General features: G+C 47.7%; 72 protein-coding genes and 1 tRNA gene (2 of these 73 only partly in view). 48 read left to right on the top strand and 25 right to left on the bottom strand.

Annotation, left to right across the window (positions count from 1 at the left end; all coding sequences use genetic code 11):
• Positions 1 to 145 carry the 5' portion of a hypothetical protein gene (locus ACO0K3_RS03955; RefSeq protein WP_422982079.1) on the bottom strand. 125 nt of this gene lie to the left of the window's left edge, so only the first 145 of its 270 coding nucleotides appear in the window; its start codon is at positions 143 to 145; its stop codon lies off the left edge, out of view.
• Between the two features lie 204 nt (positions 146 to 349).
• Between ACO0K3_RS03955 and ACO0K3_RS03950 the strand changes: the two genes are divergently transcribed.
• Both ACO0K3_RS03950 and ACO0K3_RS03945 read left to right on the top strand, forming a co-directional pair.
• Entirely contained in the window at positions 350 to 1396 is a 1047-nt protein-coding gene (locus tag ACO0K3_RS03950) for a patatin-like phospholipase family protein (protein ID WP_422982077.1), read from the top strand.
• 84 nt (positions 1397 to 1480) lie between these two features.
• Positions 1481 to 1557 (top strand) — tRNA-Pro (locus ACO0K3_RS03945).
• Between the two features lie 89 nt (positions 1558 to 1646).
• Here the strand turns inward: ACO0K3_RS03945 and ACO0K3_RS03940 are convergent.
• The 24 genes from ACO0K3_RS03940 to ACO0K3_RS03825 form a co-directional block, all read right to left on the bottom strand.
• Positions 1647 to 2765, bottom strand: a complete 1119-nt coding sequence (locus ACO0K3_RS03940; RefSeq protein WP_422982075.1) for a tyrosine-type recombinase/integrase — start codon at positions 2763 to 2765, stop codon at positions 1647 to 1649.
• Entirely contained in the window at positions 2762 to 2977 is a 216-nt protein-coding gene (locus tag ACO0K3_RS03935) for a DUF4224 domain-containing protein (RefSeq protein ID WP_422982073.1), read from the bottom strand. Before ACO0K3_RS03935 ends, ACO0K3_RS03940 begins: the two co-directional genes overlap by 4 nt.
• Positions 2978 to 3262: 285 nt before the next feature.
• Positions 3263 to 3634: a hypothetical protein gene (locus ACO0K3_RS03930; protein WP_422982071.1), complete on the bottom strand. Its 372-nt coding sequence runs from the start codon at positions 3632 to 3634 to the stop codon at positions 3263 to 3265.
• The gene (locus tag ACO0K3_RS03925) at positions 3627 to 3857 is read right to left on the bottom strand and encodes a hypothetical protein (RefSeq protein ID WP_422982069.1); all 231 of its coding nucleotides are present in this window, start codon (positions 3855 to 3857) and stop codon (positions 3627 to 3629) included. The genes ACO0K3_RS03930 and ACO0K3_RS03925 overlap by 8 nt, the downstream gene beginning before the upstream one ends.
• The gene (locus ACO0K3_RS03920; protein WP_422982068.1) at positions 3854 to 4012 is read right to left on the bottom strand and encodes a hypothetical protein; all 159 of its coding nucleotides are present in this window, start codon (positions 4010 to 4012) and stop codon (positions 3854 to 3856) included. Before ACO0K3_RS03920 ends, ACO0K3_RS03925 begins: the two co-directional genes overlap by 4 nt.
• A 115-nt stretch (positions 4013 to 4127) precedes the next feature.
• Positions 4128 to 4721 (bottom strand): hypothetical protein, encoded by a 594-nt coding sequence (locus tag ACO0K3_RS03915; protein WP_422982066.1) that lies wholly within the window; start codon positions 4719 to 4721, stop codon positions 4128 to 4130.
• A gap of 168 nt (positions 4722 to 4889) precedes the next feature.
• On the bottom strand, positions 4890 to 5057 hold the full coding sequence (locus ACO0K3_RS03910) for a hypothetical protein (protein ID WP_422982064.1): 168 nt from the start codon (positions 5055 to 5057) through the stop codon (positions 4890 to 4892).
• Positions 5054 to 5899 (bottom strand): hypothetical protein, encoded by an 846-nt coding sequence (locus tag ACO0K3_RS03905; RefSeq protein WP_422982062.1) that lies wholly within the window; start codon positions 5897 to 5899, stop codon positions 5054 to 5056. The genes ACO0K3_RS03910 and ACO0K3_RS03905 overlap by 4 nt, the downstream gene beginning before the upstream one ends.
• A gap of 74 nt (positions 5900 to 5973) precedes the next feature.
• Entirely contained in the window at positions 5974 to 6699 is a 726-nt protein-coding gene (locus ACO0K3_RS03900) for a hypothetical protein (protein WP_422982060.1), read from the bottom strand.
• A 66-nt stretch (positions 6700 to 6765) separates the two neighbouring features.
• Positions 6766 to 7029 (bottom strand): KTSC domain-containing protein, encoded by a 264-nt coding sequence (locus ACO0K3_RS03895; RefSeq protein WP_422982058.1) that lies wholly within the window; start codon positions 7027 to 7029, stop codon positions 6766 to 6768.
• 28 nt (positions 7030 to 7057) lie between these two features.
• Entirely contained in the window at positions 7058 to 8800 is a 1743-nt protein-coding gene (locus ACO0K3_RS03890; RefSeq protein ID WP_422982056.1) for a YqaJ viral recombinase family protein, read from the bottom strand.
• A gap of 36 nt (positions 8801 to 8836) precedes the next feature.
• Entirely contained in the window at positions 8837 to 9871 is a 1035-nt protein-coding gene (locus ACO0K3_RS03885; RefSeq protein ID WP_422982054.1) for a hypothetical protein, read from the bottom strand.
• Between the two features lie 80 nt (positions 9872 to 9951).
• Positions 9952 to 10821, bottom strand: a complete 870-nt coding sequence (locus ACO0K3_RS03880) for an SUMF1/EgtB/PvdO family nonheme iron enzyme (protein WP_422982052.1) — start codon at positions 10819 to 10821, stop codon at positions 9952 to 9954.
• A 474-nt stretch (positions 10822 to 11295) separates the two neighbouring features.
• Positions 11296 to 11517: a hypothetical protein gene (locus ACO0K3_RS03875; RefSeq protein WP_422982050.1), complete on the bottom strand. Its 222-nt coding sequence runs from the start codon at positions 11515 to 11517 to the stop codon at positions 11296 to 11298.
• Positions 11514 to 11783 (bottom strand): hypothetical protein, encoded by a 270-nt coding sequence (locus ACO0K3_RS03870; protein WP_422982048.1) that lies wholly within the window; start codon positions 11781 to 11783, stop codon positions 11514 to 11516. Before ACO0K3_RS03870 ends, ACO0K3_RS03875 begins: the two co-directional genes overlap by 4 nt.
• A 15-nt stretch (positions 11784 to 11798) precedes the next feature.
• Positions 11799 to 12068 (bottom strand): hypothetical protein, encoded by a 270-nt coding sequence (locus ACO0K3_RS03865; RefSeq protein ID WP_422982046.1) that lies wholly within the window; start codon positions 12066 to 12068, stop codon positions 11799 to 11801.
• Between the two features lie 232 nt (positions 12069 to 12300).
• A complete protein-coding gene (locus ACO0K3_RS03860) occupies positions 12301 to 12657 on the bottom strand; it encodes a hypothetical protein (protein ID WP_422982044.1) in 357 nt (118 codons plus the stop codon).
• Positions 12658 to 12666: 9 nt separating this feature from the next.
• Complete coding sequence (locus ACO0K3_RS03855; RefSeq protein ID WP_422982042.1) at positions 12667 to 12954, bottom strand: ADP-ribosyl-(dinitrogen reductase) hydrolase; 288 nt, start codon at positions 12952 to 12954, stop codon at positions 12667 to 12669.
• A 149-nt stretch (positions 12955 to 13103) separates the two neighbouring features.
• Positions 13104 to 13418, bottom strand: coding sequence for an HNH endonuclease (locus ACO0K3_RS03850; RefSeq protein ID WP_422982040.1), 315 nt, complete (start codon positions 13416 to 13418; stop codon positions 13104 to 13106).
• Positions 13419 to 13928, bottom strand: coding sequence for a hypothetical protein (locus ACO0K3_RS03845; protein WP_422982038.1), 510 nt, complete (start codon positions 13926 to 13928; stop codon positions 13419 to 13421).
• 12 nt (positions 13929 to 13940) lie between these two features.
• Complete coding sequence (locus tag ACO0K3_RS03840; RefSeq protein WP_422982036.1) at positions 13941 to 14207, bottom strand: hypothetical protein; 267 nt, start codon at positions 14205 to 14207, stop codon at positions 13941 to 13943.
• An 87-nt stretch (positions 14208 to 14294) separates the two neighbouring features.
• Positions 14295 to 15200 carry a LysR family transcriptional regulator gene (locus ACO0K3_RS03835; RefSeq protein WP_422982034.1) on the bottom strand — a complete coding sequence of 302 codons (906 nt, stop codon included), beginning with the start codon at positions 15198 to 15200 and terminating at the stop codon, positions 14295 to 14297.
• 345 nt (positions 15201 to 15545) lie between these two features.
• Positions 15546 to 15908, bottom strand: coding sequence for a helix-turn-helix domain-containing protein (locus ACO0K3_RS03830; protein WP_422982032.1), 363 nt, complete (start codon positions 15906 to 15908; stop codon positions 15546 to 15548).
• 71 nt (positions 15909 to 15979) lie between these two features.
• Positions 15980 to 16591, bottom strand: coding sequence for a helix-turn-helix domain-containing protein (locus tag ACO0K3_RS03825; protein WP_422982030.1), 612 nt, complete (start codon positions 16589 to 16591; stop codon positions 15980 to 15982).
• Positions 16592 to 16613: 22 nt separating this feature from the next.
• Between ACO0K3_RS03825 and ACO0K3_RS03820 the strand changes: the two genes are divergently transcribed.
• The 46 genes from ACO0K3_RS03820 to ACO0K3_RS03595 all read left to right on the top strand — a co-directional run.
• On the top strand, positions 16614 to 16853 hold the full coding sequence (locus ACO0K3_RS03820; RefSeq protein WP_422982028.1) for a transcriptional regulator: 240 nt from the start codon (positions 16614 to 16616) through the stop codon (positions 16851 to 16853).
• A 78-nt stretch (positions 16854 to 16931) separates the two neighbouring features.
• A complete protein-coding gene (locus ACO0K3_RS03815; protein WP_422982026.1) occupies positions 16932 to 17282 on the top strand; it encodes a hypothetical protein in 351 nt (116 codons plus the stop codon).
• An 82-nt stretch (positions 17283 to 17364) separates the two neighbouring features.
• The gene (locus tag ACO0K3_RS03810) at positions 17365 to 17841 is read left to right on the top strand and encodes a recombination protein NinB (protein ID WP_422982024.1); all 477 of its coding nucleotides are present in this window, start codon (positions 17365 to 17367) and stop codon (positions 17839 to 17841) included.
• Positions 17838 to 18485 carry a hypothetical protein gene (locus tag ACO0K3_RS03805; protein ID WP_422982022.1) on the top strand — a complete coding sequence of 216 codons (648 nt, stop codon included), beginning with the start codon at positions 17838 to 17840 and terminating at the stop codon, positions 18483 to 18485. The genes ACO0K3_RS03810 and ACO0K3_RS03805 overlap by 4 nt, the downstream gene beginning before the upstream one ends.
• The gene (locus ACO0K3_RS03800) at positions 18482 to 19726 is read left to right on the top strand and encodes a DNA-methyltransferase (RefSeq protein ID WP_422982020.1); all 1245 of its coding nucleotides are present in this window, start codon (positions 18482 to 18484) and stop codon (positions 19724 to 19726) included. The genes ACO0K3_RS03805 and ACO0K3_RS03800 overlap by 4 nt, the downstream gene beginning before the upstream one ends.
• A 38-nt stretch (positions 19727 to 19764) precedes the next feature.
• The gene (locus ACO0K3_RS03795; protein WP_422982018.1) at positions 19765 to 20103 is read left to right on the top strand and encodes a nuclease domain-containing protein; all 339 of its coding nucleotides are present in this window, start codon (positions 19765 to 19767) and stop codon (positions 20101 to 20103) included.
• Positions 20090 to 20905: a hypothetical protein gene (locus ACO0K3_RS03790; RefSeq protein WP_422982016.1), complete on the top strand. Its 816-nt coding sequence runs from the start codon at positions 20090 to 20092 to the stop codon at positions 20903 to 20905. The genes ACO0K3_RS03795 and ACO0K3_RS03790 overlap by 14 nt, the downstream gene beginning before the upstream one ends.
• A complete protein-coding gene (locus tag ACO0K3_RS03785; protein ID WP_422982014.1) occupies positions 20895 to 21536 on the top strand; it encodes a DUF6475 domain-containing protein in 642 nt (213 codons plus the stop codon). The genes ACO0K3_RS03790 and ACO0K3_RS03785 overlap by 11 nt, the downstream gene beginning before the upstream one ends.
• A gap of 187 nt (positions 21537 to 21723) precedes the next feature.
• Complete coding sequence (locus ACO0K3_RS03780) at positions 21724 to 22029, top strand: hypothetical protein (protein ID WP_422982012.1); 306 nt, start codon at positions 21724 to 21726, stop codon at positions 22027 to 22029.
• Between the two features lie 31 nt (positions 22030 to 22060).
• Positions 22061 to 22372: a hypothetical protein gene (locus tag ACO0K3_RS03775; protein ID WP_422982010.1), complete on the top strand. Its 312-nt coding sequence runs from the start codon at positions 22061 to 22063 to the stop codon at positions 22370 to 22372.
• A gap of 1 nt (position 22373) precedes the next feature.
• Positions 22374 to 22694 (top strand): hypothetical protein, encoded by a 321-nt coding sequence (locus ACO0K3_RS03770; protein WP_422982008.1) that lies wholly within the window; start codon positions 22374 to 22376, stop codon positions 22692 to 22694.
• Positions 22682 to 23104, top strand: coding sequence for a DUF1064 domain-containing protein (locus ACO0K3_RS03765; RefSeq protein WP_422982006.1), 423 nt, complete (start codon positions 22682 to 22684; stop codon positions 23102 to 23104). Before ACO0K3_RS03770 ends, ACO0K3_RS03765 begins: the two co-directional genes overlap by 13 nt.
• A complete protein-coding gene (locus ACO0K3_RS03760) occupies positions 23101 to 23313 on the top strand; it encodes a hypothetical protein (RefSeq protein ID WP_422982004.1) in 213 nt (70 codons plus the stop codon). The genes ACO0K3_RS03765 and ACO0K3_RS03760 overlap by 4 nt, the downstream gene beginning before the upstream one ends.
• Positions 23310 to 23852, top strand: a complete 543-nt coding sequence (locus ACO0K3_RS03755) for a terminase small subunit (RefSeq protein WP_422982002.1) — start codon at positions 23310 to 23312, stop codon at positions 23850 to 23852. The genes ACO0K3_RS03760 and ACO0K3_RS03755 overlap by 4 nt, the downstream gene beginning before the upstream one ends.
• Entirely contained in the window at positions 23849 to 24286 is a 438-nt protein-coding gene (locus ACO0K3_RS03750; protein WP_422982001.1) for a hypothetical protein, read from the top strand. The genes ACO0K3_RS03755 and ACO0K3_RS03750 overlap by 4 nt, the downstream gene beginning before the upstream one ends.
• A gap of 27 nt (positions 24287 to 24313) precedes the next feature.
• The gene (locus ACO0K3_RS03745) at positions 24314 to 24667 is read left to right on the top strand and encodes a hypothetical protein (RefSeq protein WP_422981999.1); all 354 of its coding nucleotides are present in this window, start codon (positions 24314 to 24316) and stop codon (positions 24665 to 24667) included.
• 2 nt (positions 24668 to 24669) lie between these two features.
• Complete coding sequence (locus tag ACO0K3_RS03740; RefSeq protein ID WP_422981997.1) at positions 24670 to 27057, top strand: hypothetical protein; 2388 nt, start codon at positions 24670 to 24672, stop codon at positions 27055 to 27057.
• 139 nt (positions 27058 to 27196) lie between these two features.
• A complete protein-coding gene (locus ACO0K3_RS03735) occupies positions 27197 to 27607 on the top strand; it encodes a hypothetical protein (protein ID WP_422981995.1) in 411 nt (136 codons plus the stop codon).
• A complete protein-coding gene (locus ACO0K3_RS03730) occupies positions 27600 to 30197 on the top strand; it encodes a hypothetical protein (protein WP_422981993.1) in 2598 nt (865 codons plus the stop codon). The genes ACO0K3_RS03735 and ACO0K3_RS03730 overlap by 8 nt, the downstream gene beginning before the upstream one ends.
• Positions 30198 to 32564, top strand: a complete 2367-nt coding sequence (locus tag ACO0K3_RS03725) for a sialate O-acetylesterase (protein WP_422981991.1) — start codon at positions 30198 to 30200, stop codon at positions 32562 to 32564.
• Positions 32564 to 33034, top strand: a complete 471-nt coding sequence (locus ACO0K3_RS03720; RefSeq protein WP_422981989.1) for a hypothetical protein — start codon at positions 32564 to 32566, stop codon at positions 33032 to 33034. Before ACO0K3_RS03725 ends, ACO0K3_RS03720 begins: the two co-directional genes overlap by 1 nt.
• 41 nt (positions 33035 to 33075) lie before the next feature.
• Entirely contained in the window at positions 33076 to 33483 is a 408-nt protein-coding gene (locus ACO0K3_RS03715) for a hypothetical protein (RefSeq protein ID WP_422981987.1), read from the top strand.
• A gap of 50 nt (positions 33484 to 33533) precedes the next feature.
• Positions 33534 to 33815: a hypothetical protein gene (locus ACO0K3_RS03710; protein ID WP_422981985.1), complete on the top strand. Its 282-nt coding sequence runs from the start codon at positions 33534 to 33536 to the stop codon at positions 33813 to 33815.
• The gene (locus tag ACO0K3_RS03705) at positions 33812 to 34024 is read left to right on the top strand and encodes a hypothetical protein (protein ID WP_422981983.1); all 213 of its coding nucleotides are present in this window, start codon (positions 33812 to 33814) and stop codon (positions 34022 to 34024) included. The genes ACO0K3_RS03710 and ACO0K3_RS03705 overlap by 4 nt, the downstream gene beginning before the upstream one ends.
• Positions 34014 to 34490, top strand: a complete 477-nt coding sequence (locus ACO0K3_RS03700) for a lysozyme (protein WP_422981981.1) — start codon at positions 34014 to 34016, stop codon at positions 34488 to 34490. The genes ACO0K3_RS03705 and ACO0K3_RS03700 overlap by 11 nt, the downstream gene beginning before the upstream one ends.
• Positions 34487 to 35005, top strand: coding sequence for a hypothetical protein (locus ACO0K3_RS03695; protein WP_422981979.1), 519 nt, complete (start codon positions 34487 to 34489; stop codon positions 35003 to 35005). The genes ACO0K3_RS03700 and ACO0K3_RS03695 overlap by 4 nt, the downstream gene beginning before the upstream one ends.
• Positions 35006 to 35023: 18 nt before the next feature.
• Positions 35024 to 35212: a hypothetical protein gene (locus tag ACO0K3_RS03690; protein ID WP_422981977.1), complete on the top strand. Its 189-nt coding sequence runs from the start codon at positions 35024 to 35026 to the stop codon at positions 35210 to 35212.
• Positions 35213 to 35250: 38 nt separating this feature from the next.
• On the top strand, positions 35251 to 36192 hold the full coding sequence (locus ACO0K3_RS03685) for a hypothetical protein (protein WP_422981975.1): 942 nt from the start codon (positions 35251 to 35253) through the stop codon (positions 36190 to 36192).
• Entirely contained in the window at positions 36189 to 36374 is a 186-nt protein-coding gene (locus tag ACO0K3_RS03680) for a carbon storage regulator (protein WP_422981973.1), read from the top strand. The genes ACO0K3_RS03685 and ACO0K3_RS03680 overlap by 4 nt, the downstream gene beginning before the upstream one ends.
• A gap of 68 nt (positions 36375 to 36442) precedes the next feature.
• Positions 36443 to 37558 (top strand): N4-gp56 family major capsid protein, encoded by a 1116-nt coding sequence (locus ACO0K3_RS03675; RefSeq protein WP_422981971.1) that lies wholly within the window; start codon positions 36443 to 36445, stop codon positions 37556 to 37558.
• 70 nt (positions 37559 to 37628) lie between these two features.
• Positions 37629 to 38129, top strand: a complete 501-nt coding sequence (locus ACO0K3_RS03670) for a hypothetical protein (RefSeq protein WP_422981969.1) — start codon at positions 37629 to 37631, stop codon at positions 38127 to 38129.
• Positions 38130 to 38210: 81 nt separating this feature from the next.
• The gene (locus tag ACO0K3_RS03665; protein WP_422981967.1) at positions 38211 to 38561 is read left to right on the top strand and encodes a hypothetical protein; all 351 of its coding nucleotides are present in this window, start codon (positions 38211 to 38213) and stop codon (positions 38559 to 38561) included.
• On the top strand, positions 38561 to 39196 hold the full coding sequence (locus tag ACO0K3_RS03660) for a hypothetical protein (protein ID WP_422981965.1): 636 nt from the start codon (positions 38561 to 38563) through the stop codon (positions 39194 to 39196). The genes ACO0K3_RS03665 and ACO0K3_RS03660 overlap by 1 nt, the downstream gene beginning before the upstream one ends.
• 3 nt (positions 39197 to 39199) lie before the next feature.
• Entirely contained in the window at positions 39200 to 39793 is a 594-nt protein-coding gene (locus tag ACO0K3_RS03655; protein WP_422981963.1) for a DUF6682 family protein, read from the top strand.
• Between the two features lies 1 nt (position 39794).
• The gene (locus tag ACO0K3_RS03650; protein ID WP_422981961.1) at positions 39795 to 40877 is read left to right on the top strand and encodes a hypothetical protein; all 1083 of its coding nucleotides are present in this window, start codon (positions 39795 to 39797) and stop codon (positions 40875 to 40877) included.
• Positions 40878 to 40884: 7 nt separating this feature from the next.
• Positions 40885 to 41493 (top strand): hypothetical protein, encoded by a 609-nt coding sequence (locus ACO0K3_RS03645; protein ID WP_422981959.1) that lies wholly within the window; start codon positions 40885 to 40887, stop codon positions 41491 to 41493.
• A 6-nt stretch (positions 41494 to 41499) separates the two neighbouring features.
• Positions 41500 to 42093: a 2OG-Fe(II) oxygenase gene (locus ACO0K3_RS03640; RefSeq protein ID WP_422981957.1), complete on the top strand. Its 594-nt coding sequence runs from the start codon at positions 41500 to 41502 to the stop codon at positions 42091 to 42093.
• A complete protein-coding gene (locus ACO0K3_RS03635) occupies positions 42090 to 42815 on the top strand; it encodes a DUF6065 family protein (protein ID WP_422981955.1) in 726 nt (241 codons plus the stop codon). Before ACO0K3_RS03640 ends, ACO0K3_RS03635 begins: the two co-directional genes overlap by 4 nt.
• Positions 42812 to 43546, top strand: coding sequence for a hypothetical protein (locus ACO0K3_RS03630; protein ID WP_422981953.1), 735 nt, complete (start codon positions 42812 to 42814; stop codon positions 43544 to 43546). The genes ACO0K3_RS03635 and ACO0K3_RS03630 overlap by 4 nt, the downstream gene beginning before the upstream one ends.
• A complete protein-coding gene (locus ACO0K3_RS03625) occupies positions 43543 to 44040 on the top strand; it encodes a DUF4376 domain-containing protein (protein WP_422981951.1) in 498 nt (165 codons plus the stop codon). Before ACO0K3_RS03630 ends, ACO0K3_RS03625 begins: the two co-directional genes overlap by 4 nt.
• A 223-nt stretch (positions 44041 to 44263) precedes the next feature.
• On the top strand, positions 44264 to 46252 hold the full coding sequence (locus ACO0K3_RS03620; protein ID WP_422981949.1) for a ubiquitin-activating E1 FCCH domain-containing protein: 1989 nt from the start codon (positions 44264 to 44266) through the stop codon (positions 46250 to 46252).
• Positions 46245 to 46439, top strand: coding sequence for a hypothetical protein (locus ACO0K3_RS03615; RefSeq protein ID WP_422981947.1), 195 nt, complete (start codon positions 46245 to 46247; stop codon positions 46437 to 46439). The genes ACO0K3_RS03620 and ACO0K3_RS03615 overlap by 8 nt, the downstream gene beginning before the upstream one ends.
• A 28-nt stretch (positions 46440 to 46467) precedes the next feature.
• Entirely contained in the window at positions 46468 to 47046 is a 579-nt protein-coding gene (locus ACO0K3_RS03610) for a GNAT family N-acetyltransferase (protein WP_422981945.1), read from the top strand.
• Complete coding sequence (locus tag ACO0K3_RS03605; protein WP_422981943.1) at positions 47033 to 48589, top strand: hypothetical protein; 1557 nt, start codon at positions 47033 to 47035, stop codon at positions 48587 to 48589. The genes ACO0K3_RS03610 and ACO0K3_RS03605 overlap by 14 nt, the downstream gene beginning before the upstream one ends.
• Positions 48579 to 50069, top strand: a complete 1491-nt coding sequence (locus ACO0K3_RS03600) for a hypothetical protein (RefSeq protein WP_422981941.1) — start codon at positions 48579 to 48581, stop codon at positions 50067 to 50069. Before ACO0K3_RS03605 ends, ACO0K3_RS03600 begins: the two co-directional genes overlap by 11 nt.
• A 54-nt stretch (positions 50070 to 50123) precedes the next feature.
• Positions 50124 to 55083 carry the 5' portion of a hypothetical protein gene (locus ACO0K3_RS03595; protein WP_422981939.1) on the top strand. 2744 nt of this gene lie beyond the right edge of the window, so only the first 4960 of its 7704 coding nucleotides appear in the window; its start codon is at positions 50124 to 50126; its stop codon lies beyond the right edge, outside the window.

The following is a 55083-nucleotide window of genomic DNA, read 5'->3' as shown; positions in this document are numbered from 1 at the left end:
CTAAGCCTAGTGCCTGGTCAATTTTTCTTTGTTCTCGTTTGTCGATGGTAGTCAATGGACTGTTTCCGAAAGCGGCAGGACCTGCTGCTTGCATCTTGCCCATTAATTTTTTCGCGTCACTTTTGGCGAGTCCAGTTTTCTTCACTTTGGTCATCCTTGCAATCTAAAGTTCGCATTCTACGCAGTATGTGCAGACGGGTGTTTTTTGTTTTTACATCAGCTTTACAAAAGGCTATTCCATTTACCGTTACCAGATGGAACCCGTGTTCAGGTTGATGTGATATAACATTGGCGCGTTGCTATTTTTATCTTCAAACTCTCTACCTAATTTATATCTTTGGATCTTTCTATGCAGCCACCGGAACATAAGTATCAACGTTGTATGGTGATGGCTGGAGGTGGATTTCGATTTTCATATTACCTCGGTATTTATGCGGCCTTGAGTGACGCTGGGAAAAAGCCCGATGTTTTGCTGGCGAGTTGTGGCGGAGCGATTGCTGCTGCAATTATTCAGGGCTTGCCGGACGACGTACAGCGCAAAGACTGGGTAAGTTCGCCTGAGATGTATGCGTATTGGCGTGGGATGAAATCAGGTCCTAAAGCATCCGTTTCAGGCGCCTTGGGTGCGGCGTTGCATCGACGCTTGTTTGCCTCTGGTGCTTTGCAGATCCCTGACTTGCATCACGATTATCTATTTGAAATTCCACCGGGTCTGCCTCTGCCTGACGCGGTTGAAAACGATAACAAACCAGCAGTCGCTATCATTGCAGGAAAGTTACTATATCCCGAAAGTGATATCGGAAAGCTGAGAGGTGTACGACCCTTATTTCGCGAAACAGTATTTTGTAGTGAGCGTACGGCAATAATGTTGCACGAGATGACCTCACCTGTCAGCGAGACGCATTTGCCTCGCAGCGCTGTGGCTACTCATATCGCAACCGACACATTGATGCCTATCGCAGAAGCGGCACGGGCTTCCGTATCTGATATGTTTTATTTTCCTTGTCATCACTATCAGGGGAGCGACTATATGGGCGGAGTGATTGACCTCTTTCCCATTGAAATTGCCCATCGCATTGCAGATCAGGTCGTCATGGAAGTGAAGAGCTATTATGACGCAAGCTTTTCACTCCCTGCGCTGCGTGCTGTACTGGGGTTTGACGGTAATTTGAGGTTGAGTAAAGTCATGCAGCAACATGCAGAAGCATGGGTCGATACTGCCGACATGGAAAAGGCTCTTCCTCATACTCAGATTGAGAAAAAGATACTCATTCTCAAAAATCGAATAGAACTGGTCGCATCAAAAAGTTACGCAGATTATAAAAAGATAATAGCCGCCCAATGGGAATATGGTTATCAGCGTGGCATTCAGGCAGTAAAAAAATACCTCAAATAATGCCGGAGCAATACGGCGTCATTACCATGATTAATTTCTCATGGAAAAAAAACAAAGCATGCACTATAATCTTTCGCTCAGCGTCGGGGCGTAGCGCAGCCTGGTAGCGTACGTGCATGGGGTGCACGGGGTCGCAAGTTCGAATCTTGCCGTCCCGACCAATGAAATCAATGACTTATAATCATATCTGTATGTAAACGCAGCACTGTATATTGAACAGCGTTCAATATGATTGAGCTTAGGATTGATATTAAACGCTTTCCCAAGGCAGAGGGATGTCTAAATCTGACTTCTCCGGTATCACATCTTTGATATAAATTTCACTCGTTTTTGATGTCGTGTGAACCAGTCTGGCACGTATTTCCTCTTTGTTATTTCCTGCCCGTGCCGCATCAGTCGCGCCTAATGCGCGTAAATCTTTGAACTGAACCTCCAGTTCCCCGGCACGTTCTCTCGCCCGTTCCCACATCGATGTTAATCCGCTCTTCGTGTATGGCGTTCCCTTTTTGGTAGGGAATAGGTATGGGCTGATCACATTATATTTACGCTTGATCGCTCGGGCGATATCGATCACCCGTTGAATCTGTGGCGTGATTTGAATATCGACTGCTAGTCCACTTGAATGCCTGGTCTTGGAGGCTTTGATGAGGATGCCGCCATCAATGATCTGCGTTTCTTTCAGCATACGGATATCGATAGCACGCGCCCAGCATAGATAGGTCATGTCGATGATGCAGCAGAACATAGGGCCACTGACGGTATCGTACACAGTGCCATTATCCTTGCGTGGTGTGCTCTTTAGTCCACCAGCGCGTATCTTACTTATTTGCTCATGTGTTGGGCAGAACTCGCGGCGCGTGGTCTCGTAGTCGGATTTGTCGAGTTGGTCGATTGGATTATCCTGGCGAATCCCCATTTCTGAAATCGCGTACTTAAACATTTTGGCGGCAAGGGCGGTAATCTTTTTGGCCGTATTGTGTTTATTTTTGTAATTGTTTTTTAGAAAGTCTGCAAAATTCTTGGTCGTGACCTGCGCTACAGTGAATTCTTCAAAGTCGTTGGCAATCACATCCAGAAAGCTAGCGTACTGCTTGCGCACGTCGACGCTGTACTTACCCAGCTTGTTTGCTTTGAACTCTGAGCACAAATAGGGCATTGAATCTTCTTGCAACACTTTCCCGTTCAAGAGGGTAGAGAGTGCCGCATACATGGCGGACTCACCCTCAACAACGGTAGCAAGCTGGATCCAGAACTTTAGTTTGCCATCTCTGGGATCTCGAATCCTCTCGGCGGACATGAATCCATAGTTGCCACGCCGGATATACACGCGGCGTGGCAGTCCCTTGTTTTTTTTTCGAGTTCTGGTCATTTGCGTGATGACTTCAGTTTTGGCGTATCATTTGCTGCCTTTTGTGCAACCGGATGCAGGCAATGCATTCGCATGACGATCAAGCTGTTATCTGGCCGGCGCTTTGCTGGGATGCCTAATTCAGACAGGACGCGCATTTGATAGAACGGGCGTGAATAGCCAGTCATGTCATGAATTTCTTCGTCGGTTAATACGTAATCTGCGGCGCTCATGATTTTTCCTCTAACTATTTAGATGCACAATCAAGACAAACTGGCAGTGTAATTGATACGCTACCGTGCTTGCCCTGCAATGTTCTCTCATCGACACTCATCGATAGCTCTTGCGGAAATTGAAACCGTCCACATCGACCGCAAGAAACTTGCTGCAATCCAGCTTTAATTTGCTCATTGGCCCATTCGTGCCATGCCAAGTATCCACTTGGCGGTGGATCGCCTGGCAAAAATTCTTTTTGAGTCAATAAACACATGGCCAAATTTTTCCTTGTTGTTTTAGGTTTAAGCGGCTTTTGCCAGTTTTGGATAGCGAGCGCCGCGATACTGAGGTTTCGGCTCAAATGGAAGCGGCCACAATGGTGCGTACAGAATATCAAGCCATGAGCTACTTTTATTTGGTATTACGAATCCAGGAACATCCAAGTAACCTATTTCTGATGTCGTCACAATTGCATCGAGAATTTCACACTTCACCGCAACGTCATACCCTGTATGGTAGTACCCCTGATGCGCGGCAACTTGTGATTCTGTGTACTTGCCAGCCACCTCAGTGCGGTAGCAGTAGCCCTTGTCATCTGGCCGCCAGAGCGTAATGTATTTGTCCAAGCGGCTTGTATGCTTAACGCTCACGATGTAAAAAAGCTGTTCAGTCACGATTTTCCCCTTCATGCTCTTTGAGCACGTTCATGCATGGCACCAAAGTACCATTTGATTGTGCATAGCATCCGTCAAATTTGATCACAGTTTCGATACCCAGCTTGCGCACCTGATAGGCATCATATTGGGACAATGCATGAATCATCAGCAGTATGAGTACGAAAAATAGAAAAATGTAAATGAATACGATTGCGTTGCTTTTTAATAAAAATCTTTTCATGCTTCCACCTTTTCTTCTTCATAAACAACATCAGAAACAATCTGTTCACTCACATTCAATTTATGCGCCGTCCAATGAATAGCGTCTTTGACTGATTCATGGGCGCGAATAGCTTCATACTCTCGCTTGATTCGCTCTTTGCTTACGATAGTCATGCTGTTCCTTTATAAATAGTTGATCCAGTATGTGAAAACATTGCTGCGTATGCTGCCAAGGCTTCTGTTTTGTCATAGCCTTGCTGTTCGTGTTGGCGTAGCCGGTGCTTCATGATCACGCTCCAAGTGCCTGCTCAATTGTCCTGCCGCGCTTTAGCCGAGCATAAACACGCTGATAAGGTAAATTGTTAATTTCGCACCACTCAGCAAGAGATCTTTTCTCGCTGTTGATAGTGAAATATCTATTCCCACTGGTATTGCGTGCTTGAACTATTTTGGTCGCCCATCGGCAATTGGAAGGTTCATAATTGCCGTCATTGTCAATTCGGTCTAGGGACGTTCCTCTAGGGCGCTTACCAACGTCAGCAGAGAAGTCCTCAAATGAATTTGCCCATCTATCACATACCGTTATTCTGCGACCGCCATAACGGTCATAATTTGGATTGTTTGGGTTTCCGCACCGATCCTTCATCCCTGTCCAGATCAAATACAATGCTGATTTTGATTGTCCGTGGGTGGTGACATGAATTTCTGAAAATTCGTTTCTGTAGCAGCCGCATGACTTGGTATTTCCATTGCGCAGGTGATGCCCTTGTACTGACCTTGTGTTGCCGCAATCACATTGACAAAGCCATTTTCCCAAGATGTAGGAAGTCACAAGCAAGCGGCCAAAACGTTGATTCAGTAAATCAATAATTTGCTTTTTCATGATCGCCCCTAGTGTTTAACCAAACGGTTTAAGTGCTGGGCAATTTTGCAATTTGCTGAATCTATTACTTTTGGCAACAGTGTCATCGGCACGTAATTGGTGTTCATGTTATTTACTATGTGAGTTGTTGAGAAAGGTCACAGCTACGCCGTGACCGGTGGCCGGTGATCAGAGTCCCGAATTAGGGTAGGGTGCAGCGGAAGCCGACATCGCCGCCCTCGCCGCCGGGATGGTCGTTGTTAAGATTGAAGACACCCGCATTGTCGTTCGAGTTCCAGTAGCCGCCTCGGATGAGCGCATTGCTGGACTTTCCAGAAAACCCCCTTGGTTGTTCATGCTGGTTCCTTCGCTGAGCGTATTACGCCGCCAAGTAACCGGCCAAGCTCAACCGCTAAGCCAACTCTGTGCTCAAAAGCGAACTTAAGTTTGCTTAGCCGTGGAGCCTGTGCCAAGTAATGTTTGAGCAGATCGACATCAGCGGAGATTTTGCCAAGTAAAACCGATTTATTGAGTTCCAAACCGTAAGCAAATATGCCGTGCATGATACGAGCCATACAGACACGGACGTTTTCACCGTAAGTGACGCGAATATCACGTGGCATTTTGATGATGTCTTGCATTAAGTGTATGTCCAGTTCTTGCGCCTGGGATTTGAGTTTGAAACCGGACGAATCGGGATTGGACAGCATTTGCTTAGTCGTGACCTTGTTCATCTCGCCGCGCTGCTGCATGTCATAAATGATTTGGTTGACGACATCTTTTGAGATCGCCGCAAGCACCGGCGAATTGCCGACGGCATTTTCAGAAACGTAGACGGTGTGGCCAGCTTCTTTGCTACCGAGTGCGACAACATAGGGAATACTGAATTCGTCAACGATGGACCATAGGCGCTTTTTAAAATTACCAGCGGGAAATCCGACTCTAATATGAGGCGTATCAGTCGTACCTACTAGCTTGACCTTGTATTGCTTGAGTACATTCAGCGCGTGAGCTGATCTATCGTAACCGTGTAAAAATTTACCGGCTTGCACCAGGATTAAATGATTCGGATATTGCTCTTCAAGTTTGGCCGAAATGCTGGCGACTGGATCCGCTTGACCAAGACCGACATCGATGCCCTTGAATGCACTGATGCGAAATTGTTGTTGCTCGTCTTGGGTTGGATGTACGGTGTTCATGTTATTTACTATGTGAGTTGTTGAGAAAGGTCACAGCTACGCCGTGACCGGTGGCCGGTGATCAGAGTCCCGAATTAGGGTAGGGTGCAGCGGAAGCCGACATCGCCGCCCTCGCCGCCGGGACGGTCGTTGTCAAGATGGAAGACACCCGCATGGTCGTTCGAGCCCCAGCAGCCGCCTCGGATGAGCGCATCGCCGGACCAATCAGAACCCGCTTTGGGATACCAGCCGACGCCTTTTTCATATGATGGCGCTGGTGCTGTAGTGATTGATGGTGAGTCTTCTGTAAAGGCCGATGAAACTATGCCGTTTTCATCACCCTGGACATCGTCAAAGATCCATGTGTAGCAGTTGCCGGCAACGTCAAAAACGCGCTCGCCATTTGACAACTCAAACCAGCGACGTTCGCTTTCTTCTTCCGGCACATAGTCGCCTGGCTGTGCTTCTTCGACAGTGTCGTCATGCAGACCTTGAAACAAACTACCTTCACCAACGATGCCAGAAGTCCAGTTGATTGCAACACCTGAAATGTTATGAGCCAATGCTAAGTATTGCAGTTCAGTGATCAGCTTTAATCCCGCTTTCTCAGCCTCTGCCTTTGAATCAATGAAATTAATTTCTACCCAGGGTGAAGCATTGGCATTGATCGCCAGTTGATCATCAGTACAGCCAGTTATGTACTTACCGACTTTGAATGATGGAACTACAGTGCCATTTGGAAAAATAGTTTCAGGTACCGTAACAAATTCATGCTTCACTTCTTCAACTGCTTTTATTTCTGATTGAGTTACTGCGTTCATATATTCTCCGTTTGGTTATGTGCGTTGTGCACGGGTGCAACTGCTTGTGTAACTTCGATATTCTGATTAGCTAATTTTCAAATACGGATGCTTTTCAGTCGCTGGCTTGATATGCGTCTTGAAGTGAGATCCGATTGACTTTGCAGATTTGAAATCGGCATACATTTCAGGCGTGAAGTTTTGGTAGTGATACACATTGCCGGGCTTCTCGCCCCAGCCTTTGAACTTCACTGCTAGCGTATTTGTTTTTGGATCGTGGCCGATGGAGTCAATTTGTGATGATGTGACTGGGGTTAATGCAATTACCGGATGCTTTTTTTCGGTTGTCATGATGATGTCCTTGGTAGGTAGCAGTTGATTAAGCAGCTTGTTGCTCAGGATTGCGCACACTCTCAATGTGATTCATGAGGGCAGAGCAAATATTTTGCCAATCGCTTTCGTGATACAGCTTTGCTGCACGTTCACTGCTAGCCGGTTCAAATCCAATAGTTCGCAGAAAGTCAGCAGTCAGAGAGAAGCCCAGACGCGTACCGATTTTTCCGAGTGTTAGGGTAGGGGCGTCTGTGTTTGCAACTGTGCGAACTGGGAATGGATAAGGTTCTGGCACTGCAATCGTTGCAATAGGCGCCTCTGCCTCTGCCGCAATCTTGTCCTGAGCTGCCTTAATCTCAGCGGCGGCTTTTGCTTCGTCTGCGGCTTTTGCTTCGTCTGCGGCCTTAGCTGCTGCGGCATCAGCATTGATCTTGTCCTGTGCAGCTTTGGCCTTGGCTTCTTCTTCCACGCGAATACGAGTGCGCTCAGCTTCCAGCTTTTCATCCTCGCGCTTCTGATGATCAGCAATCCGGCTCATGACTAGCAACTTAAAATCGTCAGACTGTTTGTAGACAATAGTTTGCAAATCATTGAGCAAGAACTTGAATTCTTCGTAGCCTTTCAACCAGTTCAGATTGGCGTTGATCCCAGCTACAACTTGGCTCAATTCAATTTTGGTATTTGCCAACATGGTTTGAACTGCGTCATGCATCGCTGCAAACAGGCGCTTACCTTTGATCGCTTCGGAAAAATTTGGTGCGGTGTAGGTCAGGCGAATTGGCGCAATACCTTTTTCAAGATCAGCAATGAATTCAGAAAATGAAACTTTGGCATCACTGATAATGCTCAGTTGTTTCGATTCTTTATTCTTTTTGACGTCCTTCTCGATCTGCAAAGCAGTCGTTCTCAAATCTTCGTGCCAGGTATCAATCATGCGAAAAGCTTCCTCAATGCTGACTGTTTGAGACAACATAGATTGCTTTGTCAAAGTCAGTTTGTCGCAGGTATCGCGGTACATCTTTGCGCGCTTGTCGGCGTCAGCAAAGTCTTGGTCTGAGACGTAAACCATTTGTCGCGTCTCGGCCAAGTGTACGGCCAGCGCTGTTCCAAAGGCTTCCATATTGGAATTAACCAGCCTGCCTTCAGCTTGCAAAAATAGAGCAGGTAGTTCGATAACTGCTTTGGCTTCTGGCTTCTCAGCAATCTGCACCGGCACGTAAGCGGCTAAGTCATCTGCGAACTGGCACCAGCCTTGCACAATCGCTGTACGCAAACTTTGATTTGAGGTGTACCAGAAATGTTTTTCCTCGATTAGGTTATCGCTGCCATCCCATTGCGAAGCCAGAAATAGACATTTTTCTGCACCTGATACCATCAATTGCTGTTCCATTTGAATATGGAAATGAATACCGATATCGTTAATTGTTTCGGCAGAGCGAATTTCATCATTAAGGGTTTTATGTTCCCAGACGATGCTTTCGTCCATCGTCAGGCCGTCGAACGATGCAGATAATTTGCCTTCTGATCCTGTGACTGGATACAGATCTTCTCCAATAATTTCTTCTGCCAATGGTCGTGCCAGAGCTTCAAAGCGATGTCCATCATCGAAACGACGCTTTGTCGATAAATCAATCTCTTGCGCCATGCCTGTATGCATCTCATGTAACAAAGCCGAGCGTGTTTTGTACGGTGATTTGCCTAACATTGCCGGTGCATCTGATGCATTAAAATGCGTTGAGCGATACGCTAGCCACTCTGGCGAGCCTTGGGTTAATTCATGAGTTTGCATGTTGAGTCCTTAAAAGATTGAATGAATTGGCGCTGATTAGTCGGCTTCGTGAGCCCAGGAATCAATCGTCAGTTTTTGATCATCAGTAAGTAATTCGCGTGTTTGAATTGTTGCAATCAGTTCGCTTGGCGTTTTCTTTTTCTCAATGATCGTTTTGCGCCAACCTTCTTTTTTCTTATCGAAGTTTTCAGGTGAACATTTTTCTAATATTTTTGGAGTATCGGCGGGAGCGTTTTCAGCCTTGTTAGTCATCACGCTTTGCCAAGTGGCTTCACCATCTTTTATTGCGCCGTAGATACCGCGTAAAGTTACTATTTGAGCTGGCGCACACTTTTCTAAGCCGTGGCCAAGGTAGGAAATCAAATCCGTAGCTGTTACGCCTATCGTAGAAAAGGCATCAATGATCTTGCGGCGCTCGGCATCCGGGTCTTTTGCGGCCTCATCCAAGCGGATATGCTTGATGATGTCCTCGGCCTCATCGCACAGATCACCAGGGATAATGCGTAGACCAATCGTGCGAATCGCTTTCGAGATCAAAGCGCCTCGTTTGTTTAACAAGTCATCGTCAGTGCCAAGAATCGTGAACACGTCCTTGTTGTAGCTATTTTTGCGTACTGACAGATAAGAGCCGTCACCATTCGGTTTTGATCGTTCTACGGTCTTGGATACGCGCACATCAAGCGGGTAGGTAATATTTGCTTCAAGATCCGTAACTGAGACACGATGAACCTCTTTGATTTCATCCTCAAAGATCATCGTTGTTTCAACGAGAACGTTTTTCATACAGCGCAACGCAACTTCTACGAAACGAATGCCCAAACCCTCAACACCTTGGCCAATAGGCTTGATGTAATAAGCTGATTTGTTATTGGCGAAAGAAGGGCGACGACACTCTTTAATCAAGTCCTGGCGCACAGTGTCCCAGTTCCTAGGATTCCGCATGGCCATGATGTAGCGAGATTCAACCATCGCTTTAGATTGTGCTGCGATCGCGCTCGATGCTGTTTCTTGTACTGCGAATGTTGACTGCGATTCGCCGAACCCCTGTGATACTGCTAGTGCTGTGCTCATGTCCTACTCCAATTAATTTATTAGTATTTAAGAAGGTCACAGCTACGCCGTGACCGGTGGCCTGAAACCAGAAGCCCGAATTAAGGTAGGGTGCAGCGGAAGCCGATACAGCCGTTCCCGCTGCCGGGAAGGCCGCGGTCAAGATAGAAGACACCCGCATTGCCGACCGAGACCCAGCAGCCGCCTCGGATGAGCGCATTGCCGGACCAATTGTTGCCAGCGCCGGGGCGATAGCCGACCCCCTTAGTTTCTGACGGATAGCCAGCGGTAGTTAATGAAGGTGAATGTGCTTCAAACGCTTTTGCGATCACGCCTTTGTCATTGCCTTGGACGTCATCGAATATCCATTGAAAAACGTTACCGTTCATATCGCAAATCTTGGAGCCGTTCGACAGCGTCATCCAGCGGCGCTCTGTTGAATCAGTCGGTACGTAATCGCCAGACTTAGCGCCGACGCCATTGCGGATACCCTGAAAAATATAGCCCTCACCAACTTTGCCGCCTGTCCAGTTGCAATCTTGTTGTGACAGGTCATATGCGATAGCTAACCACTGAGTTTCAGTGATGAATCCATATTCGTATTCTTCACAAGCTTTCTGCGCATCGAAGAAACTGATATTCGTCCATGGCTTGCAAGTGCCATCTAACAGCAGATTGCCGTCTTCATCTTTTCCGCTGACATGCTGCGCAACTTTGAAAGTAGGAACGACTAAACCGTTCGGCAGCTTAGTTTCTGGAACTTGAACGAAACCGGCTGGAACATCAGTAAGCGATGCCAGCAGCTCTGGCGATCCTTTGACGATCTGCCCGTCATTCAGTATCAAAGTCCGGCCAGCATTGTCTTGATATTTGTTCAGGCCTTCCCACTCACTGACGTGAAACAGACCATGAATCGCTTTTGTACCGGTGCGTACTGTAAATGCTCGCTCTTGAATCAGTTCTACTTTCATAGCTTCCTCTTAATTAATTGTGTCTCTTGCTAACTTCAATGATGTGCGCCAGTTGAAACCGCGCTTCCGGTACCACAGAAAATTGCTAATAAATTTCATGTGCCTGGCATCCCATGTTTCACAGCAAGAAAAAATGCGCTGCGTTTTGTAAAGCCTGCATCTCGCCAGTACTTAAATGCTTTGATCGGTTTTGTTCGTGTCATGCAGCCTCCTGTTAAATTAATGTGGTGGCAGGGGCTGAAACCTGCATATAGTTCGAGTTGCTTTTGCAATACTGTCGGGATTCTTTCTTTCCTCTTTAGAACTATGTTTACTCGCGGACCAGCCTCCGCATTCACCACAAGTAATCAGTCTCAGTTCACATAAAGCAGTGGTTGAGTTCAGCATCTTTAGGAGCTTCATTTTGAACCGGCGCTAACCCGATTCCTGAGACTGATTACTTGTGGCGGCTCGTAAGTGAGCCAGCCTTGTTAATTAAAAATTTGCTTCGAGATACAGAGCACGGATTTCTTTAATGCTTATGTCAAACGTGTCGTGAATCTTGATTAAGATGGATGAGCCGATGGGCAGTTTTCCGTGACGCATTTTGCTGATGACCGGCGGCGCTACTTTCAAATTCATCGCGAGTTCTGCATCGTTTTTTAATGCGAATAGCTTGATCAAACCTTCGATTAGTTTTGTTTGTTGGTTTTTCATGATTTCACCGATTGTATTAATGAAAAACCTTTGACGACGACGTTTTGCAGACCCTGTTTTGCGTGGCGTTGTGCTTCACGATTGCCTGATTTGTCTCCGACATACCCGCCGCGGCGAAACGATTTGCCTGAAAATTTTCCCAAGCCCTTACCACGTGATTTATATGCGCCTACACGTTCAAACACTGTTTGATTTGATAAGCCTTGACTTAGTAAGGCGGCGATTGCTGCCATCATGGCTTTTGCTCTTGCGAATGCGACTGACATATTTGCTACTCCTTTTTAAAAAGTGATACCGTCTAAAAACTCTGTCCAATAAATGATGCTGATTTGTTCAACTAACTTGCCAACTTCTGCATATTTGCCTTGCGCAAGATACGAAGCCATCCGTGCACGATCCTGATCCGTTGCGCCTTCTTGTAATGCTTCTGCTACGTTGAATGCTTCTGCGTAGTAGTAAGAACTGCCTTTGCAGCGCACTGCATTAGCGATTGCATTGCTGCGAATCACACTTGCAACATGGGCAGCTTCTTCGCGTCGATCTACAATCATTACTGCTTGCATGGATGTCTTTCATTGCTGGTTCCGATGAATGCACTTTAGCAAAGGCGAAAGTAAAAGTAAAGCAAATGCGAAAGTATTTTTAAAATATTTTTATTAATAAAAACAACAGACGAAAAAAAAGCACCCGAAGGTGCTTTGTGCGCAACGCTAATTCAAGCGTTGTATATGAGAGGGCAAATAAAAACCCGCTGTAGCGGGTTGTTATTTTGCATAGCTATTATTATGCAGCTAATTTGGGAGGTGGCGTTACATCTTCCTGACACACTGCAGCCTCATTTTGAATGGCTATTTTTTCATTGGAAAGCATTACTGCAATCCGTTTGTATTCTGATTCTGCAAATCGCTTTAGCGCATCTTTCATCAGTGGCTGGTAGCCAATCTTATGATGTTTGGCGATAAATTTGAAATCTTCAATTAATTCTTTATTTAATCTGATCGAAATTGCTTGCAGCCCGAGAGCTTCGTCAATTTGTTTTTCCAATTCTTTTGGTGCCGGTTTCGCATGATTTTCATCTTGGCCTAATTTTCCAGATACCCATGCTTCAACGGTTCCTTCAATTTTTTCTGGCGTGTTCATGTTGTTTCCTTACTTTCCGTGTTTTTCGTAGATATTTATCTCAGTTTGATCTGGATCAAATGCTGACTTGATAATAAAGTTGCCATCTTTGTAGATATAAATAATTTTTAGTAGCCTGCCTACATTCGTTTCGGCAATAAACCATAGAGTAGGAGGATCCGTTCTATGTTCTTCGCGATCGTCAATTAAGTTCATCCCACATTTGTTGTCAAAACATTCGTTTACTTCTTCTAGCGAAGCATCATGTTTTGCGCCAAGTTTTGTATCAGTTTTGTGTGAGATGATTATTGAGCGCATAATTTTTTGTTTTGTATATACAAACTATATAAGAAGAAATTCAGTAGATCAACCTTTTTCTAAAAATCCATTACAGAAATAAGGGTAATAAAAAATTTATTCATTTAAAAATTGAGAAAAAATTAGCATGTTTTGTATATACGAAAATGTTAATTATTTATGAAGCATCTGTTTTTTTCGCATTCTTTTAGCTTTTCTTCCCAATTTTTTTTGCATTCCCAGAGGTCTTTGGCTTTCGCTGTCTCGGTCGTCATCCATCGCATATTAGACGCATCGTCTATGCCGCCTACACATAGAGCGATTCGATGGTCAATTACGTAGCCCGGGCAAGCCCCTTTTGATTTGCCAGTAGCGGGGCAGGGCTGTTGTTGTTTAAATTCTGCGATGGCCTTATGGCTGCGCTGAGTTTTTGCCTCAGCAGATAATGAGAGCGCAACAACGAGGCATATTGCAATCTGGCGCAATTACACGCTCCACGGTTTTTGTAGTGAGGGATGTGGCATCCCGTAGAACTTAATGTGCAATTGATTGATTGCATTTCTAAGAAAAAAATATACGCCGATAAAAATGCACTCAATGACTACTTTTACAATTAAAGAGGCAAACAATTTTCCCATATCGAATTCGCCATACATGTTGGTACTTTCTCTGGAGAAAAATGTACTGATGGTAGAAATGGCTATGAATATGATAAATAACCAGACTGCAGCTCTGATAATTCTTAATGCGGGAATGGCAAAAATAAGTGCTTTTAGTAATGTATTGAATGATGTGTAGATAACAAAGCTAATGATTGCTATTGCTGCCCATTCAACTAAAAGCTTCCCTGTATCTATCGTGGCCTGGTCATATGTCGGCGAGAAAATCCAATGATGCCCTAAGTTTCTTCCTCCATAGCTAAATGGGACATAAATGATACTAAGGAAAAGCAACGACATAGCAACTATGATTGTCGTTTTTTGTTGTCGATTCATCGTGGCATCACCTTATTCTGGCATTTCATTACCAAAGCTATCATCACACTTCATATGTGACGTATTCGTTTTTTCATTCACAAATACCCAACACCGGCTACCGAGATAATAATTTGGCATATCAAATACAGTGACGTGCTCATGCTCATTGAGTTGGATGGTTTTTGATTTGAATTCGCCCTTCATCGGTACAAACTTGGCTTTTTCTGCCGGCTTGCTGTCGGATGTGCAAGCTGCGACGCAGAGTATAAGTAGTAGGGTGAGGGCATATCGTTTCATCTGGTCGACTTAATTGAGTGCTATACGATAAATATATCAAAATGCAAACAAATAAGTAAGCAATATCTACTATAGGATCTTGCGTTATCAGACGTTGCGTTTCGATGCACTGAAGCGCTGGATCATTAATTGCATAAAATCTGTGCAGGGATCGGACAGACTGCCGGTGTCCTGGACGCAGATTGATAGTTCACGCACGGCCCAATCTTCATTGAGGGTGATTATTTTCACTGGTGCGTTGGCAAAGCGCCGGGCAATACTTTCAAACATGATCGCAACACCGATGTCTGTTTGGGCGACTAAGCTGGCCTGCAGGTCGTAATCAGTTGTTCTGACTATGTAATTGAGTTCGTGCCGCTCGTGTTTTGCCTGGGTGTCGATGATGATAGAGACTTGCCGCGATTTGTCCGCGCCGATGATGGGGTGTGCGGAAATCTCTCGCAGTGTTGCAGAATCCTTTTGCGATAGCGCATGAGAGATGGGTGCGAGTACGCATAATCTGTCGTTGCGGTATTTGTAAAACCGCAATCCTTCGATATATGGCTGATCCGTCACGATGCCCACATCGATGTCACCATCTTGTACTGCTTTGAGGGTTTCTGTCAGTGAGCCGCCGCTGAGTTCTATTTGCAGATCTGGATTTTTGAGGTTCAGCGTCTCTATGACCTGTGGCATATCAGAAATCATGATCGATGGATTCGCCATAATTTTTAGCAGGTTGTTTCCTGATTTGATGTTGCCGATATCGCGTTGGAATATGTCGTGCTCATGCAACACGGTATCTGCCAGCTCAAGAAAGCGTAGCCCAGCCCGAGTTAGTTTAAATGGTCCTGGTCTATGGACGATTTTGTGACCGAGAATGTTTTCTATCTTTGACAAGCGACGGCTGACGGCTGCGCCGCTGATTCCGAGCCTAGTCGCTGCCGCGGAGAAGCTGAGTTCGGAAGATACGATCTGAATTAAATGCAGATCATCAATGTCTAGTTTGATCAAGATATGCCCATGGTTCGGGGCATATTTGATGATTTACGGCAATAATGAAATGGTTGTATTTCAATATTTAACAGTTGTTCAATCTTCTATTAACCAAAGCGCAAATGCAATTGCGCAAAAATCAATTAATTTGCCGAAAAAATAACATATATTAACGATTCGGTAATACTTTGTTACAACTAATGCGAAAGGGTTGTTGTATGGGTGTAGTGCGAAAATGTCGTACAAAGCAAGAGGGATTGCTACAAGCAAATGAGCGTCTGAACGAAAAAGGTCAGGCGATACTATTAAATTTTGCCATCAACTTACATTCTAAATACCCAGTGCTGCAAAAAGCCCAGGTCATCAGGTTAGATTCTGCTCGGCTGGTGAAACGTGCATAGCGGCATCGGCAGCGATGTGAATTGCGCCTTTTCCATTGTCGTCACATTGCCGATATTTTGACAGTAATGCCTCTTCAGACCGGTAAATCAGCGCAAGTACGACTGACTCGCCGGTTTCTGTCTCTTCGCCAGAGATTAGCCAGGCAACCGATACTTTGCATGCCTTCGCTAATTGATATACATCTTCCGCATTAACAGACTTGGTGCCTCTGCTGAGAACGCGATTGATTTTATAAGTGGAGATGCCAGAAACTTTGGCGAGTTGTATTTGGTCCCGAAGACCTGCGGCAATCATTGCCTGATCGAGTCTGCTTGCAATATCCATCGCTGGATTATGCAAGCATGCATAATTAATTCATAAGTGGCTTGCAATGTTGCAATTAAATTGCAGACTTTTCAGTAGTGTCTTTGATCTTGGTCTTTGTGGGAGAACGTATCGACTAAAACTTCCAGCGCGTTTTTAAAGTCGGGATCGTGTGACAGTTCTTTTGGGATGACTGGCACTGCGCCATCTGCATTGACGCGGTTTTGAAGTATCAAATAGTTGTCGCGAATGTCTTCGCAGGCTGACAGCATCTTGCGCCGGCCGCGTTCGTCAGTCTGTTCCATGATTTTGATCACGGCGGCAATCATTGGGTCAATTGCCGGTGGTTCTTCTTGTTTTGGTTTTGTTAATTGATACTCAGCGGGTGTTTGGTTTAGCTTATATGGTGATAGTGTCGTTTCAGGATTGACTCCATCCAGCCAGCCGATATTTTTTCCTGCTGCAGATTCAATTTTCCTTGCTGTTTTTTCGCCTAAATTTCTATAGCCACCCAAGTACTGACCAAGCTGAGATAGGGATACGCCCGATCTATTTGATAGCTCAGTTTGGCTCCCATTGAAATTTTCGGAAATTAATTTCCGGAGTTGCTTAATTCTTACTGTTTCCATATTGCGGATTTTAGCAAACGCTAATTTCGCATATGCTTGTTTTTTACTTTCGCTTATGCTAAAGTGACTTATCAAGTCCATTCCTCGAAGGTTTTAAATGAATCTCTCAACATACATTTTGCTCGAGCGTGGTAACGCTACACGACTTGCGGCACATCTTGGTGTGGGGCCATCTTACATTTCTCAATTAGCTAGTGGACATCGGCGCCCATCAGCCCGTTTATCTACAAAGATCGAAGAGTTCACAAGCAAGAAAGTTACACGTCAAGAGCTTCGTCAAGATGACTGGCAAGAAATTTGGCCCGACTTAAACGATCAAGTCACTTCTGCGACATAACCTAATTCTGTCGATCAGCGTCCAGCGAAAACCGCTGCGTAATCACCAATAAAAATATTTCACCAAAAAGGCAAAACAATGACACCTAAAATTGGCTATGACGACCCATTATTTTCTCGCGGTGGAATTTCGATGGAATCAGTATCGCCCGAAGTACAGGCAACGTCACGCAAGAATTATTCAGCTATCTTGCGCGCTATTACTGATGCCGGTCAGGTGAATGTTGCTGATCAACTGGTGGTACACGAAGCGACGATTAGCCGTATGAAGCAACCAGGCGGCGACATTGAGCGTGTTGCGTTGATACTCGCTGGCGCGGGAATCTGCCTGAACAGTCAGACCCAAGTCACCGTTGAGCGTGAAGTGTTTGAGTCGTTGAAAGTGCTGGCGCGCGCGAATTTAGACACTGTGGATGCGACTAAGGTATGAGACCGTTGATTTGCCCATTTTGTAAGGGCGCACATTCATTAAGCCAGTGTCCTCGCTGGATATTTTCTAAAGCGGGGCGTTTATGACTAAGCGCGAGAAATTCATCACTCGCAAGATACGTCTTGTTGGAGCTGTACAAGTCAGCACAGTACTTTCGCTAGTACCAAATTTACCGATTGATCCAGATCATCCTTTGGTCGTGAGTATTGGCGAAGAGGTCAAAGCCAGAAAGCTAGATCAAAACGCTTTGATGTGGGTAGGTCCGCTTGCTGACATCGCTGAGCAAGCCTATTACCAAGGCCGTAAATATTCTGATGTTCTTTGGCATGAAACATATAAGCGCCTGTATCTGCCCGAAGAATACGATCCTGACCTCTGCAAAAAAGAAGACTATAAAAAGTGGGATTTTGATCGTGACGGTGTGCGCGTGTTAGTTGGTAGCACAACTGATCTGACTGTTAAGGGATTTTCTCAATATCTTGAACAGCTCTATGCCGATGGCGCAAATATGGGTGTCATCTTTCATGCAAATCCAAATGAAGCGCGGAGGGCGGCATGAGAGGCGCATTAGTGACGCATGGGCATACAAGAAATATTGCTCCAAAAATTCCTCATGCAACTCCTGAATACAAAACATGGTGTGCAATGAAAGCGCGTTGCAATACGCCAGGTGCATCTTCCTATGCGAAGTATGGTGCAAGGGGAATAAAAGTTTGTGAACGTTGGCAAACATCCTTTGAAGCATTTCTTGAGGACATGGGAATTCGACCATCAAATAATCATTCAATTGATCGGATAAACCCACTAGGTAATTACGAGCTTACTAACTGTCGATGGGCTACGTTATTAGAGCAAGCCAATAATAAGACATCAAATCGGGTTATTGAATTCAATGGAACTTTAATGACGCTTGCTCAATGGTCCAGATTATCTGGCGTTGATGCAGATGTTATTTCTTTGAGGATTACAAAGCATGGTTGGGATATTCAAAGATCTATTTTTGAACCTGAAAGACATGCATCAAGTGGAGTAAAAGGAATTTATTGGCAAAGTTCACGCCGGAAATGGGCAGTAAGTTTTATGGTCAAACATCGTCGTATTGATTTAGGACGTTTTGATAATTTATTAGATGCTGTTGCCGCTCGTCTAGGGAATCAATCCCACGACATGATGGCTTCTGTTCTGGCGGAGTTTGAGCGATGAATCCAGTAATCATTGGTAATGCCACTTTGTATCTTGGTGATTGCATCGAGGTATTGAAGCAATTAGCAGATAACACTATAGACAGTGTTGTAACGGACCCCCCTTATGAACTTGGATTTATGGGGAAAAAATGGGATTCAACCGGAATTGCGACTAGCGTCGAAATGTGGGTAGAGTGCTTGCGAATTTTGAAGCCAGGCGGTCATTTACTTGCATTTTCTGGTAGTAGAACTTATCACCGAATGACTTGTGCCATCGAAGATGCCGGTTTTGAAATCCGCGATCAAATCATGTGGATTTATGGTTCAGGATTTCCTAAGTCTCACAATGGCGAGTGGGGCGGCACTGCGTTAAAACCAGCGCATGAGCCAATCTGCATGGCACGTAAGCCGTTAATCGGAACTGTTGAGACGAACTGGTCTAAGCACGGTACTGGCGCATTGAACATTGATGATTGCCGTATCCATACGGGAGAATCGTTGCGCGCTGGTGCTGGTTCAACATTTGACAAAATGCACCAGTACGAGAACCGCAAAGGCGAAGCAAGCAAAGACCGTCGCTATTCAAGCGTAGGTAGTACTGACTATGCCATGTTGCCCGGGGTTCGTGGTGGTGATCCGCTTGGGCGATGGCCGGCAAACATTATTCACGATGGCAGTGATGAAGTATTAGCAAATTTCCCTGATGCGCAAGGTCAACAAGGCCGAGTGAGTGGAAGCGAACCAACCGCGAACGGCTTCTCTGGCGCCGTCAAATTCGGTGGAATGATCGGACGTATTGGGTCGTCAGAGCCAAGAATTGAATTAAATAAATCTGCTGCTCGCTTTTTTTATTGTGCAAAAGCATCGCGTACTGACCGGAATTTCGGCTGTGATTCGTTACCTCAATCTGTAGGGGGTATGGTTTCCAATACCAGCAACCAGCACATCACTCGCCGCGATGATGGATATCAGCCGCGCCCGCAAGGCAATATCCATCCAACAGTCAAACCGACTGATTTGATGGCTTACCTTTGCCGACTTGTTACGCCTTCTGGCGGTGTAGTGCTGGATCCTTTCATGGGTAGCGGAAGTACTGGCAAAGCTGCGATGCGCGAAGGATTTAGGTTCATTGGTATAGAAATGGATTCCAGTTATTTGGATATCGCATCTGCTCGTATATCAAATGAAATAGAGCAACTTCAAATAACAATTGAAGAGAATAGTAAGCAGGCATCTTTATTTGATGAGGCTGCAGCATGACTCTCAAACGCTCTCCAATGAAGCGCAGCACAAAGCCTATGCGCTCCAATCGTCCAAAAATGACGCCAATACGTAAGGCAGCGCGCGGTCAGGAATGCTGCTTGCGATTTCCATTCTGTAATTACGACATTCAAACAACCGTGCTTTGCCATAGCAACTTACTGGAAGACGGTAAAGGTGCTGGATTGAAGGCTCCTGACACCGCTGCAGCATTTGGCTGTAGCGCTTGCCACGACATGCTGGATGGCCGCTGTAAGCGTCCTGATGACTTCAGCTATGAATTAATGATTGCTCTCTTTAAAGATGCTGTAGTACATACGCATCGAATTCTTAGGCGTATGGGTATTTTGGAGGGCTTAGTTCATGGCTCGTGCTAGAAATATTAAGCCTGGTATGTATAAGAACGAAGATTTGGCCGAGTGCTCAATCTGGGCTCGCTATATCTTCCCTGGCATGTGGATGCTTGCGGATAGAGAGGGGCGCTTAGAAGATCGCCCCAAGCGTATCAAAGGTGAGTTGCTAGCGTATGACACTGTTGAGGTTGAGCCTTTACTTGCAGAGCTGGAGAAGTTTGGTTTCATTGTTAGATATGAAGCTGAAGGCCAACGCTTTATTCAGATAGTCAAATTCTCTGAGCATCAGGCTCCGCACGTCCGAGAGCAGGCTAGCACTATACCAGCGCCTTCAAATTCAACGCAGGAACAAGATAAGGAGGTGATAAAGCATGACCTAGGCAGTGACATGTCATCGCCAAGATTGCCTGATTCTCTGATTCCCTCTTCTCTGATTCCTGATTGTCTGATTCCAGAAACTACAGCGCCGCAAGCGGCTAGCACTAAAGCGCCAAAGTTTGATTTTGCCAAAGAACTTGAATTAAACGGTGTCGCTAGCAAGGTGGTCGCTGCGTGGATGGCGGTGAGAAAAGCCAAGCGCGCAACGAATACCGATATCGCTCTGGAAAGTTTTGTCCGCGAGGCCGGAAAGGCGGGGCTATCAGTACCTGACGCGGTGTTGATTTGCGTTGAGCGTAGCTGGTCTGGAATCAATGCCGACTGGCTTAAGCCAAAGCAGCAGGGTTCACCAAGGCAATCGATAAATGATGATTCGCAATTGGGTATTCATGGGCAGGCTACAGCAAACGCCGCAAAAAAATGGTTGGAGAGCAAAAATGCAGGCTAGCGATCAAGTCAGATTCGTCACTCTACTCACTGGAGTAGCAGATTACTACGGGAAAACGCTGGCTGGCGGGGTGATCGAGTTGTATTGGCAAGGTCTGCGTCAGTATGACATTGGCGCAGTTGAAAAGGCTTTGTGGGCGCATACGCAGAACCCCGACAATGGTCAGTTCATGCCAAAAATCGCCGACGTGACGCGCAACTTACAGGGGCGTACTCAAGACCAAGCGGCAATTGCCTGGTCAAAGGTTGATGGTGCCATTCGCCGTGTAGGGACGTATCAAGATGTGGCTTTCGATGACTTTCTGATTCATCGGGTTGTCGCGGACATGGGCGGCTGGATTGGGTTAGGGACTAAGACAGAGGACGAATGGCCGTTTGTTGCGCGTGAATTTGAAAATCGCTATCGAGGCTACAAGATGCGCGGTGAAGAGCCTGAGTATCCATCGCTAATGATCGGCATTGCTAATGCGCAAAATAATGTTGAGGGTAAGCCGGGCCAAGAGCCAATTTTCATTGGAGACCCTGAAAAAGTGAAGAAGGTTTTCTTAGGTGGTACGGACAAGCCTCTGATCTCAATGAAATTGATGAGCGATATCTCTATTCCTGTTGAAGTTAAAAAGATCGCCGCATGATCTGCGAACTTTGCCAAGTGAATGCCGGACGAACCAATGCGAACTTGCGTTGCTGCCGGATCCGGATACTGGCACAGAGTCCCGAGCACGTCAGAAAAGCGCACTACGACACGTTGGAACCTGACGCACTGGATGCACTGAGGCTGGAAATCAGGGCAGAACGAAAACGATTGAAGGAGTTGAGGTAATGGCGCAAAAAGGCGAATTTAAATCACCGGTCGAAACGATGCATGAGACGCATCGGCGTGCGATGCGAGCGTTTTTTAATTGCGATTGCCGGATTGCTCTGTTCATGATCGCGGGGAAATTATCGTCAAGCACTGAGGATTCTGAGCAGTACCAAGAGCGGGTTGACCGTTTCGCTGCGCAACTGATCGGCGTCTATGACCAGACCATTGATGTGCGTCAGATTTACGATGACATCAAGGTGTACTACATCGAGCATCCGTACATTCCCGTATTCCGCAGCTCAGGCAGAAGAATCAAGCAATGACAGTCATCAATCAACATGGTAGGGGGCGGTAATGGATGCAGTGCAGTGGATTGTTTTGCAATGTACGAAAGGAACGACTGGTACGAAACCGCCAGAACGTTTTAACCCGCGACCAGAAGGCGTGATTGTCCAGGGGAGTGCCTCTGATGTCGTGTTGGCTTATCTGAGAACGGATTTTCATTTCAAGACCCGTTCTCAAATCATCCAAGACTTGCAGATATCAGAGCATCGCGTTGAGTGGGGATTGATTTATCTGATGCGCCGAAAGTTGATTAAGCGTGTCGAAGATTCTGCAAGAAATTCCAGGTACGGACGGTACCGCGCACTGAGAGAAGGAGAATAATGTGATAACTAATCAAGGATTTATTGGCGCGCAACTCGCTTTTGACCACGCCGAACGCGTCACACCTGGCTGGGGCGTTCGCGCTTATGACGCACTGGTCGACGTAGTAAAGCAAAAGACTGAGCCATTCACGATTGAGCAAATCCGTGAAGCAATTGCCAAGTCTGGTGTAGAGCCGCCGCCCGATCAGCGTGCCTATGGCGCAATCGTCATGCGTGCCAAGCGTGAGAAAGTCATTGCCAAGACGGGTGACTTTGCGCCAGCACGATCAAGTCATGGTTCTCCAAAGCCACTGTGGGTGACGATTCAATGCTTCGCGTAACGCCTGTCGAATTATTAAATCTGAAACTGCGCGTACAGCGTGGCAAGGATCGTAAGGTAGAGCTACAGCGTGGCGATTCCAAATATCGCAACCAGGTGATTGAAACGACAGATGGGCGATTTGATTCCAAGGCTGAGCACAGATATTGGTGTTATCTGAAGCAACTGGAAAAGGCAAAGCAAGTCGGCAACATCCGGCGGCAAGTAGTGTTTGAACTGGCGCCGAGTGTGATTGTCGCCAAGCGCAAGCGGCCTCCGATGCGTTACGTCGCGGATTTTGTGTATTGGGATTGCCTGAAGAAATGCGAAGTGGTGGCAGACGTGAAGGGTGCAATCACAGAAGGTTACCGTATTAAGCGTCATTTGATGAAGAGCGTACACAACATTGATATTTTGGAGATTCAGTCGTGAACAAGCGCAGCGGGTTATCTGACCTTATTGGGAAGCAGGTGCGCGTCTATTTCAGCAGTGAGTTAATGAATTTCACATTTGAGGGGTTCCCAGCTTTTTTAATTGTTGATGGTGTTGATGGTCAGATGATCAATTTTAGATCAATACATACCGGCGAAAGTAAATGGATACATCAGCAATTAATTGGCGTAATTGAGGAAAGCACATGAGTAAGAACGAACACGGATTAACACCGCAACAAGAGAAGTTTGCACAAGGTCTTGGTGCCGGGCTGAATCAATCTGCTGCTTATCGTGAAGCGTATCCTGCATCGCTGACTTGGGCGGATAAGACGATTTGGGAAAAAGCTTCCGTGCTTGCAGGCAATGAAAAGGTTAAGGCAAGGTTGGCAATTATTCAAGAAATGGCGGCTGAGAAAGCATCGGTCTCTGCTGCGCGCATTCTGGAAGAGATCCAGCGAGTTGCTTACTCCGATATCCGTGCGATTACTAAGCCAGATGGCACGCTAAAGCTACCTCATGAACTGGATGCTGCCACGGCTGCTGCTGTTGCTTCGTTCGAGATTGATCAATACGGCGGCGTGAAATACAAGTTTTGGGACAAGAATTCATCGCTGGAAAAGCTGGCGAAGCATAAAGGTCTGTATGAGCTCGACAACAAGCAGAAGACGGATCCGCTGCGCGACTTGCTGCAATCGTTGAGCGGGAATGTGACTGGCGTGTCAGATATTGAAGGGGAAGACGAGTGACAACAATTGCATGGGATGGAAAGACATTGGCCGCAGATAAGCGCTGCACTAGTGACGGTGTGATTTCTGTTGTGACCAAACTCTATAAGGTCAAAGGCTGTTTGCTTGCGGCCGCTGGAGACTTTGACCGCATTCAGGAAATGATTCACTGGTTTCGCAAAGGTTGTATGCCATCAAATCTGCCATTGTTTCAGCGAGACAATGCGGACTTTGTCGGACTCATCGTCATTCGTCCCGATAAAAAAATCTATCGATATGATCGCGGTCCATATCCGCATAAGTATGAATCCCCGACGATTGCGATTGGTTCGGGTGGAAATTTCGCGCTGGCGGCGATGCATCTTGGCTGTACGGCTGTTGACGCCGTTAGAGTGGCGTGTGAATTCGATTGCTACAGCGGTAACGGTATTGATACGTTGAGCTTTGATGATTGACATTAAGTTATCAGTAAAGGATATGGAATGAACGCAATACTTTTCACGATGGATTTTGAGCCGATTACCGTAATTGATTTACCTATGTGGGCGCATGAATTTGCATGGAAGCACCAACATTTGGCTTTGGCCGTTATCGAGCCACCAAAATGTTTTGGGGACGGACGTGAAATATGCCATGGTCCAAAGTACGTAAGAATTAGGGTTGAGAAATTAGTTTGGCTGGATAAATCTCAAAAAATTGTTTACGTAACAGATGATGAAGAAAGCGCACTTTTACTGAAGTCCTCTTTCCTTGCGGGTCAGGAAAAGGATGTACAAGAGAGAGAAAAAAGTGCGTTTTGTAAAGGCATATTGGCTGCAATAGAAAGAATGCGCTAACGATGGATATGCCGGTGCGGATTGAACTGCCAACGAATCCAGAAGAGCTCAAGCGCTGTCTGGATGATCCATTCTGGCGCCTGACGTCTGGTGCTCTGTACAAGATCATCATCAAAGGTGACGATGGTGAGGATGATTTGGTTATGCCATTCATCCCAAACCGTGCACAGCGACGGCTACTGGCGCGCCTGCACCATCGCAATGTCATATTGAAGGCTAGGCAATTGGGATTTTGCGTTTCGCCAGAAACTAGGGTTCTAACAGCGGATCTTAAATGGATACCAATTGGACAGATCGAGCCAGGAATGGAGGTAGTTGCATGTGATGAGCATCCACCTGGAGGAAGAGGGAAAGCAAGACGTATGCGAACGGCGCAAGTTCAAGCGGTAAAGACAATGCAAGCCGAGCGATTCAAAATAACCTTTGATGATGGGCGAGAGGTAGTATGTACTGATCGGCATCCTTGGCTATCTAAAAAGGCTGGCGACCTAGCGCAGTGGAGAAGCCTGAGCGGAAATGGTAATGAGGTAGTTGGTAAGTTAAAGGTGGGTACTAAGGTTCGATGGATTGCAAAACCTTGGGAAGAATCAACTTTTGAAGACGGTTGGTTTGGTGGAATACTTGATGGTGAGGGTTCAATCTCAAAAAGTAATACTTCTGCTGGTGTCAATGTTAGCCAGCGAGAGGGGAAGGTGTGGGATCGGATGAATGCTTACTGTCAAAACCGTGGCTATAGTCATTGCATTGAGAATGACATCGCAGTTCGACCAAGTAAATTCGGTAAAGTGCCCGTGCCAAAAATCGCATTTGGTCGCATTGACGAATTGTTTCGCGTGATTGGCCAAACAAGGCCAATACGATTTGTTGGGAATAGGTTTTGGGAAGGTCGTGAGTTTCCAGGTAAGCGCAACGGTGATGTTGGATGGGCAACTATTACCAAGATTGAGGCTATTGGAATGGGTGAGGTCGTGGATATGCAAACATCGACTGGAACCTACATTGCAGAAGGATTTGTATCTCATAATACGACGCTGATTGCTATCCTCTGGCTAGACACTGCACTGTTCTCGAATAGTCCTATCAAGTGCGGCATCATCGCCCAGGATAAGGATACAGCCGAAGAGATTTTCCGCGACAAGGTGAAGTTCGCTTACGACAATCTACCTGAAGCATTGCGCGACCGTTTCCCATTGAGTAAGTGTAATGTGTCTACGATGATCTTTGGCCACAATGGCGCGATCATCAAAGTGGCGACATCGGTGCGTGGTGGGACTATTCACCGGCTGCATGTATCCGAATTTGGGAAGATCTGTGCAAAGTTTCCAGAAAAAGCGCAAGAGGTGATTACCGGGTCTATTCCAGCAGTGCCAAAGTCTGGTATCTCAGTAATCGAATCGACGGCGGAAGGCCAAGACGGTGAGTTCTATAAGATCACCAAGCGTGCGCAGGCATCGCAAGAGCAAGGAGCAAAGCTATCGGCTAAGGACTATCGGCTGCATTTTTTTGCATGGTGGGAAGCGCCTGAGTACACCCTTGATCCAAGTACGGTCATGGTGTCGCCCACTTATCACGTCTATTTCAATAACACTGAGCAAATTTGTGGTGTCAAGTTCAGTGCCGGTCAGCGTGCCTGGTACGTGGCGACTTGTGAATCTGACTTCTCTGGCGATCAAACGAAGATGTGGCAGGAATATCCGTCGTTTCCTGATGAGGCATTTCAAGTATCAACTGAGGGTTGTTATTACGCCGAACAAATGTCGACTGCTCGCAAACAGGGGCGATTGCTGCAGCGTATTCCTGTTCTGCAAATGCCGGTCAATACATTCTGGGATCTGGGGCGCGGTGATGCCTCTTCTATCTGGTTTCATCAATTCGCAACGATGCAGGACCGGTTCCTGAACTATTACGAAAACAGCGGTGAGGATTTGAAGCACTATGCGACGAAGTTACAGGAGCTGAGCATTGAATATGGCTATGTCTATGGAACGCACTATCTTCCGCACGATGCCGATCATAAGCGACTTGGCGAAGATGCCGATACCAACCGCTCGCTTAAAGAGATTCTGGAAGGCTTGTTACCCGGGCATAAGTTTGAGATTGTGCCGCGCATAACGAATTTGCAGGCGGGTATTCAGGCTACACGCGGGGCATTTTCTTCGGCATGGTTCGATGAAACTAATTGTGCTGTTGGATTGAAGCGCCTTGGAAACTACCGGAAAAAATGGAATAAGGCGACGGGATCATGGTCGGATGAGCACGTGCATGATGAGAATAGCCATGGCGCTGATGCATTCCGTCAGTGGGGTCAGGAGAAAGATCGAGGCAATGTGTTTAGCAATGTCGTGCGCAAGAAGACGTTGCGCCGCGCTGGGTCTTTCATGGCGCGGTGACGTGCCAATGATTCTATAGTGAGTTCTTTAGTTCAGAGTGTCAGAAGCGCCTAACTTCTGATTTATGCCGCCTTCGGGCGGTATTTTTTTGCGTGCCAATGATGGCAAAGTGAAGTCCTACTCAATACAGGATTTTGTCATGGGCGCATCGCTAAACATCAAAAACGCACACAAGGCACATCGGTACGGCGAGATCATTATGCTGCTCACTTGGGTCAACGATGAGCGCGCAATGGTGCTGATGACGGGCAAACCTAAAGCGCCGTGGTTCGTGATCTGCGAGTCTGCTTCTTATAAATACGACGATGAACGTTATTTGGCTAAGCAGGCGCGCAAAGCGGCTGAGATATTGGGCTTGGAATATTCCACCGGTGCATGGTTCAAGATTGCGACCATTATTCATGATGGGTTGCCGGACCTGATCCGTATGCCTTCTGCTCCTGCTACTGAGTTCGCTCAAGCCTTTGGTGAAATGACGCTCAAGGGTGACGGGCAAGTGCTGAGGCAAGAAGAAATGCGTCATGAAAAGGATGTTGTTGAATATGAATGACATCGAATTCAGCGCCGTCCGTGGCCGTGCGACCGGTGATCAGCTCAGCAATGCGATTGATGAAGCGCATGATCACTTTGGAAAAGACTTTGAGAATGTCGATCCGCTCGATACGGATGCCGCACGTGAAGAGCATCGTAAGCTGCTGAATTGGTTTTTCCATGAGAAAGATAAGCAGGCGGCGAATCGGCTAGAGATGGCAACGGATGCGGACTTCTACGACTCCATTCAATATGCAGAAGAGGACGCAGCAATTCTGCGTGATCGTGGGCAAGCGCCTCTCGTCTATAACGAAGTGGCACCGATGGTCGATTGGCTTATTGGTACGCAACGCCGTGCGCAAATGGACTGGCGGATTCTTCCCCGTGCGGAAGATGACGTGAAGATGGCAGACATCAAGACGAAGGTAATGAAGTTTGTCAGTGACGTGAATCGTGTGCCGTTTGTCCGCTCCCGGGCGTTTGCTGATGCCATTAAGTCTGGTGTCGGCTGGATGGATGATGGCGTTCGCGATGATCCTACGCAAGATATTTTGTATTGCAAGTATGAAGACTGGCGCAATGTTCTTTGGGACTCTGCCAGTTATGAACATGATTTGAGTGACGCAAGGTATATCTTCCGCTGGCGCTGGGTTGATGAGGATGTTGCGCTGATGATGTTTCCTAAAAGGAAAGATCAGATCAGGCGTGCGATTGAAAATTTTAATAACGGGAACGAAAGCGAAGAGGATACCTGGTACACAACGGAGAGTAAAACCCAGACAAGTGGCACGACATCGTTTCGCGGTACCGGATCAAGCCAAAATGTGGATACGCAGCGCCGTCGGGTGAAGCTCATTGAGTGCCAGTATCGCAAGCCAACGCAAGTTAAAGTTGTGATGGATGGTCATATGCGCGGTTCTATTGCTAATGATCATGATCAGGTTATGGCGCAGAACATCGCTGCACAGGGGGCAAGCTTATCCGATCGCATGATGATGCGCGTACATTTCGCGGTCTTTACTGATGCAGACTTGATTGCGAGTGGCCCGTCTATCTATCGACACAACCGATTCGGTCTAACGCCGATCTGGTGCTATCGCCGAGGACGTGATCGCTTGCCGTATGGTGCAATTCGCCGTGTGCGCGACATCCAAATGGATTTGAACAAGCGCGCATCAAAAGCGTTGTTCTTGCTAAACACTAATCAAATTATTGCTGACCAAGGCGCAGTTGATGACTGGGATGAGCTGCGCGATGAGGTAGATCGTCCCGATGGCCTGATCATTAAAAATGCAGGTAAAGAGTTGCAAATTCGCCGTGATACGGAAGGAGCAAACGGCCAGATACAAATGATGACACTGGCGGCTCAGTCCATACAAAAATTAGCCGGTGTTGCCGATGAAAACATGGGGCGGCAGACTAACGCAGTGTCAGGCGCTGCGATACAAGCACGTCAATTGCAAGGCTCTGTCGTTACGACTGAGCCATTTGACAATCTACGCTTAGCCGCGCAAATCCAGGGCGAAAAGCAATTAAGCCTGACTGAACAGTTCTATACAGAGGAAAAAGTCATTCGCCTGACCGGATCAAAAGGGGCAATCGACTGGGTTCGTGTGAACCAGCCAGAGGTGCAAGCCGATGGATCGGTGCGGTTCCTCAATGACATTACTGCAAGCGTAGCGGACTTTATCGTGTCTGAGCAAGACTATGCCGGCACGCTTCGCCAGGTGATGTTTGACAGTCTTCAGCAATTGTCGACACGTCTTCCTCCCGAGGTATCGCTGCGTCTCATGACCATGGCAATGGAGTTTTCAGACTTGCCAAACAAAGATGAGATTGCTGATGCGATTCGCAAGATGACGGGCGACCGCGATCCTAACAAGGAAATGACGCCAGAAGAAGCGCAGCAGGCACAACAGCAAATGCAGCAACAGGCTGAGGCTTTGGAAATGCAGAAGCAAACAGCAGGCCTTGCGATGCAGGAGCAACAAGCAAAAGTCCGTGAGATTAATGCAAAAGCAATGAAGCTTGAGGCAGAGGCGCAAGCGAATGCACAAGCTCAGGGCCAGCCTGGTATTGCACCTGACGTCATGGATGAAATCAACCGGATCAAGTCGGATGCTTCTCAGCAGATTGACATACTCAGCGGTGAGCTGCGTAAGGCGCAAAGCGATTTAGCTAACCGGACATTACAAATCAATCGTGAAGCAGATACCAAGCTGGAAGCCGCACGTATTGATCAGGATACGCGTATTCGCATTGCAGAGATTCAAGATGCCAGTGACAAGAAGATTGCCATGATTGAACAGCGCATGGCTGAGATGACGAAAGTCTTTGAGCAAAAGCTATTGGATCAAGAAGCTAAAGCTGCTGAAAAGGTCGCCGTGCCAAAAGAAGCCGCTGAGCCGACAGCGCAACCATTGCCGCCAATGACATTCAATGTCCAGGTTGATGCAAAACAGCCGGTGAATAAGTCGATCAAGTTCAAGCGCGACAAGAACGGCAACATTACCGGTGCGATAAATGCTGATAACGAAACAGAAATAGTTGTGGACCGTGACGCTCAAGGGAATATCACGGGTGCAAGTTCAATCGACAAGGGAGAATAGATGGGCGTTTTACGTAATCAGCGCGTAGAGCCGCTGGCACTCACAGCCGATGCGCTTAATACGGGTATTGTTTCTGCGTACTCATGGGCATCTGAGGATGCCAGTACAGCGACATCTAACGGTAAAGATCACAGTGGAAATGCGCGTGATTGGACGGTCAGTGGTAACGGCGCACCGCCTATTGTCTCAACGGCCGTTGGTAATGGCCGCGATCCATCGAATGTCAAGACGGTTCATAACCGGTACTACACGGCGGCGAGTGCCAGTTCGATTGGTTTGAATGTCGGTACCGGTGCATTCTCCCTCTACCGGCGTATTCGTATGCCGTCCGTTGCGGCGGCAACAACAGCGATCCGCAGCATTGGACGTATCACGCACGGTTCTTCGACGCCGCTGACCATTACTGTATATGAAGTTGCAGGGACCGGCTGGTGCTGGTACCCATTCTTTGACGATGGCACGACGAAGCTCAACTGGAATGATGTTGGCAATCCAGCCAATGCCGCAAACAAAGATTCGATGCTGCATATCACTCGGTCTGCATCTGGCACGGTGAAATTCTATGTCGATGGCGTATTAATCAAGACGCAGACGGGTAACGCGGTCAACTTCTTATCGACGGCTGGCCAGGTAACAATTGCAGGGTTGTACGATAATGCCGGTGGTGCTGAACCTGATTTCATCATGCTAGATGATATTCACTGGTCGCGTGAATTGACCGGTACTGAGGTGGCAGCGCATGCAGCCAATCCTTATGCTTACTATTCAAACACGGCGCCGGTGGATTCCATTGCTGTCACTACGCCTGCGAATGGCGCGAGCGTTGGCGTTAATATTCCTATCGCTGGGTCATTTTCAGGTGGTAATGCGCCTGACTATATCGAAGCATCGTTCAACGGTGGCGCGTTTGCCAATATTGGCGGAACGTTAGGTGGTGGTAATTTCAGTGGCACGTTGTCTGGGCAAACGCCTGGCACGGGCAATTTAGTCGTTCGCTGGCATAACTTCCCTGCTGTGACGCAGACGATTACTGGTGTAACTGTCACTGCTGATTCAATTACATTTTCAATACCTGATCATGCTACTTGCGTTAAAGCAAACCGCGGATTTCAGCGCAACTCTCAGAATAAAGCAGTTGTTCGTGTAGCAGGAACTTACACCGGCACGCCGACATCATTGCAGTGGCAGTGGTGCGGAGGTTCATGGAATACGCTTGTTGCGTCGCCATCGGGCGGCACGTTTGACGCGACTGTGACGTTACCAAATATAGATCATGGGACGTTTTCAGTACGGTTCTCAAACAATACAGCAGTTCTCAGTTCAATTAATGACGTTGGTGTTGGTGATGTAGGTATGGTGTTTGGACAGTCTCAGAACGTCGGTAAGGCAAATACTTATATTGCTTGGGTTGCTCCGGCTGCGCATCCAAATTGGAAATCAACTGAATTTGATAAATCAAATAACTGGGTAGTCAACCAAGAGACGGCCAGCAATCAATTCTCCAAGGAATACGCTAGTCCTTACGCAACCTATGCCGCCGGTGGTCTACCACAAGGTTCCTATTTTGGCGAACTAGCACGCATGGTCATGGCAGTTGGCGTCCCGCTCTATCTTGTACCTTGCGCGGTCGGTTCGACCAGTCTTGCATCGTGGGGCGTTAATACTGCCCTCAATACCTACTATGGTATTGCTTTGGATCGTGCAAATAAACTCGGGGCTACTGGACATAAATTTGTGCTTTGGTGGCAGGGCGAGAACGATGCAAATGACACGACGACACAAACTGCATACACGAATGGCCTGAATGCAATCATTAATGATTGGGTCAGTAGATTCCCTGGTGTTAAGTGGTTGCTAGCCAATATTAATAATATTGTTGATGGTGGCGGTACATATCCAAACTTTACGCCGATCCATAACGCGATTGCGGCAGTAGCCGCAGGCAATACAAATGTTGTCGGCATTGCTGATATGTCGGGGGCTTGGTCATCTCCAAATACCCATTTTGGGCAAGGTGCAGGTACAGAAATAACGACTGTTGCTACGCGTATGTTTAATGCGATGAATTTGGCATTCTATTCACGCGTCGTATCGCTGAACATCGTTGATGCAAGTGGCAATCCTCTGACTAATATCACTGGCATCAACTGGGCGATCTATAACGAAGCAACCCCTGATCAATTAGCGGCGCCAGCATCGAAAGGAAGTGGCGCGGCAATCAATGGTGCTGGTCTTCTTACCTTAGCAATTCCGACTATCTCTGTTGCTGTCGGCGGTACTGCCTGGCTTGAGTTCTCTACGTCCAACGGCACGACAACGCAATCACCGGCTGCGCGTTCATTTGCTGGTCCTGTGGTGGTGAACTAATGGCAGCCGTCGTCTTTGGTTTATCTCGCATATCTGGGGCTGCTGTATTCAATAGTCAGGATACGGGCAATGTCATTGTTCCGCCTACGCCAGTATTGCCTACTAAGGTGTATCCAAAGACAGATGTAAGCGTAGGTCAATGGACATCGACTGCTGCGACATTATCTGGTGCAATCAATGAGACTGTCGCAAACGATGCGAGCTACATCAGCACGGCCGCTGCATCGACTTGTGAAATGACATTGGATGAAGCCGTCTATCCAGGTGGCGCAAATCAAGTGATCAGTTACCGGGCATATAGTGCGAATAGCAGCATGCTTACGGTAACTCTCAAGCAAGCTGCTGTCACGATCGCGCAATGGACGCATCAACTGACTCCTACGCCGACTTTATATAGGCAAACTCTCACGACAGCTCAGAGGGCACTCATTGTTGCGGGGGCAATCAACGTTACTTTGGCAACGACATGAGCGCCGTAGTCACTTGGCTATCGCTCGATACCGCATCAGTAATGGCGATTGATGCAACCGTTACCTGGTTTTCTTTTGATACGAGCGCGCCGAATGAAGCGCCTTCTCAGGTGTATGGATCTGATCATGCCGAGCGCGTGCGTGAGTGGTGGGATCGCATTGATTCACAGAAGAAGCCTGCTGATGCCACTCAAGATGTTATCCGTGAATCGGCTGATTCAGTTGAGACTTCTGATCACGCTGAAAATACTAAAGTCATTACGGCATTGCCAGCGACGCCGCAATTATTGGATCAAATCAAACAGGGCATTGATGCTGCCACTCATGTCATCCCTGTTGTTCAGTCGAAGTTGCATGAATCCATGCCTGAATTGATTGATAACGCTAGTGCCGTGACTCGATTTTTAGATGATGAAGAAGCACTCATTTTATTTCTCATGGAAATGTAGTCGCACCAATGATGGCAACCTTGCGCCATTACTTCTCTGGAACTCGCACGATGCCAAACAATGCCATGCCTGATCAAAGCGAAAAAAGAATTAAGTTTGATGCGACGGTCAATTTGGGGCATCTACTTACCTTTGCGGGATTCTTAGTCACTGGTGCGGCCATGTGGCAGAACATGGACAAGCGTGTTGTGGTGCTCGAAGAGGCGCGTGTCTCTCAGCAGCAGATTGACCGGCGTCAAGAAGAATCGATTAATGAGAACAAGCGCACGGTGCGTGAAGACCTGAAAGAGATTAGTTCTAAGCTGGATCGACTGATAGAGAGAAAGCCATGATTATTCCTGAATGGAAGCGCGTATTGCGCTATTCATGGTCTGTACGTTTCGCATTGCTATCCGGTTTTTTGTCAGCGCTTGAATCAATATTGCCGCTATTTTCAGATATTTTCCCGAGAGGTATTTTTGCAGTTCTTTCTATGCTCTCTGGAGTGCTTGCCGCTATAAGTCGTTTTGTCTTACAAAAGAAGGTGCGTAATGGCAAATAGTAAAAAAGTAGGTGCCGCCGCGTTGCTAGCAACCGTGATTGCAATCCCCGCAGAGGGGTTGCGTCAATACGCCTATTACGACCCGCCTGGTGTACTAACAGTTTGTTACGGGCATACGGGAAAAGATATTGTAAAAAATCGTCAGTACAGTTTGGCTGAATGTAAGTCTCTGCTCACGGCTGAAATGGCTGAGGCCGTTGATGCGGTTGATCGTTGCCATCCTAATTTACCGGTAGAAGTTCTGGCCGCATTTGGTGATGCTGCATATAACTTAGGCTCGACAATCGCTTGCGACAAGTCAAAGTCAACAGCGGCACGGTATCTCTACCAAGGAAAACTGATCGAAGCTTGTAACCAGTTACCAAATTGGAATAAGAGTCGCATCGGTGGCGTACTTGTACCGTTGCCAGGTCTGACTACCCGTCGGAGCAACGAAAAAGAACTTTGCTTGCGTGGTGCCGCATGATTTCCATTAGCGTTTGGGTGCGTTTGGTTGGATTAATAGCTTTTGTTGTTGGCCTTTTTGGCAGTTTCGGCTATGTGCACCACAAAGGATTTGAGGCTGGAAAGAATAAAGTACAAGCTGAATGGGAATTAGAAAAAAAGAAAAACCATGACGACTACGTTGCAGCTTTGATTGAGCGAAACAAAGAGATTTCAAGATTAACAGTCGTCTATGCAACTGCGGAGAGTAAAGCAAATGAACTTAACGGAAAAATACAATTACAGAGTGATGTGTTTAAGCGCGACCTTATTGCTACTCGTGCTGCTGGCGGGTTGCGCCTCCCCGGGTCAGTCTGTGCAGACTTTGCCAGAGAAACCAAAGCCTACGGCGCCAGCGACGTTGATGGAGCCTTTTCTGTTCGACTTCCTGACCGAGTTGAAGATGGTCTTTATGAAATCGCAGAAAAAGGAGCCGAATGCAAAATCAGATTAGAAAATCTCCAGATCTGGATTAAAGACGTTGGTTTATATCCGTAACAATTTTGAAAGTACATCATGGCACAGAAGCGAATTTCCTTAAATACCGTCAGTGAAGATGAGAAGTGGAAGGTTGAAAGTGACCTCCGCTGTGTGATGGAGTGCGAGCAAATCGAAAACGATCCTGTCCGCATGAAGAAAGTCCGGGCATTAGCCAAAGAAAAGATGCTGGAAGTGGCTGCAATTGCTTCCGGTGAATCCGAATAAATGAGTAGTTTTTATTAACCAGCACGCAGGAGTATGCGATGAGCACGACTTATAGCGAAGAAGATTTAGCCACATTAACCGATGAAGAACGCGCTGTTATTTTAGATGATGACGGTGCCGCTGAGGCTAACCGTAAGGCATTGGCAGCGATTGCCAACGGCGGTGATGATGACGATGAAGAAGACGCAGACGGCGGTGATGATGGTGATTCGGATGCGGATGCCATTGTTGAGAATGATGACAAAGCAAAGGAAGACGATGCTGCTAAGTTAGCCGCATCTGATGACGTCGCGCAAAAAACCGTAGTCGTTGATGAAGCGCCGGAAAGATTCCGTCCGACTTATCACGCTGAGTTACCTGCATCATTTACGCAAACGGCCGAGCAAGTCGAAACAAATATTGCAGATTTGAAGGCGAAGTTTAAAGCGGGTGAAATTGATTTTGACGAGTATGAAAGTCAAAAGTCTGAACACGATAAATATCTTCGTGAACTCGACAAAGCATTAGTGAAAGTCGATATCTCTAAGGAGATGTCGGCGCAAAGTGCAAATCAAGAATGGGTGTTCACTGTTAAGAGTTTTGTGAATTCCATCGCAAAAGAGGGCGGCACAGACTATCGCACCGATGAGGCAAAGCGTGGGGATCTGGATCAATTTATCAAAGTTCTAGCAGCGAACGATGCGAATAAAGATAAAGATCAAGAATGGTTCTTACGCGAAGCGCATAAGCGCGTGAACATATTGCATGGCATTGCGACAGTAGCGCCAAAGAAAGAAGATCCGGTTACCGAAGCTAAAAATAAGCGCAAGGTGAATCTGGAAGCAGCGCCAAAAACATTAAGCCAAGTACCTGGTTCTGATGGTCCTGGCGATGTTGGTGATGAATTCTCGACGGTTGATTCTTTGAGCGGCGATGCATTTGAGTCAGCTATTGCAAAGATGTCGCCTGCTCAACGTGAAAAATTCATGAGCCGCGCATGAGCAAAGAAAAGGGCAGTCTCACACTCGATATTCGCCCAGGTGAGCGCGTGATGATTGGTGGTGAATTAGTTGAAGTTGAACTCGTTCATAAGTCTGGTCAGCATGCGCGCATCAAAGTCACAGCGCCAACAAACGTGAAGATTGAATTGGTCAAGAAGTCCGCACCAATGATGGCAGAGTAGTAGCTGTAGTAGGTCAGAACGGCGCGCAGGAGTGCTCCTAATTTTTAATTTTTATAGGAGCACTTTTTATGGCGCGCACCATCGTCGGGGTCAATGATCCCAAGAGTGTGAAGCGTTGGGCTGGTTTGCTTGCCTTCGACGTTTCGCAAAAATCATATTTTAATCAACGTTTCATGGGCAAGGGCGCTGAGTCCGAAGTGCCTATTCAAATTCTGACAGATCTGCAATCCGATGCAGGCGATCAGATCGCTTACGACTTGCTGGCAGAAATGCGTATGGCGCCGGTCGAAGGCGAGGACATGCTCGAAGGTAAGGAAGAAGCACAGAAGTTCTACACAGATACTCTGTACATCGACCAAGCCCGTGCCGGCGTGAATACAGGTGGCCGCATGACGCGTAAGCGCACGCTGCATAACCTGCGTGAAAAAGCCAAGCGTCAACAATCCCAATGGTGGGGTCGTCTGGTTGATGAATTGCTGTTCATCTATCTGTCTGGTGCTCGTGGTGTCAATCCTAACTTCTTGTTGCCGCTCGGTTATGCCGGTCGTGCTAACAATGCGTTAGTTGCTCCAGATACTGCGCACACTTTATACGGCAACGTCGCAACGGCATTCAACAACATTGCTGCGACGGACAAGATGGATTTGCGCATGATCGATCGTGCTGTCACTCGTGCGCAAGTACAAGGTGGTGGCCCGACTGGTATCCCCGTTCTGCAGCCATGCAAGATTGATGGCAATGAAACGTTCGTCTGCGTCATGCATACATGGCAGGAAGATGATTTACGTAGCAATACGAATACTGGCCAATGGTTGGATATTCAAAAAGCTGCGGCTGCGTCTGAAGGTCGTAACAATCCATTGTTCAAAGGCTCTTTGGGCATGTATCGCGGTGCGATTTTGCACAGCCATCGTAATGTGATTCGCTTCGCTAATGCGGGTGCTGGTTCCAACATCGAAGCAGCACGTGCGCTGTTTATGGGTTCTCAGGCGGCTGTCGTTGCTTACGGTTCACCTGGTACTGATCTGCGTTTCGATTGGAACGAAGAAACTCGCGATAACGGTGACAAGGTCGTGATTTCTACGTCGAGCATTTTTGGTACGAAGAAAACAACCTTCACTACTGATGCTGGTGCGCAGGATTTCGGTGTATTTGCATTGGATACCGCAGCGGCTACCCGCTAACCCGTCGTTGATTTAGGCCAGGGGGAACCCTGGTCTAAGTGAACAACTTCAAAATTTATAGGAGTCTGACATGGCTTTTGCATCAACTACCACAAATGATTTTTTGATTGGCCGTACGCCAACACCAACCCCGTCTAATTCTAGCGACGTCACAGTACGCTTTAAATTACCGTTTGTTGCTGGCGATTTGACGCTGAATAACTTGGGCAATATCGGCATCTTGCCTGCTGGTTGCGTGCCTGTTGCGTTGTTGATTGACTCTGACAAGCTCGATACGAACGGTACGCCAACCATCGCATGGCAATTAGGTATCTCAAATGCGGCTGTGGTCAATAACGTTCAAGGCGCTGGCGGTACCGCAATCTCTGCTCTTACTGCTGACGGTGGCGCTGCCTGGGCTACTGCTCAAACAGTGTCACAAAATGGCGGTCAAGTGCAGGCATTAAGTAAAGCCCTGTCACGCGTGACGCCTACGACGTATGACCGTTACATCATGATCCAGGCGACAGCAGCGGCAGCGACAGCGGCAGCGGGTGAAGCGGCCATTATCTTTACCTACCGTTTCGCTTAATAACCATAGCGGCCCTGCAATAAGGCCATTCCAAAAAGGGGGCCAGATAGTCCCCTTTTTTTATCCTTACGGAGAGTAAAGATGAAACTCGCAACAGAAATTAAACCTCGCGCAGATGGCACGGTCATTGCCCATATTGACGACAAGATCACTTATGAATTTGTCGGACAACCTCTGACGTGCGATGTTGAAGATGATTCCCATTGTGCATTCTTGCTGAACACAGGTTCGTTCTTCCCTGCGGATGCCGCTGATTTTGAGCGTGCTGAAATGGCACTGAGTTCTGTATTAGATAAAGCTGCTGCCAGCGATGAGGGCAATGATGATGCCAGTGATGATCCTGATGAAACGATTGTCATTAATAACGGTGCACCGGTCGAAGCATTGACTCCAAAGAACACAAACAAAGCTGCGACAAAGGCTAAAAGATAATGAAAGTCTGGTCGTACTGGTTCCCTTATGTATTGCCAAATCTGCGTAATTGTCCGATCCCTTTGGTTGAACATGAGTTGCGTAACGCTGCCCAGCAATTGCTTGAGCGGTCACGTGCATGGCAAATCACGCTATCGACGATTCCAGTCTTGGCGGGAGCTAGTTCGATTGTTATCCCTATGGACACGGACAAAGAGTTAGTTCGTGTCGAAAATGCCTATTACGACGGTGCAAAACTCACTGTTATTACCTCTAATTCACTAGATTCTGACAATAACGATGACTGGTCTTTACATACCGGTACGCCTGTCAGTTATCTGCAATTAAGTCCTGGTGTCATTACGCTTTATCCAAAGCCTCTTTCAACTGCATCGACGGGGTTGAAATTGCGGGTATCTGCAAAACCAAGTGATGCAGCAACTGGATTACCAGACGAAATTGCAGTGAAGTACCGTAACGAAATCGCGATGGGTGCCAAAGGTAAGTTAATGGTGTACGCCGATAAGCCATGGACAAATATGGATTTAGGTGCGGCCTATTTGCAATCGTTTAATGCGATGGTCGACAACAGTAACATCAATGCAGCGCGTAGCAACGGTCAGGCACGTATTGCATCACGTCCGAAGTGGAGCTAACAAATGGCGCGCACATTTCAGATGCTGGTTAGTAACATCATCACCAAAGCACGTTCTCTTCTCAATGACACCAATAGTACGACTGGGTATCGGCAGTCTGATGCGGAACTGATTGGCTGGTTGAATGATGCATTCAACGTCTTGCTCAATATTAATCCGGCACTCTTTGCAAAAAATGCGATGCATACCTGTGTGGCTGGGTATGTGCAAACGGTTGATATTAATCGGGCGGTGGGCTTCTTGGAAGTCGTCGGAATTCCAGAGGGGGACCGTGTAACTCTGACGCTATTTAGACCGAATTGGATCTATGACCCGCAAGGTGCTACGGTGAATTGGATGCCTGAACCCTCTGAGCCATTGCGGTTTGATCTGTACCCGCCAGCGCAAGCAGGGGCGCAATTGCCTATCCGGTACATTGCTGCGCCGGTGCCATTTACTACGCTGGCCGACATTGTGCCAATCAGTGAAAACTACGAAGCCATGTTAGTTGAGTATGTCGTTGGACGTGCTGAAGTCAAAGATGATGAGCATACAAATAGCCAGCGTGCAACGCAGCTAATGGATCGATTCATCGCGCAAGCAAAGGGAACTTCATAGCATGACGCAACTCTACGCCAACAATGGGCAGTCAACGCTATCGGCTAGTGCGACTGCATTAGATACGACTCTCTTTATTCAGCCGGGGCATGGTGGTCGATTCCCGACGATAGCCGGAGCAGATTATTTCTTCGTCACGCTGGAAAACGCGGCTGGCAATATTGAAGTCGTCAAGGTCACGACGCATGCGGCTAATGCAACGTCCATGATCGTTACGCGTGGACAGCAAGGTACGACAGCACGGGCGTGGGCAAGTGGTGATCTGTTGGAACTGCGGACAACAGCCGTTGAACTGACGGCATTTGAAACAGACATTGACGATCTGCAAGCTACGCGGTCTATCCGTGCCGGTGATACTTATACTGGTACGCACAACTATGCTGGCGGTACCTTGCGTGCGGCAACGGTTTCATTTGGTACGACAGGCAATATTGTTGCGACGGTTGACTATGTCGCTCAAGCGGCATTTTCTGCATCACTTCCTTCGCAGTCTGGAAATGGCGGGCGCGTTCTGGTAACGAATGGAACGACCGCAAGCTGGACGGATGTGCCAAGTGGGTTGCCTGCGCAAGCTGGTAATGCCGGACGATTCGTTACAACAGATGGAACGACGGCTAGTTGGGCTGATGTGATCATCCCTCCAAGTCTTCCGTCACAGACAGGGAATGCCGGTAAGTTTTTAACGACCAATGGTAGCGCCTCTTCTTGGGCCACGGTACCTATGCCATCATGGCTAAAGTATGCGCAAGACGTGAAACGAACCAGTACCGCATCGAGCTCAACGACGACCATCGATCTTGCGGCCGGTGATGAAGCAACGTTTTTTAAAGTCACGATATCTGCCAATACTACGTTGACGTTTACTAATTTTCCTGCGGCGATAGGTGGTGAAGTCTTTACGTTTTCATTGATGACGGTCAATGATGCTACTGCCGGCCGTGCGCTGGCGTTTGGCAATACGATTAAGTGGGCAGGCGGTATCTTACCGCCACGTAGCACATCTGCGAATGCAGTTGATATCTGGACATTCTTTTATGAGAATGGATCGCTGAGCGGATCGCTTTCTATTGTCGATAACAAGTGAGGCTGAGATGAAACTTGGTCAAGCATTGTTGCGGGAAAAAACAAATGTCGGATTAAAGGCCAGCATTACGTTTAATTCACCAGGTAATTACATTCCGCCATTTGGTAAAACAACGGTGCGGATTGGTGGTAAGGGCGGTGCTGGTAATGCAGCATCTGGTGGCAATGTCGTTAATCCTGCTATTCCGTCTTCTGTGTATGGTGACGTTCTTGTTTACACCATTGCCAATTACAGCACGCCAGCTCCATTGCCGCTAACGCCTCCGACTCCAAACACGGCGTATAGCAACAACTCGTATTCAACAGCGAATACAGGTACTTATAACGCTGCGTCCCAGCCATCGCCCTATAACACTGGATCGCCATCACCAAATAGCTATACGACGTCGACTGCCTATTATGTCAATGTCTATACGCCTTCGACTCCTGCAAATTACAACCCCTATTTCCCAGCAAATACGGGGGCTGGTACGAATGTTGGTGGCGTTGCTATCCCCGGTGGAATTGGTGGCCCAGCCACGGTAGTACCGCAAACAACAACATCGATAGCCTATTCTCCAAGCGGCATTACAGTCACTGTGCCTGCCGGTGGATATGTCACGATTGATAATATCTAGGACCCTATGAGAAATATTGACACGTTCATTCCGCCAATGGAGCCTTTTGTTATCTGGTCGGGAGCATTCACAAAAAATGAGTGTGAACAGATAAAGTCGATAGGTGAACTCTGCGAATTTGCAAAAGCGCGTATCGGCGAAGAGGATGCGCCGGTGACGGATGAAGGTATACGCAAGACAGATATCGTCTGGATTGAGCCAGGCGATGATACCTATTGGATCTTTGATCGCTTCAATGAACTGGCAGCAAAGATTAATTTTGATAAGTTTCAAATGGAACTGAGCCGGTTTGATGGCTTTCAGTATTCCAAGTACAAGACAGAGGGGCATTACGACTGGCACAACGATATTATGCTGGCGCCAAAAAATGGGCTGTTTCGTAAGCTGTCATTTAGCTTGATGCTGACTGAGCCAGAGGACTATGACGGTGGTGAGCTGTTGTTCAATCTGAGTGGTGACCAAGTCAACGCAACACCATTGAAGCAAGCAATGGGGGACTTGATCGTGTTTTATTCCAACATCCCGCACAAGGTCAATCCAGTTACTGAAGGAGAGCGCTTGTCTCTGGTGACGTGGGCTCTTGGGGGTAAGGTGAAATGAGTTTGTCCTTATTCTTCAAATCGGACCTGATGGAGTTTTATTGCGATCCTGAATTGTTCGGCGTCATCCCTGAGCCTGTACCTGCAATCAAGATGGTGCCTGACTGGTTTAAAAAGATTCGGCCAACATCGAATAGTGGGCGCGATCAATTTGGTTCGCATGGGGCGACTGCAAAAAAGTGCATGCCGCTTGTTGACGCGATGGGGGTGGGCTTCATCATTCCTCTATGGGGTGATACCAATGTTCGTACTAATGGGGATGGATCATTGATTGAGGTCGGCGGTAATCCTCTTGGTCCGATTATTGAATTTCATAACAAAGAGCAGCTTGGTGGTAAGTCTTCGCCTACTTATCCGGGGCCTGCGATCAAGTTCATTAACCATTGGGTGATCAAGACTGCGCCTGGTTATTCAACGTTGTTTATGCCGCCACTGAATCATATTGACCCGCGTTTTACATGCCTGAGCGGTTTAGTCGATACCGATAAGTATCCAAAAGAAGTGAACTTCCCTGCGATCTGGCATGCAAAAAACCATGACGCCATGCTGTCTGCTGGTACGCCATTGGTGACGTGTATCCCTATGCGGCGTAAAGACTTGCGTGGAAACTGTAAGCCACGTGCAAAGACGCAAAGAGAGAGTGCGGAAATAGAGCAGTTGAAGATGAAGCAACAGTCTCGCATGGGTGTTTATACGAATGAACTACGGGAGCCACGTAAATGAACTGGCTCAAGAAACTATTTGGTTTTAAACCCACAATTTTATTTAAATCCTATATCGGCAATTTTGCAGTATCGACACCGGTCGTCTCTGCTGGAAAGATTCGTCCGGAATGGATGCGCAAACAAACTGAGAAGAAGGTATCGGTTTGTCCTGGTATGTTCGACTATTTCCAGTCTGGGTACATTATCACCGCGCACACCGATATTCATATCAAAGCCAATCGTGCTGGCACGGTGATCCAGCTTGCGCCGACGGCAGCAGATTGTCATGCATTAAAGCCTGTTCCATTTGATTTTGCGGTGGTTGAAGGAATGGCGAAAATTGATCCTGCGATCAAGCCGATGGCTTTTAAAATTCCGATGCCATGGACAGTGCAGGCGCAGGAAGGTTATTCAGCCTATGTGCTACCTGCGCTGATGCATGCGGACTTTTTAGATAAGTTGCACGTGTATCCAGGCGTTGTCGACTATGACAAATACCATACGATTAACTTCGTATTTTCAGCATTGAAAGAGTGTGAGGTGACTATTTATGCTGGTCAGCCATTGCTTCATGTGATCCCATTTAAGCGTGAAAAAATCACCGCTATATGCGGGAAAGCCACTGAGGAAGAACGCGATAAACAGCTATTCAATATGCCAACAAGGATGAAACACTATTACCGTAAATTTTTATCTGAGCGGAAATCGTTTGCCATGTCCTGCCCATTTGATCATCGGAGTCAGAAATGAACACTGCATTTTATTATTTGTGTGACTTGGATAAGAAAGTCGCGATTGACTACCGGCAGATCCCCGAAGTGTTTGGGAATATCACCGGTATGGCAGATCTGAATGATGCATCGTTGGCATCGCTCGCCTGGGCCAAGGTGCCAAGTCTTGGGTTCTTGAAAGAACCGGCCGCTCTTGCTGCTGGTATTTCTGTTGCCAGCATGACCGCGGCCTATAACTTGGGAGCTGAGGCGCGACGGACGTTTGGCAAAGATGTTCGTGAGACAAACGTGGAGAACATCAAGGTCACTACTGCGGCAGGGAATACCTTCGATGGTGATGAGGTAAGCCAAAACCGGATGGCACGCGCGATCGTGGCACTGACTGGTACAAATACACCATCGACCCTCTGGGTGCTCGCTAATAACAACAAGATCAATGTCACCGCAGCCGAGTTGACTGAGGCCCTAGCGTTGGCTGGCGCGGCACAGGCTGCGATGTGGGTGATCCCATGAGATTAAAACAGGTTGCGATTGCGGTAGACCAGTTAGCAAATGCCTTATTGAGTGGCTATGCAGATGAGACACTGAGTGCCAGGTGTTGGCGTTGCCGGAATTCGCAGCCTTATAAAACGCTTCGATTTTTAATTGATGCCTTGTTTATCTTTGATATCAATCATTGTCAAAGCAGTTTTGAATCTGAACGTTTGCGGATGCAATCGCCACCGGAAGAACGATCATGACAGCGTTACGAATTACGAATTTTGGCGGTATCGTTCCGCGCTTGGCAAACCGTGCATTGGGGCAAAATGGGGCAAGGTCTGCGGCAAACTGTACGCTCTTGTCAGGCGAATTGCGCCCTATGCGTAAGCCAAAAAAGGTATATGAGCCAGCACTTGCATCGGCGTTGAAATCGATATTCCGAGTTGATGACACCACTTTTTTTTGCTGGCCGACTGAGTTTGTGCAGATGGTGCGCGCACCTATCGAGGGTGAAGCGCGGTTTTGCTACACCGGCGACGGCATCCCCAAGGTCACAACTAAAGCAATTGGTACGCCAGTGAATAGCTCTGGTACACCTTCTGCATCATTGTCACTTGGCATTCCATCGCCTATTGTCGCGCCTTTCGTTGGAACTTCTGGCGGTGTTAGTGCAGTGAATGCATCGCGCCTGTACGCCTACACATTCTATTCAGATAATAATGAAGAGAGCTCGTTTTCCCCAGTATCTTCGCTGCTAACTGGGAAGGTTGATGCATCATGGAACATTACAGGAATGGAGCCGTCACCTGCTAACAGTGGAACAGTGACAGCAATTACGAAGACGGCAACGACCGTCACGCTGACCTTAAACACAAACCATTATTTAAGGGTAGATGACCTGGTAACGATTGCCGGTGTTGCTGGCATGACGGATGTGAACGGTGCCTGGAACATCGCATCAGTACCCGGCAATAGTCAGATCACCATTAACCTTGTTACCTCACAGACCTATACATCAGGTGGGGCATGGACAAGGGCTGTGCCGTGGGGTAATTGCAAGAAGCGGCTATACCGGACAAGCAGTGGTACGAAGGCTGATTTTCAGCTTGTCGCAATTGATATTACGACGACGACTTACGCAGATTCGCTGACTGATCTGCAAATACCTGGTGACTCTGCCGTGTCTGATGGATGGGTGCCGCCGCCGTCTAATATGGTTGGCTTGGTTAGTCTGTCGAATGGTGTGCTCGCTGGATATTATGGCAATACGGTATGTATGTCGGAGCCTTATCAGCCGCATGCCTGGCCAACCAAATACCGCAAAAAAATGTCGGGCGACATTGTTGGCATTGCCGCATTTGATACGAATCTCGGCGTGGCGACGACAGGATTGCCGGTAGTATTGGCAGGCTCTGATCCTGATCAGATGCTACCGATTAAGCATAGCAAGCCATTGCCTTGCGTTGCGCGTGCATCCGTGTGCGGTGTCGGTGATGGCGTGGTTTATGCGTCAAAGAATGGCCTAGTCAAGATCGATATTTCCAGTGCAAGCATGTACACGTCAGAACTATTCGGTCCTGAAGAATGGAATAAGATCGTGCCAGCATCTATCAAGGCCGCATTTGATGGCACTAAAATCTATCTGTCTACTGTGGCCGGCATTATTTATATCTTCAATACGATTGAAGGCGGCGCATTAACAACCACGAATCAATATATTGATGGCATGTATGTCGACACGGCGACAAGCGATCTGTTCTTTGCCTATCAACGTAAGGTCAATGTTCTGGAGTCTTTTACCTCGGCGCCGATGACGGCGGATTGGTGGGGACGTGAGTTTGTTTTAGATAAGCCTGTCAATTTTGGTGCGGTGAAGCTTGAATATGACATGGACTATGCCATTGATGCTGCGGCTGCAATCGCGCAAGAGCAAGCGGATGCCATTGCCTCTAATGTCACGAAGATTACAACGATTGGCGGTCGCGGTGGTATTGGTGCCAGTGCGATCAATGCACGGCCGATCAATGGAAGTTTTTTAGATCCTATCCCCTCGTCGCAGGTGTCGGTATCGTTTTCTTTTTATGCTAAAGAAAAGCTGATATACAGCGCTGTTTTACAAAACGGTGTCGGTGCAGTGATGCCATCTGGATATAAGTCCGATACATTCTCGATCCGAATCCAGGGCAATACCCAAGTCAAAGCCGTAGTCATTGCGGATACACCAAAGAATTTAAAAGATGCCTAAGCGTTCTATCCCAAATATTCCTAAGTCATCGGTTGGCTCTGACCGGTATCAGTTTGATGTGTCTCTCAAAGAGACGATTGAAGTGATTGCCGGGCAGCGTGGCGAGCGGGTAAAGGAGCTGTCACCTACTGCGACAAATGCTCAGATTATTGCCAAAATTAATGAATTAATAGCGCTCCTACAGTAGCGCGTGCCAATGATGGCACTCTGTTTGCATGGATATTGACGGCTATTTATCTGCGAACGAAGGGCGGTTATTGGATTCTGACATGATATCCACGATCAAATCGCTCGTTCCTGTGTTGAGCACGGCTGAATCTATCTTGCATGAAACGCCGTCTGCCGCGATCAACATTGCAGATGACAAGCGACTAATTACGAATCAGCCACAACGATTTATTCAGTTTGTTGCAGACATGATCGGGTCTGAGCCATGGGGCAATGCTTATGGAATGGGCATGGTGAATGCCCGTGGGGAGATTGTGTGCGGTGTGGTATTTGAGGACTATAACCGTGCTAGCGCCTGTATTCATGTCGCTGGTATTGGGAAATACTGGCTGAGCCGGACATTTCTCTATGCCGTGTTTGACTATGCATTTAACCAACTGAAATTAAAACGACTCACCGGATTGGTAGCACAAGGCAATGATGCCGCTTATAACTTTGATCTTCATCTTGGTTTTAAGCTTGAGCACGTTTTAAAAGACGCGCATCCGAACGGCGATATTTATTTACTTGTGATGCGGCCAGAGGATTGCCGCTACTTGCCAGGAGCTAGGAATGGGAAAGAATAGCGCACCCGCACCGGACTACACGCCAGTTGCTAATGCCAGCAAAGAGACGGCGGAACTATCGGCTAAGCTTGGTCAGGCACAGCTTGACGAAAATAAGCGTCAGTATGAAGAGACGAAGCTGATCACGGCGCCGATTATTGAGAAACAATCGGCGTTGATGGACCAGACCAAGCAACAAGGTGATGCCTACTTTAATCGCTGGAAAGAAGGCCAGACGGTTACTGATGCGCTAAAAAATGATGTGATGACGGATAATTCTGCACGGAATACGGCAGAGCGTAATTCGATCACGCAATCGATTAAAGATGCTGCGGCCGGTTATCAGAATCTGGCTGCTGGTCAAAATGCCTTTGGAGAAAAACAGGCATCGACTATCCGTGCCGCTGAAGAAAAGATTGCTGCTGACTCGCAAGCAGATGTCGGTAAAGCGGCTGATCGTATCGGTGACAGCATGAATAAATACGGTGGCGATGTTCAGAAAGCCATTGATTTATACACTGCCGGTAACGGTGCAATCAATGAAAAATACGGCGCCGATATTGAGCAAGATGTCGGCAAGGCGGTTGCCGATGCAAGAAGCGGTCAGGCTCAGGCGTCAAATCAGGCAATGCGTCAGGCGATCCGTTATGGATTGAGCGTGCCGGATGCTGCCGCTACCAGCACATTGGCGCAGTCTCAGCAGCTTGCCGCATCGGCAAATGGCGCACGTACTGATGCAACAAATAACTATCGGACGCTGGTCGGTAACAGTGTCGGTATGAAACAAAACGTGTTGAATACGGGCGTCACTGCGGCTACTGCAGATGCTGGACTGCGTAGTAATGCCGCGATTAATGCTGCTGGGTTGAAGTCTTCCGGCGAATCGCAGGCATTGCAATCGATGCAGACAGCAAATACGCAGGCATTGGGATTGAACACGGCCGCAATCGACAAAATTGCTACTGTGGCTTCAACTGCACGGGATCTGCGCCGTCAAGATGAAGCAACGGATATGGCGAAGAAACTCGACGTCGCGGGAATGTATAGCGGCATGACGGGTGCCAGTGCTGGCGCCTATAGTCAGGCGAACACGTCGGGCAATTCTGCGGTAGGTAATCAAAATTCAACAGCAGGACAATATTTAAACGGTATGAACGCGGGTACCAATACGATCTTGACTGGGCAACAAGCTGCAATGGGTGGACTTGGCAGTATCTTAAGTTCTCAGACTAGCGTTTATAACAATAGTCAGGGTGAAGGGTTCGGCGCAATTCTTGGCGGGGTCGGCGGTGTTTTAACTGGCGCGGCAAAGGCAGGCATAATCGGTGGGTCGATGCGGGAGTACAAAGAAAATATTGTATTAGTTGGGAAACATCCGATTGGTATTCCTCTTTATCAATTTAATTATTTGCCTCAATTTGCTGAAAAATGGGGTTATGGCAATCATGTTGGTGTGATGGTCGATGAGTTGATTCATGTAATGCCTGATGCGATTAGCAAAGACATAGATGGACACACGGTAGTAAATTATAAATTGTTAGGCGGGGTAAATCATGCGGCATAAAAATAGTGTTTTAGATTTTATTTCTGCCTTCAATTCTGCATATGACACTACTTCTCGCGTAGGTAAGGACATGGAGTTGTCAAAAATCTCTACAGCCAAGCCAGAAGAAGCCGACGTTGAGCAGCCTGGCATGCTTGGTCCGCAGCCAGAAGGCCAAGATTATCCCATGCAAAAAGGGGTGAAGTTTTTGGGGCAAACATCTGCGTCGCCGATGACTGATCAGCAGGTCGCCGATGCGCGGCAGCAGGCAATGGCTGGTGTCTATGACAAGTACGGTGATGCGGATGCAGCAAATCGTATCCGCTCCAGTATTACCCAAAACAAAATGGCGAATCTGCAATTGAGTCAGGCAGAGCGACAAGGTAAGCGTGAGGATCGCGAAGATCAATATACCGAAGGGCGTAAAAACCTGTTTGAGAATTCGATCTATAACCAGAAGCAAACAGGCTTTGCCAGTGCGCAGTCTGATTATGAGTCTGCGATGAAAGAGTATCAGGGCAAAGTCAGTGCGGGTCAGACCGATGCGATAGCTCCAGTTGCCCCGGCAAAGCCAAGCTATGGAACGGCTGAATCCTTACTCGATCATGCGTCATTGCTGGCGTACGATATTCAGAATAACAAAGCCGGATCGGATGCCTTGGTCAATCTGACCGAAATGAAAAAACAGGTTGACGATGAGGGTTATGGACGCGCACTGAAGATTGCGCAATCAGGTGCGCCTCTTGAGGAAGTTGCTAAGTCATTTAATGATGGTGGCAAGGTCAAGCTTGATCCCACAAGTGTCGTCTCGGATAAGATTAAAGACTTGGGCAATGGACTCAAGACACGACTTTTAACAGTAAAAGATCCTGACGGTTCTACGCATACCATTGATACGATGGCTGAGCTCGATGCAATGGGGAAGGCTGATTCGTTGTTTAGCCGGATGTTCCAGGCAGAAGGTCTGAAGAATCAAAAAGAGCATATCAAGATTGCTCAGGGTAGTCTAGGCATTCAGGGACAACAATTGCAATTGGCAAAAGATCAGCGCGCCCGTGAAATCCTCAAAGAGGATGATGCTAAAAAAGCAGGGGTGTCCCTGTATCAAGAAGCGCATCCGGATGCAACGGCGCCACAACTTGAGGCGGTGCGAACTGGTGTGATGCCTGCCATTGTCGGTAAAGGTGCCTACAAGGTTGAGTCTGGTGACGTGACAACGTTATTGGGTACGCCTGCAGTGGATGAACGCGGCAAGCCGATGATGGACCCAATTAGCGGTAAGCAGTTGGTCAATCGTGATCCAGAGAAAGAAAAACAATTCTTTGAGTGGATGAAGAAACAAGGTATCACCGACACGAATGCCGGTCTTGCTCAGTATCTCGGACAGCAAAAGCCAGCAGCAAGCGAGCCGATTAAAATTAGTACGCCGGATGATTATGCCAAACTGCCCAAAGGCGCTAGCTATATTGCTCCTGATGGGACTGTTAGGACAAAGAAATAAGATTTACGTACCTATGATGGCATTCTCCCTCTATGTAACTATGAGGGGAATGGCATGGCTAATTGGTGGGATAACGATCCTGTTTCATCCGACAAATCCAAAGAGGGCTTTTGGTCTGCCGATGAAGTCGTGCCTCAAAAGAAAAAACCAGAGACCTCATCTGGATTTATTGATAATCTAAAAAACTATGGCAATGCCGTGTCATCTGCGCTTGGTCAAGGCATTGGCGGCATGGAAGCCGGTATCGGTACCTTCTTGCAGGCGCCTGCCGCTAATACCCTTGCCGCGGTAAAAGGTGTGCCTGCTGTCATTGATCGCGGACTGACTAACCTGATCAATGTTGTGTCACCAGGCGAAGCAGCATTGCACACCGATACGCAAGAAGAAGCGCAGCGCGCATCTCAATTTGCGACGGAATCACGCGCTGAGAATGTGGCGTCAAAATACAACGTTGTCGCCAAACTAGGAAAGCTGGCTCAGGATGATGGCCGCGATCTGATCAAACGAATTCAGGCTGATGATGCAGTAGACAATCCTGAATTGATTCGTCAACAGCAGGCGTTAGCAGATGCGGAAGGCTTTCTCGGCAATCTAAAAGCGATGAAGGACAATCCATTAGCTTTTACCCATATGATGGCAAAGTCATTGCCGGATATGGCTGTTGGCTTAGGTGTTGGTCGTGTTGCCGCTACGCGCGTGCTGGGGACGTCAGTTGCAGCAGGCGATATGGCGGCAGCACGTATAGCAGCTTCTGGCGGCGATTCGATTGCACAGGCAGCGGCTGCGAAAGAAGCAATGACGATTGTGCAGCAAAAAGCTACGCAGTCAGCAAGTACGGCCGGTATGTTGTCTGAGGCGGGATCATCCGGCAATAGCTCTCGCGAATCTTCGTACAATCAAGTATCGACCATGCCATTCGATAAGCTTGCTGAATCTCCACGCTTTGCGGAGATTCTGGCCAAGGTCGGCGATAAAGAAAAAGCCCGTGAGATATTGGCGAACGAAGTCGCTGATCAAACGCCGATGCTGTCGGCTGGCCTGACTGCGGCGGGAACGCTGGCGACTAATAAGCTGTTTGGCGGTGATTCCACGGCAAAAGTATTGTCTGGCGTTGAGAAAGCATCACTGAAAGCGGTCGCCAAAGATGCGGCGCAAGAAGGTGTCGAAGAGGTATTGCAAGGTGTGCCGCAAGGATTCTCTGATCATACGGCCATGCTTGCTGCTGACCCAAATAAGAAGTATGACCTGGGCGGCGAGATTGCACAAAATGCGATGGGCGGTATTGCGATGGGCGGTGCCGGTCATGGTGGTGCCTATGCATTCCAAAAAGTTGGAGAGGTAAAGCAGTCACTTGCCGATAAAAATAGCGTGCCAGCCGTTGCGGATGTCAGCACGGATAGTGAGGTGCAGCCAGCAGAAGCGCCTAAGCCAACAGAAGCAGAGGCGGCGCTGATGAAGCCAAAGAATATCTCTGCCCTGGATCGCGTGGGCGAGATTGATACCGAGCTCTCCAGCGTAAAGCAACGTGCGCAGGCGATCACGACTGAAAACGGCTATGGTCCGACGTTCGATAAAGAGCGTGAAGAACTGGCGCAACAAGTCGGGCAACTTGAGCAAGAGCGTAAATCAATCACATCGGCATGGCCCAAAGCGGCGGCTGGTGCTGATACCTCATTCACCACAGAAGCCGGTGCCAGAATCGGAGCAAAGTATGCTCTGATGGAATCAGGTGACCTACAGACTAGCCATGATGAAAACCTTCGTGCCAATCCGGCTTATCCGCCTGAGCTACAACCGCGTGAGCGCGATCGCGCGGCGTCGTCTACTCAGATATCCGGTATCGTCCAAAAGCTGGATCCTGCTCGGCTGGGGCTGTCTGCTGATGCCGCTACCGGCGCGCCTATTGTTGGTGCTGATGGCTTAGTCGAATCAGGTAATGCGCGAACGATTGCACTGAAACGCATCTATCAGGCTAACGGACAGAAGGCAGAAGATTACAAATCGTTTTTGACGACTAATGCCGGACAGTTTGGCATTGATCCCGCGCAGATTGCCTCGATGCAAAAGCCGGTCTTGGTTCGTGTCCGGACAACACCGGTGAACCGGGCTGAGTTTGCACGTCAGGCGAATGCTACGACGGTGGCGCGCATGTCGTCGGTGGAACAGGCACGCTCTGATGCGGCACGCATGGATATCTTGGATGACCTGAACCCTGACGACAACGGCGATTTCACGACATCACGTGATTTCATTCGCCGGTTCATGGCGAAAATTCCGCAAACAGAAGTGGGCGAAATGATCGATGGTGACGGTAAATTGTCACCGGCTGGCTATGCACGTATGCGCAATGCAGTCCTGGCTAAAGCGTATGGTGATTCGCCGGTGCTGCTGCGAATGACAGAAAGCCTCGATGATAATTTGCGCAATGTGTCGAAAGCATTGATGCAGGTAGCACCACAGGTGGCAAAGGTGCGTGAGTCGATCAAAGAGGGGCATTTACACGACGCCGACATTACGCCGGACCTGTTGGGTGCAGTCGAAGAACTGTCTCGATTGAAAGATAAGGGCAAGACCGTCAAGGATTACATGAGTCAATCGGGCATGTTTGGCGATAAGCTGACGCCTGAAGGTCATGACATGCTGCAATTCCTCGATGAGAATATCCGGCGTCCGCGCCAGATGGCGGAGTTTGTCTTACGCTATACCGAAGCACTGGAAGCGATGGGGCATCCAGGACAAGCGAATATCTTTGGCGATAATCAGGTGCCGACTAAGGGCGAATTATTAACTGCTGCGAAGAGGGAACAACATGACGCACAAGAATCCATTGCTGGAGAAGGAAGAAGTCAAGAAAGTGAAGTACCTGCTGGACCGGATAACATCCAGCGAGACGATGCGCGCAGCAATGAAGCGAGCAATCAAAGCAATGACGCAACAGCCGGGCGACAAGGCGATGAAGTAGTTGGTAAGAAAATTAATAAGGAATGGACTGCTTTTGCGCCTGAATCTGGGACGCTGGGTATTCCGCGCGCTGACATGCCTCAGATTAAGGCGGAGCATCGCGGCGCCATGGTCAATTTCTTAAAGGCACGTGGCATCAATAGTGAATCAGAAATAGTGCCAGCCGATAGTCTTAAGCCGACCCAAGCTGAGTTTTCGCCGGAAAAGGTCGATAAAGCGAAAGCCTATGAGGGCGGTGATCGTTCTATTCTCATTTCATCGGATAAGCATGTTCTGGATGGGCATCATCAGTGGATGGCTAAAAGAGAGCTAGGCGAAGATGTTAAAGCCATTCGACTAGATGCACCTATTCATAAACTACTGGAGACAGTGAAAGAGTTTCCTAGTGCAGAGACAGCCGATGGATCGAAGAAAGAAGTAGTTGATGACGCAGTATTCAAATCAGGTCATGGTGCATTGAATTACCTATTCGGTATGCCAGCCGATGAGCTGACAAGCCAGGTAAAGTCGCTGTCTGAAACTTGGGCGAATGCGCCAAAAATAAATGTTGTCCAGTCAGTGCATGAGTTGCCGTTTAATGCGCCCTATGATGCGCGAGGTGCGTACTACCAGGGTCAAGTCTATCTCGTATCCGATAATCTGCATGGTGCCGAAGATGCTCAGATGGTGCTATTTCATGAAGCGTTGGGTCATGCTGGCTTGCGTGGTGCGCTCGGTGAAGAGCTTGCGCCGGCATTGCGAAAACTCGCCCTGAATAATCGGTCTATCGCCAAAGCAGCCGGTGAATGGCGTAAGGAAAATGCGGACATCCGCGGTAAGCGATCCGAAGATAAGTGGCTGACGACATCGATTGAAGAAGTGCTAGCAGACATTGCCGGATCTGGCCGCAAGATTACTGGACTCGAAAAACTGTTGTCTAAAGTGCAGTCGTCTCTTCGTGCGATTGGATTAGATGCGGTCGCTAACTGGATGGAACGGGCAACCAATGCCGAGGCATTGACGCTGCTCAGTGCTGCCAGAAAGCATATTCTGTCCGGTCAGGAGACGCACTTCTATACGAATGCAGAAGCGCAGGCGCTGTCTCGTACCGGTGATGATGCAATAGCCCAGCATGCATTGGATGAAATTGCCTCTATCGGTGATGCATTTAAATATGATAAGTCTGATAAGGACACAGTTGAAGGAATAACAAAAGATGCTGACGCTAATATCAAAGTTAGAAAGCTGACCAATATCCCAGGCGAAACGCGCTATGAATTCACGCTGCCGGATGAGACCACAGCTCGCATGATGGTGCGGCCATTCAATAAATACGGTAAGAGTATCTACGGCTATGATCTGGATGCAAATAATGAGATGTCAAATCAGGTGGATGAGCGCCCTGGTAAATTCCCTGAAGAGGCACATGGTAAAGGCGATGTGTGGATTGACGTATCTCTACTGAATGAAGGTAGTGGATTCGGTACTAAGATTTATCATATTGCTTCTAACTATGCCCACAATACAGGTCAAGTCTTTATTGGTGACCCTGCTGGTTTATCTCATGCCGCGATGCTGCGTCGGCCTGAGCAGATGTTATCCAGCGCCTTAAAGTTCGGTACCACGGAGCATATTGCCCCACATCCAGCCCAGATTAAGGGTAATCCAAAGAATGGTGTTGCGCCCTTAGATTGGGTGTATGGGGATCATGTTGGTAATATACAAAAGCTGATTGACGCGACGTTGCAAAATATCGACAATGGAGGTGGAATCGGAGGTATTGAATATGACAAGCAGTCTGGGGAATTTGTCGACAGCTCAGGTAGCAGAATTACGCGAGAAGATTTACGCGGACTGGCAGAAGCTGGATTGGCGCGTAAGGTATCGGCTGGTAGCGGAACACTTGCGCGATACGCATTCCTCAAATCCGCATTATCAGACCAAGGACATCAAGGACAAACCGGACGGAAGCCCGGCGAACTACTGGTTCGGCTTAGCGGACAACTCCGCGACCATGTGTCCGCCGTGGATCAGAATGGTAGCGGAACTAAGGAAATCTTCTATTCCAGAATCA

Origin of the sequence: Undibacterium sp. Rencai35W, assembly GCF_049340185.1 — a bacterium.
GTDB lineage: Bacteria > Pseudomonadota > Gammaproteobacteria > Burkholderiales > Burkholderiaceae_D > Undibacterium.
This window is presented reverse-complemented; position numbering and strand designations above follow the sequence as displayed.

Bases quoted from the DNA above. Each gene is read 5' to 3' on its own strand.
- ACO0K3_RS03870 (WP_422982048.1), bottom strand. From the start codon at position 11,783: ATGTCAGTCGCATTCGCAAGAGCAAAAGCCATGATGGCAGCAATCGCC.
- ACO0K3_RS03860 (WP_422982044.1), bottom strand. From the start codon at position 12,657: ATGAACACGCCAGAAAAAATTGAAGGAACCGTTGAAGCATGGGTATCT.
- ACO0K3_RS03805 (WP_422982022.1), top strand. From the start codon at position 17,838: ATGAGAGGCGCATTAGTGACGCATGGGCATACAAGAAATATTGCTCCA.
- ACO0K3_RS03675 (WP_422981971.1), top strand. From the start codon at position 36,443: ATGGCGCGCACCATCGTCGGGGTCAATGATCCCAAGAGTGTGAAGCGT.
- ACO0K3_RS03710 (WP_422981985.1), top strand. From the start codon at position 33,534: ATGCCAAACAATGCCATGCCTGATCAAAGCGAAAAAAGAATTAAGTTT.
- ACO0K3_RS03785 (WP_422982014.1), top strand. From the start codon at position 20,895: ATGCAGGCTAGCGATCAAGTCAGATTCGTCACTCTACTCACTGGAGTA.
- ACO0K3_RS03655 (WP_422981963.1), top strand. From the start codon at position 39,200: ATGGCGCGCACATTTCAGATGCTGGTTAGTAACATCATCACCAAAGCA.
- ACO0K3_RS03685 (WP_422981975.1), top strand. From the start codon at position 35,251: ATGAGCACGACTTATAGCGAAGAAGATTTAGCCACATTAACCGATGAA.
- ACO0K3_RS03640 (WP_422981957.1), top strand. From the start codon at position 41,500: ATGAGAAATATTGACACGTTCATTCCGCCAATGGAGCCTTTTGTTATC.
- ACO0K3_RS03670 (WP_422981969.1), top strand. From the start codon at position 37,629: ATGGCTTTTGCATCAACTACCACAAATGATTTTTTGATTGGCCGTACG.
- ACO0K3_RS03865 (WP_422982046.1), bottom strand. From the start codon at position 12,068: ATGATTGTAGATCGACGCGAAGAAGCTGCCCATGTTGCAAGTGTGATT.
- ACO0K3_RS03880 (WP_422982052.1), bottom strand. From the start codon at position 10,821: ATGAAAGTAGAACTGATTCAAGAGCGAGCATTTACAGTACGCACCGGT.
- ACO0K3_RS03740 (WP_422981997.1), top strand. From the start codon at position 24,670: ATGGATATGCCGGTGCGGATTGAACTGCCAACGAATCCAGAAGAGCTC.
- ACO0K3_RS03900 (WP_422982060.1), bottom strand. From the start codon at position 6,699: ATGAACGCAGTAACTCAATCAGAAATAAAAGCAGTTGAAGAAGTGAAG.
- ACO0K3_RS03800 (WP_422982020.1), top strand. From the start codon at position 18,482: ATGAATCCAGTAATCATTGGTAATGCCACTTTGTATCTTGGTGATTGC.
- ACO0K3_RS03645 (WP_422981959.1), top strand. From the start codon at position 40,885: ATGAAACTTGGTCAAGCATTGTTGCGGGAAAAAACAAATGTCGGATTA.
- ACO0K3_RS03885 (WP_422982054.1), bottom strand. From the start codon at position 9,871: ATGAGCACAGCACTAGCAGTATCACAGGGGTTCGGCGAATCGCAGTCA.
- ACO0K3_RS03925 (WP_422982069.1), bottom strand. From the start codon at position 3,857: ATGAAAAGATTTTTATTAAAAAGCAACGCAATCGTATTCATTTACATT.
- ACO0K3_RS03650 (WP_422981961.1), top strand. From the start codon at position 39,795: ATGACGCAACTCTACGCCAACAATGGGCAGTCAACGCTATCGGCTAGT.
- ACO0K3_RS03745 (WP_422981999.1), top strand. From the start codon at position 24,314: ATGAACGCAATACTTTTCACGATGGATTTTGAGCCGATTACCGTAATT.
- ACO0K3_RS03665 (WP_422981967.1), top strand. From the start codon at position 38,211: ATGAAACTCGCAACAGAAATTAAACCTCGCGCAGATGGCACGGTCATT.
- ACO0K3_RS03905 (WP_422982062.1), bottom strand. From the start codon at position 5,899: ATGAACACCGTACATCCAACCCAAGACGAGCAACAACAATTTCGCATC.
- ACO0K3_RS03600 (WP_422981941.1), top strand. From the start codon at position 48,579: ATGCGGCATAAAAATAGTGTTTTAGATTTTATTTCTGCCTTCAATTCT.
- ACO0K3_RS03875 (WP_422982050.1), bottom strand. From the start codon at position 11,517: ATGAAAAACCAACAAACAAAACTAATCGAAGGTTTGATCAAGCTATTC.
- ACO0K3_RS03940 (WP_422982075.1), bottom strand. From the start codon at position 2,765: ATGACCAGAACTCGAAAAAAAAACAAGGGACTGCCACGCCGCGTGTAT.
- ACO0K3_RS03615 (WP_422981947.1), top strand. From the start codon at position 46,245: ATGCCTAAGCGTTCTATCCCAAATATTCCTAAGTCATCGGTTGGCTCT.
- ACO0K3_RS03780 (WP_422982012.1), top strand. From the start codon at position 21,724: ATGGCGCAAAAAGGCGAATTTAAATCACCGGTCGAAACGATGCATGAG.
- ACO0K3_RS03660 (WP_422981965.1), top strand. From the start codon at position 38,561: ATGAAAGTCTGGTCGTACTGGTTCCCTTATGTATTGCCAAATCTGCGT.
- ACO0K3_RS03765 (WP_422982006.1), top strand. From the start codon at position 22,682: ATGCTTCGCGTAACGCCTGTCGAATTATTAAATCTGAAACTGCGCGTA.
- ACO0K3_RS03895 (WP_422982058.1), bottom strand. From the start codon at position 7,029: ATGACAACCGAAAAAAAGCATCCGGTAATTGCATTAACCCCAGTCACA.
- ACO0K3_RS03950 (WP_422982077.1), top strand. From the start codon at position 350: ATGCAGCCACCGGAACATAAGTATCAACGTTGTATGGTGATGGCTGGA.
- ACO0K3_RS03605 (WP_422981943.1), top strand. From the start codon at position 47,033: ATGGGAAAGAATAGCGCACCCGCACCGGACTACACGCCAGTTGCTAAT.
- ACO0K3_RS03795 (WP_422982018.1), top strand. From the start codon at position 19,765: ATGCGCTCCAATCGTCCAAAAATGACGCCAATACGTAAGGCAGCGCGC.
- ACO0K3_RS03625 (WP_422981951.1), top strand. From the start codon at position 43,543: ATGAACACTGCATTTTATTATTTGTGTGACTTGGATAAGAAAGTCGCG.
- ACO0K3_RS03680 (WP_422981973.1), top strand. From the start codon at position 36,189: ATGAGCAAAGAAAAGGGCAGTCTCACACTCGATATTCGCCCAGGTGAG.
- ACO0K3_RS03830 (WP_422982032.1), bottom strand. From the start codon at position 15,908: ATGGATATTGCAAGCAGACTCGATCAGGCAATGATTGCCGCAGGTCTT.
- ACO0K3_RS03890 (WP_422982056.1), bottom strand. From the start codon at position 8,800: ATGCAAACTCATGAATTAACCCAAGGCTCGCCAGAGTGGCTAGCGTAT.
- ACO0K3_RS03730 (WP_422981993.1), top strand. From the start codon at position 27,600: ATGAATGACATCGAATTCAGCGCCGTCCGTGGCCGTGCGACCGGTGAT.
- ACO0K3_RS03840 (WP_422982036.1), bottom strand. From the start codon at position 14,207: ATGAAACGATATGCCCTCACCCTACTACTTATACTCTGCGTCGCAGCT.
- ACO0K3_RS03695 (WP_422981979.1), top strand. From the start codon at position 34,487: ATGATTTCCATTAGCGTTTGGGTGCGTTTGGTTGGATTAATAGCTTTT.
- ACO0K3_RS03715 (WP_422981987.1), top strand. From the start codon at position 33,076: ATGGCGATTGATGCAACCGTTACCTGGTTTTCTTTTGATACGAGCGCG.
- ACO0K3_RS03815 (WP_422982026.1), top strand. From the start codon at position 16,932: ATGACACCTAAAATTGGCTATGACGACCCATTATTTTCTCGCGGTGGA.
- ACO0K3_RS03635 (WP_422981955.1), top strand. From the start codon at position 42,090: ATGAGTTTGTCCTTATTCTTCAAATCGGACCTGATGGAGTTTTATTGC.
- ACO0K3_RS03705 (WP_422981983.1), top strand. From the start codon at position 33,812: ATGATTATTCCTGAATGGAAGCGCGTATTGCGCTATTCATGGTCTGTA.
- ACO0K3_RS03775 (WP_422982010.1), top strand. From the start codon at position 22,061: ATGGATGCAGTGCAGTGGATTGTTTTGCAATGTACGAAAGGAACGACT.
- ACO0K3_RS03755 (WP_422982002.1), top strand. From the start codon at position 23,310: ATGAGTAAGAACGAACACGGATTAACACCGCAACAAGAGAAGTTTGCA.
- ACO0K3_RS03610 (WP_422981945.1), top strand. From the start codon at position 46,468: ATGGATATTGACGGCTATTTATCTGCGAACGAAGGGCGGTTATTGGAT.
- ACO0K3_RS03910 (WP_422982064.1), bottom strand. From the start codon at position 5,057: ATGAACAACCAAGGGGGTTTTCTGGAAAGTCCAGCAATGCGCTCATCC.
- ACO0K3_RS03630 (WP_422981953.1), top strand. From the start codon at position 42,812: ATGAACTGGCTCAAGAAACTATTTGGTTTTAAACCCACAATTTTATTT.
- ACO0K3_RS03620 (WP_422981949.1), top strand. From the start codon at position 44,264: ATGACAGCGTTACGAATTACGAATTTTGGCGGTATCGTTCCGCGCTTG.
- ACO0K3_RS03920 (WP_422982068.1), bottom strand. From the start codon at position 4,012: ATGACTATCGTAAGCAAAGAGCGAATCAAGCGAGAGTATGAAGCTATT.
- ACO0K3_RS03725 (WP_422981991.1), top strand. From the start codon at position 30,198: ATGGGCGTTTTACGTAATCAGCGCGTAGAGCCGCTGGCACTCACAGCC.
- ACO0K3_RS03845 (WP_422982038.1), bottom strand. From the start codon at position 13,928: ATGAATCGACAACAAAAAACGACAATCATAGTTGCTATGTCGTTGCTT.
- ACO0K3_RS03790 (WP_422982016.1), top strand. From the start codon at position 20,090: ATGGCTCGTGCTAGAAATATTAAGCCTGGTATGTATAAGAACGAAGAT.
- ACO0K3_RS03915 (WP_422982066.1), bottom strand. From the start codon at position 4,721: ATGAAAAAGCAAATTATTGATTTACTGAATCAACGTTTTGGCCGCTTG.
- ACO0K3_RS03935 (WP_422982073.1), bottom strand. From the start codon at position 2,977: ATGAGCGCCGCAGATTACGTATTAACCGACGAAGAAATTCATGACATG.
- ACO0K3_RS03700 (WP_422981981.1), top strand. From the start codon at position 34,014: ATGGCAAATAGTAAAAAAGTAGGTGCCGCCGCGTTGCTAGCAACCGTG.
- ACO0K3_RS03735 (WP_422981995.1), top strand. From the start codon at position 27,197: ATGGGCGCATCGCTAAACATCAAAAACGCACACAAGGCACATCGGTAC.
- ACO0K3_RS03820 (WP_422982028.1), top strand. From the start codon at position 16,614: ATGAATCTCTCAACATACATTTTGCTCGAGCGTGGTAACGCTACACGA.
- ACO0K3_RS03855 (WP_422982042.1), bottom strand. From the start codon at position 12,954: ATGCGCTCAATAATCATCTCACACAAAACTGATACAAAACTTGGCGCA.
- ACO0K3_RS03810 (WP_422982024.1), top strand. From the start codon at position 17,365: ATGACTAAGCGCGAGAAATTCATCACTCGCAAGATACGTCTTGTTGGA.
- ACO0K3_RS03720 (WP_422981989.1), top strand. From the start codon at position 32,564: ATGGCAGCCGTCGTCTTTGGTTTATCTCGCATATCTGGGGCTGCTGTA.
- ACO0K3_RS03690 (WP_422981977.1), top strand. From the start codon at position 35,024: ATGGCACAGAAGCGAATTTCCTTAAATACCGTCAGTGAAGATGAGAAG.